Annotated in this window: 68 protein-coding genes and 1 pseudogene (2 of these 69 cut by a window edge); 63 read left to right on the top strand and 6 right to left on the bottom strand. The window is 29.1% G+C overall.

Going from position 1 to position 57,671, the window contains the following annotated elements; translation table 11 throughout:
• From T514_RS0110725 to T514_RS0110695, 6 genes are all read left to right on the top strand, one after another.
• A protein-coding gene (locus tag T514_RS0110725) for a hypothetical protein (protein WP_027624776.1) crosses the window boundary here: on the top strand, positions 1-382 show its 3' portion. 377 nt of this gene lie to the left of the window's left edge; only the last 382 of its 759 coding nucleotides appear in the window; the start codon falls outside the window, past its left edge; it ends in the stop codon at positions 380-382.
• A gap of 18 nt (positions 383-400) precedes the next feature.
• Positions 401-853 carry a hypothetical protein gene (locus tag T514_RS0110720; protein WP_027624775.1) on the top strand — a complete coding sequence of 151 codons (453 nt, stop codon included), beginning with the start codon at positions 401-403 and terminating at the stop codon, positions 851-853.
• Between the two features lie 1,183 nt (positions 854-2,036).
• Positions 2,037-2,423: a hypothetical protein gene (locus T514_RS25725; RefSeq protein ID WP_051542001.1), complete on the top strand. Its 387-nt coding sequence runs from the start codon at positions 2,037-2,039 to the stop codon at positions 2,421-2,423.
• A gap of 769 nt (positions 2,424-3,192) precedes the next feature.
• Positions 3,193-3,564, top strand: a complete 372-nt coding sequence (locus T514_RS0110705) for a hypothetical protein (RefSeq protein ID WP_027624774.1) — start codon at positions 3,193-3,195, stop codon at positions 3,562-3,564.
• A 14-nt stretch (positions 3,565-3,578) separates the two neighbouring features.
• Positions 3,579-3,908: a hypothetical protein gene (locus tag T514_RS0110700; protein ID WP_027624773.1), complete on the top strand. Its 330-nt coding sequence runs from the start codon at positions 3,579-3,581 to the stop codon at positions 3,906-3,908.
• Between the two features lie 293 nt (positions 3,909-4,201).
• Positions 4,202-4,456, top strand: coding sequence for a hypothetical protein (locus T514_RS0110695; protein ID WP_027624772.1), 255 nt, complete (start codon positions 4,202-4,204; stop codon positions 4,454-4,456).
• Between the two features lie 79 nt (positions 4,457-4,535).
• Here the strand turns inward: T514_RS0110695 and T514_RS26615 are convergent, their stop codons facing one another.
• Positions 4,536-4,676, bottom strand: a complete 141-nt coding sequence (locus T514_RS26615; RefSeq protein ID WP_156939879.1) for a hypothetical protein — start codon at positions 4,674-4,676, stop codon at positions 4,536-4,538.
• Positions 4,677-4,704: 28 nt separating this feature from the next.
• On the opposite strand from T514_RS26615, the gene T514_RS27170 reads away from it, so the two are divergent.
• From T514_RS27170 to T514_RS0110600, 17 genes and pseudogenes are all read left to right on the top strand, one after another.
• On the top strand, positions 4,705-5,265 hold the full coding sequence (locus T514_RS27170; protein WP_051542000.1) for a hypothetical protein: 561 nt from the start codon (positions 4,705-4,707) through the stop codon (positions 5,263-5,265).
• Between the two features lie 3 nt (positions 5,266-5,268).
• A complete protein-coding gene (locus T514_RS0110680) occupies positions 5,269-5,805 on the top strand; it encodes a hypothetical protein (protein WP_027624770.1) in 537 nt (178 codons plus the stop codon).
• A gap of 578 nt (positions 5,806-6,383) precedes the next feature.
• Entirely contained in the window at positions 6,384-6,938 is a 555-nt protein-coding gene (locus T514_RS27165; protein ID WP_051541999.1) for a hypothetical protein, read from the top strand.
• Between the two features lie 12 nt (positions 6,939-6,950).
• Positions 6,951-7,565 (top strand): hypothetical protein, encoded by a 615-nt coding sequence (locus T514_RS0110670; protein ID WP_027624769.1) that lies wholly within the window; start codon positions 6,951-6,953, stop codon positions 7,563-7,565.
• Positions 7,566-7,720: 155 nt separating this feature from the next.
• Positions 7,721-8,311, top strand: a complete 591-nt coding sequence (locus T514_RS0110665; RefSeq protein ID WP_027624768.1) for a hypothetical protein — start codon at positions 7,721-7,723, stop codon at positions 8,309-8,311.
• A pseudogene (locus T514_RS27160) lies at positions 8,292-8,557 on the top strand (hypothetical protein). The gene T514_RS0110665 and the pseudogene T514_RS27160 overlap by 20 nt, the downstream one beginning before the upstream one ends.
• Positions 8,554-9,207, top strand: coding sequence for an SMI1/KNR4 family protein (locus tag T514_RS0110650; RefSeq protein ID WP_027624766.1), 654 nt, complete (start codon positions 8,554-8,556; stop codon positions 9,205-9,207). The pseudogene T514_RS27160 and the gene T514_RS0110650 overlap by 4 nt, the downstream one beginning before the upstream one ends.
• A 369-nt stretch (positions 9,208-9,576) precedes the next feature.
• The gene (locus T514_RS0110645) at positions 9,577-9,999 is read left to right on the top strand and encodes a hypothetical protein (protein WP_027624765.1); all 423 of its coding nucleotides are present in this window, start codon (positions 9,577-9,579) and stop codon (positions 9,997-9,999) included.
• Between the two features lie 174 nt (positions 10,000-10,173).
• Entirely contained in the window at positions 10,174-10,395 is a 222-nt protein-coding gene (locus tag T514_RS24395; RefSeq protein WP_051541998.1) for a hypothetical protein, read from the top strand.
• Positions 10,396-10,397: 2 nt separating this feature from the next.
• Positions 10,398-10,709, top strand: coding sequence for a hypothetical protein (locus T514_RS26605; protein WP_051541997.1), 312 nt, complete (start codon positions 10,398-10,400; stop codon positions 10,707-10,709).
• Between the two features lie 37 nt (positions 10,710-10,746).
• The gene (locus T514_RS24390; RefSeq protein WP_034868831.1) at positions 10,747-10,971 is read left to right on the top strand and encodes a hypothetical protein; all 225 of its coding nucleotides are present in this window, start codon (positions 10,747-10,749) and stop codon (positions 10,969-10,971) included.
• A gap of 317 nt (positions 10,972-11,288) precedes the next feature.
• Positions 11,289-11,474 (top strand): hypothetical protein, encoded by a 186-nt coding sequence (locus T514_RS27320; protein WP_027624764.1) that lies wholly within the window; start codon positions 11,289-11,291, stop codon positions 11,472-11,474.
• Complete coding sequence (locus T514_RS0110625; protein ID WP_027624763.1) at positions 11,453-11,704, top strand: hypothetical protein; 252 nt, start codon at positions 11,453-11,455, stop codon at positions 11,702-11,704. Before T514_RS27320 ends, T514_RS0110625 begins: the two co-directional genes overlap by 22 nt.
• Positions 11,705-12,206: 502 nt before the next feature.
• Positions 12,207-12,779, top strand: a complete 573-nt coding sequence (locus tag T514_RS0110615) for an SMI1/KNR4 family protein (RefSeq protein WP_027624762.1) — start codon at positions 12,207-12,209, stop codon at positions 12,777-12,779.
• A 129-nt stretch (positions 12,780-12,908) separates the two neighbouring features.
• A complete protein-coding gene (locus T514_RS0110610; RefSeq protein ID WP_027624761.1) occupies positions 12,909-13,352 on the top strand; it encodes an SMI1/KNR4 family protein in 444 nt (147 codons plus the stop codon).
• Between the two features lie 159 nt (positions 13,353-13,511).
• Complete coding sequence (locus T514_RS0110605; protein ID WP_027624760.1) at positions 13,512-14,024, top strand: hypothetical protein; 513 nt, start codon at positions 13,512-13,514, stop codon at positions 14,022-14,024.
• Positions 14,025-14,204: 180 nt separating this feature from the next.
• On the top strand, positions 14,205-14,924 hold the full coding sequence (locus T514_RS0110600; protein ID WP_027624759.1) for a DUF434 domain-containing protein: 720 nt from the start codon (positions 14,205-14,207) through the stop codon (positions 14,922-14,924).
• Positions 14,925-14,984: 60 nt separating this feature from the next.
• Here T514_RS0110600 and T514_RS0110595 read toward each other — a convergent pair whose 3' ends face one another.
• A complete protein-coding gene (locus tag T514_RS0110595) occupies positions 14,985-16,628 on the bottom strand; it encodes a putative manganese-dependent inorganic diphosphatase (protein ID WP_027624758.1) in 1,644 nt (547 codons plus the stop codon).
• 205 nt (positions 16,629-16,833) lie between these two features.
• Between T514_RS0110595 and T514_RS0110590 the strand changes: the two genes are divergently transcribed.
• On the top strand, positions 16,834-19,383 hold the full coding sequence (locus T514_RS0110590; protein WP_027624757.1) for a calcium-translocating P-type ATPase, PMCA-type: 2,550 nt from the start codon (positions 16,834-16,836) through the stop codon (positions 19,381-19,383).
• A 233-nt stretch (positions 19,384-19,616) separates the two neighbouring features.
• On the opposite strand, the gene T514_RS0110585 is transcribed toward T514_RS0110590, so the two are convergent.
• Entirely contained in the window at positions 19,617-20,024 is a 408-nt protein-coding gene (locus T514_RS0110585) for a hypothetical protein (protein ID WP_027624756.1), read from the bottom strand.
• A gap of 262 nt (positions 20,025-20,286) precedes the next feature.
• On the opposite strand from T514_RS0110585, the gene T514_RS0110580 reads away from it, so the two are divergent.
• The 22 genes from T514_RS0110580 (at position 20,287) to T514_RS0110475 (ending at position 37,250) form a co-directional block, all read left to right on the top strand.
• On the top strand, positions 20,287-20,505 hold the full coding sequence (locus T514_RS0110580) for a HypC/HybG/HupF family hydrogenase formation chaperone (RefSeq protein WP_027624755.1): 219 nt from the start codon (positions 20,287-20,289) through the stop codon (positions 20,503-20,505).
• 17 nt (positions 20,506-20,522) lie between these two features.
• The gene (gene hypD / locus T514_RS0110575) at positions 20,523-21,593 is read left to right on the top strand and encodes a hydrogenase formation protein HypD (protein ID WP_027624754.1); all 1,071 of its coding nucleotides are present in this window, start codon (positions 20,523-20,525) and stop codon (positions 21,591-21,593) included.
• Positions 21,594-21,607: 14 nt separating this feature from the next.
• On the top strand, positions 21,608-22,606 hold the full coding sequence (gene hypE, locus T514_RS0110570) for a hydrogenase expression/formation protein HypE (RefSeq protein WP_027624753.1): 999 nt from the start codon (positions 21,608-21,610) through the stop codon (positions 22,604-22,606).
• A gap of 13 nt (positions 22,607-22,619) precedes the next feature.
• Positions 22,620-23,021, top strand: coding sequence for an NADH-quinone oxidoreductase subunit C (locus T514_RS0110565; protein ID WP_169735818.1), 402 nt, complete (start codon positions 22,620-22,622; stop codon positions 23,019-23,021).
• 19 nt (positions 23,022-23,040) lie between these two features.
• Positions 23,041-24,123, top strand: a complete 1,083-nt coding sequence (locus tag T514_RS0110560) for a hydrogenase large subunit (protein ID WP_027624751.1) — start codon at positions 23,041-23,043, stop codon at positions 24,121-24,123.
• A gap of 1 nt (position 24,124) precedes the next feature.
• Entirely contained in the window at positions 24,125-24,466 is a 342-nt protein-coding gene (gene hypA, locus T514_RS0110555) for a hydrogenase maturation nickel metallochaperone HypA (RefSeq protein ID WP_027624750.1), read from the top strand.
• A gap of 3 nt (positions 24,467-24,469) precedes the next feature.
• Complete coding sequence (gene hypB, locus T514_RS0110550) at positions 24,470-25,141, top strand: hydrogenase nickel incorporation protein HypB (RefSeq protein WP_027624749.1); 672 nt, start codon at positions 24,470-24,472, stop codon at positions 25,139-25,141.
• A 1-nt stretch (position 25,142) separates the two neighbouring features.
• Complete coding sequence (locus tag T514_RS0110545; protein ID WP_027624748.1) at positions 25,143-25,664, top strand: Na+/H+ antiporter subunit E; 522 nt, start codon at positions 25,143-25,145, stop codon at positions 25,662-25,664.
• Positions 25,661-25,927: an MrpF/PhaF family protein gene (locus T514_RS0110540; RefSeq protein ID WP_242850590.1), complete on the top strand. Its 267-nt coding sequence runs from the start codon at positions 25,661-25,663 to the stop codon at positions 25,925-25,927. The genes T514_RS0110545 and T514_RS0110540 overlap by 4 nt, the downstream gene beginning before the upstream one ends.
• Positions 25,924-26,253, top strand: coding sequence for a monovalent cation/H(+) antiporter subunit G (gene mnhG / locus T514_RS0110535; RefSeq protein ID WP_034868822.1), 330 nt, complete (start codon positions 25,924-25,926; stop codon positions 26,251-26,253). Before T514_RS0110540 ends, mnhG begins: the two co-directional genes overlap by 4 nt.
• A gap of 5 nt (positions 26,254-26,258) precedes the next feature.
• On the top strand, positions 26,259-26,525 hold the full coding sequence (locus T514_RS0110530) for a Na(+)/H(+) antiporter subunit B (protein ID WP_027624745.1): 267 nt from the start codon (positions 26,259-26,261) through the stop codon (positions 26,523-26,525).
• On the top strand, positions 26,522-27,319 hold the full coding sequence (gene mbhE, locus T514_RS25700; protein WP_051541996.1) for a hydrogen gas-evolving membrane-bound hydrogenase subunit E: 798 nt from the start codon (positions 26,522-26,524) through the stop codon (positions 27,317-27,319). Before T514_RS0110530 ends, mbhE begins: the two co-directional genes overlap by 4 nt.
• A gap of 10 nt (positions 27,320-27,329) precedes the next feature.
• Positions 27,330-27,674 (top strand): sodium:proton antiporter, encoded by a 345-nt coding sequence (locus T514_RS0110520; protein WP_027624744.1) that lies wholly within the window; start codon positions 27,330-27,332, stop codon positions 27,672-27,674.
• Positions 27,671-29,602, top strand: a complete 1,932-nt coding sequence (locus tag T514_RS24375) for a complex I subunit 5 family protein (protein WP_051541995.1) — start codon at positions 27,671-27,673, stop codon at positions 29,600-29,602. Before T514_RS0110520 ends, T514_RS24375 begins: the two co-directional genes overlap by 4 nt.
• Positions 29,603-29,619: 17 nt before the next feature.
• Positions 29,620-30,576 (top strand): respiratory chain complex I subunit 1 family protein, encoded by a 957-nt coding sequence (locus T514_RS0110510; RefSeq protein ID WP_027624743.1) that lies wholly within the window; start codon positions 29,620-29,622, stop codon positions 30,574-30,576.
• 41 nt (positions 30,577-30,617) lie between these two features.
• Positions 30,618-31,064, top strand: a complete 447-nt coding sequence (locus T514_RS0110505; RefSeq protein WP_027624742.1) for an NADH-quinone oxidoreductase subunit B family protein — start codon at positions 30,618-30,620, stop codon at positions 31,062-31,064.
• Positions 31,057-31,479 carry a 4Fe-4S binding protein gene (locus T514_RS25695; protein WP_051541994.1) on the top strand — a complete coding sequence of 141 codons (423 nt, stop codon included), beginning with the start codon at positions 31,057-31,059 and terminating at the stop codon, positions 31,477-31,479. Before T514_RS0110505 ends, T514_RS25695 begins: the two co-directional genes overlap by 8 nt.
• Positions 31,480-31,594: 115 nt before the next feature.
• The gene (gene deoC, locus T514_RS0110495) at positions 31,595-32,275 is read left to right on the top strand and encodes a deoxyribose-phosphate aldolase (protein WP_027624741.1); all 681 of its coding nucleotides are present in this window, start codon (positions 31,595-31,597) and stop codon (positions 32,273-32,275) included.
• Between the two features lie 172 nt (positions 32,276-32,447).
• Positions 32,448-34,748 carry an AAA family ATPase gene (locus tag T514_RS0110490; RefSeq protein ID WP_027624740.1) on the top strand — a complete coding sequence of 767 codons (2,301 nt, stop codon included), beginning with the start codon at positions 32,448-32,450 and terminating at the stop codon, positions 34,746-34,748.
• 224 nt (positions 34,749-34,972) lie between these two features.
• A complete protein-coding gene (locus T514_RS0110485) occupies positions 34,973-35,314 on the top strand; it encodes a PadR family transcriptional regulator (protein WP_027624739.1) in 342 nt (113 codons plus the stop codon).
• Positions 35,305-36,600 (top strand): FtsW/RodA/SpoVE family cell cycle protein, encoded by a 1,296-nt coding sequence (locus T514_RS0110480; protein ID WP_027624738.1) that lies wholly within the window; start codon positions 35,305-35,307, stop codon positions 36,598-36,600. The genes T514_RS0110485 and T514_RS0110480 overlap by 10 nt, the downstream gene beginning before the upstream one ends.
• A 74-nt stretch (positions 36,601-36,674) precedes the next feature.
• Positions 36,675-37,250 (top strand): AAA family ATPase, encoded by a 576-nt coding sequence (locus T514_RS0110475; RefSeq protein WP_027624737.1) that lies wholly within the window; start codon positions 36,675-36,677, stop codon positions 37,248-37,250.
• Between the two features lie 24 nt (positions 37,251-37,274).
• Here T514_RS0110475 and T514_RS0110470 read toward each other — a convergent pair whose 3' ends face one another.
• Together T514_RS0110470 and T514_RS0110465 are read right to left on the bottom strand one after the other, a co-directional pair.
• Positions 37,275-37,541: a hypothetical protein gene (locus T514_RS0110470; protein WP_027624736.1), complete on the bottom strand. Its 267-nt coding sequence runs from the start codon at positions 37,539-37,541 to the stop codon at positions 37,275-37,277.
• Positions 37,542-37,558: 17 nt separating this feature from the next.
• A complete protein-coding gene (locus T514_RS0110465) occupies positions 37,559-39,046 on the bottom strand; it encodes an LTA synthase family protein (protein ID WP_242850589.1) in 1,488 nt (495 codons plus the stop codon).
• Positions 39,047-39,903: 857 nt separating this feature from the next.
• On the opposite strand from T514_RS0110465, the gene ychF reads away from it, so the two are divergent.
• The 9 genes from ychF to T514_RS26970 all read left to right on the top strand — a co-directional run bounded on the left by ychF (position 39,904) and on the right by T514_RS26970 (position 48,438).
• Positions 39,904-41,001: a redox-regulated ATPase YchF gene (gene ychF / locus T514_RS0110460; protein WP_027624734.1), complete on the top strand. Its 1,098-nt coding sequence runs from the start codon at positions 39,904-39,906 to the stop codon at positions 40,999-41,001.
• Between the two features lie 105 nt (positions 41,002-41,106).
• Complete coding sequence (locus T514_RS27540) at positions 41,107-41,241, top strand: hypothetical protein (protein WP_278246522.1); 135 nt, start codon at positions 41,107-41,109, stop codon at positions 41,239-41,241.
• 109 nt (positions 41,242-41,350) lie between these two features.
• A complete protein-coding gene (locus T514_RS0110450; RefSeq protein ID WP_027624733.1) occupies positions 41,351-42,559 on the top strand; it encodes a MerR family transcriptional regulator in 1,209 nt (402 codons plus the stop codon).
• 85 nt (positions 42,560-42,644) lie between these two features.
• Positions 42,645-43,820: a DegT/DnrJ/EryC1/StrS family aminotransferase gene (locus T514_RS0110445; protein WP_027624732.1), complete on the top strand. Its 1,176-nt coding sequence runs from the start codon at positions 42,645-42,647 to the stop codon at positions 43,818-43,820.
• Positions 43,821-43,836: 16 nt separating this feature from the next.
• Positions 43,837-44,958 (top strand): DegT/DnrJ/EryC1/StrS family aminotransferase, encoded by a 1,122-nt coding sequence (locus T514_RS0110440; RefSeq protein ID WP_027624731.1) that lies wholly within the window; start codon positions 43,837-43,839, stop codon positions 44,956-44,958.
• Between the two features lie 133 nt (positions 44,959-45,091).
• Complete coding sequence (locus tag T514_RS24365; RefSeq protein WP_027624730.1) at positions 45,092-45,970, top strand: hypothetical protein; 879 nt, start codon at positions 45,092-45,094, stop codon at positions 45,968-45,970.
• An 84-nt stretch (positions 45,971-46,054) separates the two neighbouring features.
• The gene (locus T514_RS0110430) at positions 46,055-46,762 is read left to right on the top strand and encodes a response regulator transcription factor (protein WP_027624729.1); all 708 of its coding nucleotides are present in this window, start codon (positions 46,055-46,057) and stop codon (positions 46,760-46,762) included.
• A complete protein-coding gene (locus T514_RS0110425) occupies positions 46,763-48,145 on the top strand; it encodes a sensor histidine kinase (protein WP_027624728.1) in 1,383 nt (460 codons plus the stop codon).
• 134 nt (positions 48,146-48,279) lie between these two features.
• The gene (locus T514_RS26970) at positions 48,280-48,438 is read left to right on the top strand and encodes a hypothetical protein (RefSeq protein ID WP_169735817.1); all 159 of its coding nucleotides are present in this window, start codon (positions 48,280-48,282) and stop codon (positions 48,436-48,438) included.
• Between the two features lie 78 nt (positions 48,439-48,516).
• On the opposite strand, the gene T514_RS26590 is transcribed toward T514_RS26970, so the two are convergent.
• Positions 48,517-48,672: a hypothetical protein gene (locus T514_RS26590; RefSeq protein ID WP_156939874.1), complete on the bottom strand. Its 156-nt coding sequence runs from the start codon at positions 48,670-48,672 to the stop codon at positions 48,517-48,519.
• Between the two features lie 289 nt (positions 48,673-48,961).
• On the opposite strand from T514_RS26590, the gene mraZ reads away from it, so the two are divergent.
• The 8 genes from mraZ to spoVE all read left to right on the top strand — a co-directional run.
• Positions 48,962-49,390 (top strand): division/cell wall cluster transcriptional repressor MraZ, encoded by a 429-nt coding sequence (gene mraZ, locus T514_RS0110410; protein WP_027624727.1) that lies wholly within the window; start codon positions 48,962-48,964, stop codon positions 49,388-49,390.
• A 48-nt stretch (positions 49,391-49,438) separates the two neighbouring features.
• Positions 49,439-50,371, top strand: a complete 933-nt coding sequence (rsmH, locus tag T514_RS0110405) for a 16S rRNA (cytosine(1402)-N(4))-methyltransferase RsmH (RefSeq protein WP_027624726.1) — start codon at positions 49,439-49,441, stop codon at positions 50,369-50,371.
• A 34-nt stretch (positions 50,372-50,405) separates the two neighbouring features.
• Complete coding sequence (locus T514_RS0110400; protein WP_027624725.1) at positions 50,406-50,894, top strand: septum formation initiator family protein; 489 nt, start codon at positions 50,406-50,408, stop codon at positions 50,892-50,894.
• A 14-nt stretch (positions 50,895-50,908) separates the two neighbouring features.
• Complete coding sequence (locus T514_RS0110395; protein WP_027624724.1) at positions 50,909-53,095, top strand: stage V sporulation protein D; 2,187 nt, start codon at positions 50,909-50,911, stop codon at positions 53,093-53,095.
• 96 nt (positions 53,096-53,191) lie between these two features.
• Entirely contained in the window at positions 53,192-54,640 is a 1,449-nt protein-coding gene (locus T514_RS0110390; protein WP_027624723.1) for a UDP-N-acetylmuramoyl-L-alanyl-D-glutamate--2,6-diaminopimelate ligase, read from the top strand.
• A 15-nt stretch (positions 54,641-54,655) separates the two neighbouring features.
• Complete coding sequence (locus tag T514_RS0110385; RefSeq protein ID WP_027624722.1) at positions 54,656-56,059, top strand: UDP-N-acetylmuramoyl-tripeptide--D-alanyl-D-alanine ligase; 1,404 nt, start codon at positions 54,656-54,658, stop codon at positions 56,057-56,059.
• 36 nt (positions 56,060-56,095) lie between these two features.
• A complete protein-coding gene (mraY, locus tag T514_RS0110380) occupies positions 56,096-57,055 on the top strand; it encodes a phospho-N-acetylmuramoyl-pentapeptide-transferase (RefSeq protein ID WP_027624721.1) in 960 nt (319 codons plus the stop codon).
• 18 nt (positions 57,056-57,073) lie between these two features.
• Positions 57,074-57,671: the 5' portion of a stage V sporulation protein E gene (gene spoVE / locus T514_RS0110375; RefSeq protein ID WP_027624720.1), read on the top strand. Its footprint extends 509 nt past the window's final position; 598 of the gene's 1,107 nt are visible here — the first part of the coding sequence; its start codon is at positions 57,074-57,076; its stop codon lies beyond the right edge, outside the window.

Raw genomic sequence — 57,671 nt, 5'->3', positions numbered from 1 at the left:
TAAAATTAAGAAACCAGAAAATTATTCTGAATTAAAAGATAGAATTGAAGAATTAACAAAGTTAAAAGATACAAGACCATCAGAATTTACAAAAGAAATGAAGAATGAATTAAAAGATATCAATAAGAAAGTTCATAATTATGAACGTTCTAAAGGAATGGGCGATTTATTAAATAAGGCAGGAATAGCAGATACAGTTGAAAATAATGAAATGATAGCAAATACTGTGTTAGATGCAGCTAAAGAAGTTAAAGCTGGAAATACTAAAATTGTTCGTTACATTAAGGGTACTAATAAAGATGTAATTGTAGAAAGTTGGTGGATAATAGATAGTGATGGCACACCGTACTGTAGTACAATTATATTAAAAGAAGTAAAATAGCATAGGAGAAATTAGTAAATGGAAGAAAAGTATAAATATTTAGAATCAAAAAATTTGTCTGAGTTAATAAAAATTATAGATAATTTTAATGATATAGATGAAACTGTTGAAGCACTTGATATACTATCAGATTTAGATAGTGAAAAAGCATTAGAAAAAGGAATAAATTTTTTATGGAACAATGATGGTGACGAATATTTTCAAGCTATGATAATTGATATAATAGATGATATTGATTTCAATAGAGTAGTAGATTGTTTGAAGAATAGAAAAGATGATATTCAAGCATATTTATTAGGCGAACTTATGCAAGAAATGAGAAGACATAGTGCAGATAAAAATATTGTTGAGTATGTAAAGATGATTAATAAAAAATATATTTTACTTGAAAAAGATGAAAAGAAAAGAATTACTGAACAATATAATAGATTTATCGATAGATTTGAAACTTGCATAAATGACTTATCATAATTATATAGATTAAGAAAATAATATGATTCTTATAAATATATTTGTTGTTAAGTGAATTTAATAAAGATACAGTGTATGTTATTTAATGATAAAGAAAAAATGAAAAGGAGATATTACTTGCCAGTGAAGTTTTTGAGGAAGTAACATATAATCTTCAAAGTAATAAATATATAGAATGCTTAAAAAGTATTTCTCATAAGTATCCTAATTTAAATTTAGAGGATAATATTGAAGTTGTAGAAGAATATATGGATTAATATTAGCTGCATAATAAAGAGTTAAGTAGCTGGATAAAAAATGTAAATATTAAAATACAGTCAAATCAATCAAGACGAGAAAAATAAATACTGCATAATATTAATAAAGTAGTGAGTAAAGGGGCAGAGGGTGAAGAGCGGTAAATAAAATTAAAAAGTAAATTCTAGTTGATAAAACTAAAAATACTTTATAAAATCTTTACCACCTTACCCCCTTTCAACCTAAAGTAAAAGAAAATATCGTTGTAACTGAAATGTTGATACTTCAATTACAACGGTATTTTTTGCTTATGTGTAGTAAATAATGTAAAAATAAAAACAAGTTGCATGATAAAATAAGGTTAATAGAATTAAGGAAATTAATGTAAAAACATTAACTACATAACACTAAAAGTCATAAGTGATAAGAAGTAGTTAAAAAATAGTGGTAAAGGCTCTAAAATACTCAACTCTACCACTAAAAGATAATAAGACAGACTCTGCCCCAAGGGGGCAAGTAACCCTAGCTATGAAAATGTAAGTTCATATAGTACTTCTAAATGTACTGAATATTTTAATAGTAAATATGGGGCAGAAAATGTTAGTTTAAAAGGAACTGACCCAGCAGATTTTCTAAATTCTGCATTAAGCAGGCAGGGACTTAATACAGCGCCTGCAAAATTAAAAGAAACATGGATTCAAGGTGGATATAAATATGAGGTTAGAATTCACCCAGCAGAAGCCAATTATGGAAAGACAGGTAGTATATATAGAGTTAGTAGGCAAAATGTAGAGATTCCTACTGGAGTAGAGTATATGGGAACAGATAGAAATTGGTATCATACAAGTGTATTAAAGCTTGGTGAGAATGGTAATATTAACGCTAATTTTAATAATGAGGCAGCAGAGATAACACATATTCAGCTACCTTAAGAATGGAGGATATTATGAATCGAAATGAAGTTGAAAGTATAGTTGAAAAGATTAATAGTTATTTAAATAGTGAGCTATGGATGGACTTTGAGGTTACTCAATATACTAATTATAAATTACTTCTTACTGGGAGTATTGACCCATCTTCTAGCAATTCGGATATTGAAATTGAATTTCAAGAGGTTTACTATGCGTCAATGTTGTTCAATTGGAAAACAGATATATCTATACAAGCCATTGAATTAGTTTCTGATTATGAAGCTGAAGAAATGTACTCTAAGTATAAAATTGAAAGTGGAACGTATATATTTAAGTTTTATCCAGAAGATTATTCAAGTGATGTTGAATGTTATGTATGTGCAAAGAATATTTCATACATTATTAATGAAAAAGATTTTTAAATAAAAAAGTCAAAAATTATTTTTACACTGCAAAACTATTTAAAGACTAACTACAAAAAAGTTAGAGTAGTAATGTTTATTGTAAACTAAGTCAATTATAAATGTTGGAAAAATGCATAACTTAAATAATGCAGTGAAGGAAGTTAAAAGGTTAATGTTTCAGTAAATGGAACATTAATCTTTTTTTCTTGTACTGAGATATTTTAAAAGTCAAGATAACTAGGGTTAAAGAATGATGTAAGCTGATAAGCTAAGAAATCCTAGTCTCAATAATTCCACTTGAAATCGAGGGGAATTAATAACCTATAATATATAGGGTAAAAATCAATTACACTCAAAAATAAAAAGAATTGAAAATATGAAACATATAAATAATGGAACTTGGGAATAGGAACTCGGGACTTGGAAAGAGCAACGAGGGGATAGGGGGGAACAAGAACCTAAAGAAAAAAATAATTGAAATAGATAAAAAATCTATTTCAATTAAAAATAATAGTAAATGCACATAAAAAATTATCCAATATTGGTATTCCGTCAATGTTAGAAACGAATTTGTATTTAGATTATTCAAAGATAAATATAAAGATGTAGCAACACTAGCAAGTGGCGTGAAGTCAATTAGCAATATAGGCAAAAATTTACCAGGGAAAATTTCAATAGGCTGATTATCCCTTAGTGGAACTGGCATTAACTTAACTGTATTCTGCATAGATGAAGCAACTTCTATAGCCAGTGCAGCGAAATATCTTCTATAGCAGCATCTGGTCTTGTGCTTTATAAGACGGCTTCTAATAGTGGAAGTGGTGGAGATAGTAATAGTTCTTCTGATAAAAATATTGATGCTAGTGGGGCGACTGATGCTGGATTATTCAGTAATAGAAGTATAGATAGTAAAGTTCTTAAAGAATTAAAGAAAATGGGACTTGATAAAAAGTTTAAAAATGCTATGGATAAAGGCTTAGCTCCTAGAAGAGAGGGCACTTCTGGTATAATAAAGTTAACAGAAAATGAAATTGAGTATAAAGGAGGATATGAATATATCTATAAGATTAAAGTACCAAAAGCTGGTGGTCATACAAGAGTATATGGACGTATTAATGAAAGTGGTGAACTAATATTTGATTTGATACTAAAAAAGTGAGGTGAAGGATACAAATGAACTTAAAAAAAGTTGAGGCATTGTTTAATGAACTTTTTGATTTTAATAATTTGATAAAAGATGCAACACAATATATTGAAAAAATATTATTAGAAAGTGATACTAATTTTTTGTCTGAAGATGTTACAGATGAAACTTGTTCATTTAAAGAATTAAAAGTAGAATATAATAGGACACATTTATTGATAAATAATTTAGGAGGTATGCCTTCTTTTAGGCTAGAATTTTATTTATATGAATATGATGGTGAACTCCCAAAGTATACCTATGAGATAGAGTATAATTCTTCAGGAGAGTTTTTAGATGAATATTTTTTGGAATATTAATCAATGTAACGTTATATAAGAGATAAGTTAAATAAAATGTAAAAAAATAAATATACTTCTACAGGATTAATTAAGAGAACTATCTTTTATACTTACTACAAAATTATATCAAATCTGTCTGCATTATTATAAAAGCATAAATATAAAAGATTTAGTACTTAATGAGCAAGAAGTTAGTAAAATTTGATACACATAGTGCATAATGCATAATATTAATAATGAAGTAAGAGAAGCACTAAATGGACTAGCTGAAAAATAAGTAGGCTGGTTCATTATTTTTTAGTAGTTAACATATGCAGGCAATATCAGATAAAATGAGTGAAGAAGTTAGTGATGCGTCTGCCTATATGTGGGCTGGAGGCAGAGAATCATTTATAGGAGCTGTCTCAGGAGCAATATTTGGGCCTTTTGGTACAGGGAAAATCTTAGGTGGAAAGATGCTGCTTGGTGGAGTAACCAATGGATTTGAAAGTATAGTAAGGCAAACACTAGATGGCAAAGGAATAAACAGAGTTCTTGGCTTCAGAAGGAGTTTTTACTCCCACTGAAGCTTTAGAAATCGTTATCCAGGGACGTAGCCGCTCTTTACCCCCACTTTAAAGAAGATGGAAGTATTAGAGCGGGTAGTCATCGGATAAACTTTACAACCACATTATTTGATGTTGGAATTGGAGCAGCAACAGCAGGAGTTTTCCATAAGGTAGAGAAAGTATTTAAGAAAGCAAGTCCTTGGGTAAAAAAAGGAGCATCAAAAGTTAACGATGCCATAGAAAATGCAGTTAATAAATTTAAAAACATGTCTGATAATTTTAGTAGTAGATTTGGAAATAAACTTGCTTTTGAAGGTATAGGAGGTCTTAATGGAAATTCTCCAATTAATAATGTTAAACTTAAGCCTACAAAGACACAGATAGCTTATAATGAAGCTATAAAAGAAACAAAAGAGGCAGCAGAGAAGCAGATGAAGAAAGCTACAGGGGCGTATAATTCAGAATTTTCTAGTGCCGTTAATGGATTAGGAAAGTTAGAAGGCAAATCAATAAATGTATCAGAAAAAGGATTAAATATTGTAAAAAAACATATAGGAACATTTGAGGAATATGCTCCTAATCAAGCAATGATTTCAAGAGTTGAGGAAGCATTAGCTAAGGGGAAACCTATAACTGGAGCTGACGCAAGTTTTTACATGCACGAACTTTCAGAATCAACTATGATGTCAAAAGGGATGGGATATAATGAAGCTCATGCTGTAGCAATGCAGAAATATAATGTATCTCCTTTTAGTGTATATCATCCTAATGTTATGGACATGTATCCAGAAGAGTTTAATTCAACATGGAGAAATTTTTGGAGGTAGAGTATGATAGAATTAGATAATTTAACAGGATATAAAAAAGGAAGACTATGGATAAATGACTTACCAGTAATTAATTATAATGTAGTTGAACTAATAGAAGAAAAATTTAAGGCTAATACATTTGAATGTCAAGGAAAAAGTATTGCATTAGAAATAGCATTGCCTAGAAATAGCAGTAATTATGCATTGTTAGGAGCTACATATATTCCTGACGAAAGTGGATTTTTAAATGTCGAAGTTAAAATTAGTAGTTTAGAAGATGACGAATTTAAAGGAAATATAGCTTCAACTGTAGATAAGGTGATTTGTGGGATACCAAAGGAATATGGTGAAGCTATATTAGAGTATATACGTAATAATATTAATGATTTTAAAGTTCCATCAGGTAAATTAGTATTTGAAATTGGTGCACATGGATTAGTTGGTTCGAGCAAAGCTATATTTTCATTGCTTGCAAAAGTTATAATAGAATTAGTTGTTTATAATCTTAAAGATAATGAAATAGCTAGTATTAAAGATATTGTCTTAAAAAGTATATAAAGGAAGTAATGAAGTAATAATCTAATTACAATTTAATGTATATATATTGATTTTATTCAAGTAATTCAATGCATAATATGTCTAATGATTAATGAATAATTAAGTAAAATAAAAAGTTATAATAAGTAGTCAATAAATATACCAATTAGCATGAATTAAAGCAGTGTATTTATGCTACATAATTGTAATAATGCAGTGAAAAAAATGAATCAGCTGAAATTTAAGTAGGCTGGTTCATTATTTTTTAGCAGTTCAACAGATATAAATGACTGATAAAGGATGTCCTTCCTAATCAATATCATTATCTTTAGGAGTAAATAAAACAATGATAGCATAGATATGTAAGCTGATAAGCTATGAAATCTTAGGTTCATTAATATCACTTAAAAGTTAATGGAATTAAGAACATATAATATGTAATAGATAATCAATTGAACTCAAAAATAAAAAGAATTAAAAACAATAGTAAATACAGATAAAGAATTATCCAATATCGGTATTCCGTCAATGTCAGAACCGAATTTGTATTTAGATTATTTAAGGATAAATATAAAGACGTAGCAACACTAGCAAGTGGCGTGAAGTCAATTAGCAATATAGGCAAAAATTTACCAGGTAAAATTTCAATAGGCCAATTATCTCTTAGTGGAACTGGTATTAACTTACATGTATTCTGTCTAGATGGAGTAACTTCTATAGCCAGTGCAGGTGAAATGTCCTCTATAGCAGCATCTGGTCTTGTGCTTTATAAGACGGCTTCTAATAGTGGAAGTGGTGGAGAGAGTAATAGTTCTTCTGATAAAAATATTGATGCTAAGGGAGCGGGTGATCGTGTTTATAAACCAAGTCCTAAACATGATCCAACATCAGGATGGGGAAGTCCAGATCCAATTCCAGATATAAAGACAGGACAAGAATTATTAGATACAGCATATTCATCATCTAAAACTAAGCAGTTATACAACTATTATGATGGTAAGTTAGTGAAATTTCAGCCAGATACAGTAAATGGTTGGCATTCCTATGAAGTTGTAAATCCTGCTAAGGAAGTTCCAGCCGATGTGTTAAGGCAAATGCTTAATGATGGAAAGATTACAAAGGCTCAATATAAAAACTTTATTAAAAATAAATAAGGGTGATTAAATATGAAATATTTTGGTAATAAAGAAATTTTTGCAGTTGCATATGAATTGAAAGAAAGCCCATTTAGTGAATGTGGAAGAAATGAGCCTACATGGGGAGTTTTCAAGATGTGGGTTGACAACAAATCAGTTTGCACTTTTTTAATGGAGGGCAAAATACGTGAATATGAATGGGACTTAATTTTTATTGTTGAGTGGTTTTGCAAGAACAAAAACAATATTTTTAATGAAACGCAATTTCCATTACCTATTGAAGGAAATAATTCAATAGAGTTTTACAAGAGCAGTGGAGATTTTGACTCAGATGACGATGATGAATTTGATTTATGGTTTGAAAAAAGACAAGATTGGTACTTTAGACACTCATGGTATTCAGATAATGGAGGTTCATTTCTAGCAGATGTAATTTTTAGAAGAGTTAAAAATACAATAGAAATAGCATGGGATAATTCAGATTTATATAGTGAAATAAACTTTATTAATCCTAAAGGAATATGCTATGTGCCATTTGAGTTATTTCAAGAAGTAATTAATAATTTTATAGAAGATTTTATGTTAAAAGTGTCTGAAAATATAGAAGGGAGAAAATTGATAGAAAGATTGAAGGAAACATACTAAAAAGTACATGATGATAATCATCATATATTTTTAGAGTATTAAACATAGCGTATAAAAAATACTCCTGTTTTTTAACAGGAGTATTTTTTAATAAACTAATAAAAGAAGAAATACGTAAACGTAAAAAAGTAGCAAGTCAGGCAGTATCAGATAAAATGAATGAAGAAGTTAGTGATGCATCTGCTTATATGTGGGCTGGAGGCAGGGAATCATTTATAGGAGCAGTTTCAGGAGCAATATTTGGACCTTTTGGTACATTAAAAACCTTAGGTGGAAAGATGCTGTTTGGTGGGGTAACCAATGGATTTGAAAGCATGGTAAGGCAAACACTAGATGGTCAAGGAATAAACTTTACAACCACATTATTTGATGTTGGAATTGGAGCAGCAACAGCAGGAATGTTCCATAAGGTAGAGAAAGTATTTAAGAAAGCAAGTCCTTGGGTAAAAAAAGGAGCATCAAAAGTTAACGATGCCATAGAAAATGCAGTTAATAAATTTAAAAACATGTCTGATAACTTTAGTAGTAGGTTTGGAAACAAACTTGCTTTTGAAGGTATAGGAGGTTTTAATGGAAACTCTCCAATTAATAATGTTAAACTTAAGCCTACAAGGACACAGATAGCTTATAATGAAGCTATAAAAGAAACAAAAGAGGCAGCAGAGAATCAGATGAAGAAAGCTACTTCTAAGGGGGTAGGAGAAGCTACTGTACCTAAAAGACCAGGTGGATATAGATATATATGAAAACCTGAGTCCTCAAGTAAATAGAGCACTAGGAAACAAGAATATTGCTGCTGATAATAGAGTACAGACTCATCATCCAATACAAAATGAATGGGTTGAACAAAATATACCTGGATACGATAAAGATGAAGCACCATCAATATTTCATATAGAGAGATGATTGATGCTGGAGTAGATGTGAAAAGTGCTAGAAAAGCAATTCGAAATTGCTATAAATATTTTGATAAATTAGGAGGTTTCAAATGATAAATCTAGAAAATGTAGATGGTTTAGTAAAAACAATGCCAGCTAGTAATGATGAAATTAGAATTGTTGAAAATGAAATGAATATCCTATTACCTGAAACTTACAAAGAATTATTAAAGTATACAAATGGATTTTCAACTGATAGTGGATTGGTGATTTATGGAACAGATGATATTGTTGAAAGAAATTTAACCCTTGAGGTAGATGAATATGCAAAAGGTTATATAGCTATAGGTGATGACAGTGGAGATATTGTATTTTTAGTATCTAAAGATAATACTAAAAAAGAAGTATTATCAGTAGGGTGCGGAGATATGAATCCATCAAATGCAAAGGTTGTTGCTTATAACTTATCAAAGTGGTTGGATGACGGCTGCAATTTAAGTGGCATGAATGGAGAAAACGCAGCTCAAACTTATAATAAATATTGTAATATCTTATTGGTAGATAATCCTAAGGGTGGATTAAAAGATTTAGTAAAAATAAAAAATGTGTTAAATGTTGAAATGTCTTCAGCGGAAATACTAAAAGCTTCTAAGAATCTACCATTCCCTATAATCAGTAATATATCCTACGGAAAAGCGTTAAATTATTTAGAGAAGTTGAATGAATTTAGTCAAATATTACAACTGGAAGGTTTAAGCAAGTAATAGTTACTACAAAACTAAATTATAATTAACTGCATTTAAAGGAATATTAAAAAGTTATGATAAAATAAACAAAAAGTATAAATTAAGTTGCTGCATAATATTAATAATGCAGTGAAAAAATTAAATGAATCAGCCCAATCTAAGTAGGCTGATTCATTACTTTTTTAGCAGTTCCTCAAATATAAACATCTGATAAAGGATTTCCTAGAGGCATCTTTAGGAGCCAGTAAGACGAGCATAGAAGATATGTGTAACTTAATAAGCAAGGAAAACCTAGGCTCAATAATTCCACTTAAAAGCTAATGGAATTAAGAACATATAATATGTAATAGATAATCAATTATACTCAAAAATAATAGATGGAAAGAGATGAGAGTTTTGAAAATTACATTTGGACAAAACGCTATTTCATTGCAAAAGTTTGAAAATGAATATGAATTTTATGAGTATTTAGAAGCTTGTGATTCAAGTTTATTATTAAGTTATAATGAGGATTATGCGGATACGTACGATGCAATAACACTGCATTCAGAAGAAAAGTTCTCTATTGGAATGAAGTATGATTGGCATGGGTTACAATCTAATATTTTAATGCTTCCTAAAAATCAAAAGATAGTTTGCTCATTTGAGAACGAAATAGTGTGTGTTGATTGTGCAGCAAAAGTTGTAGATTTCAGGCATTCACTGAATTCACTTATATTTTCAATTATTCATGTAGAGCAATGGAGCTTGATTATTATAATATATGAACTCGGAGTATTTGTGATTGATGAAAAAGGACAGAAAATATGAGCTTGTGGAGGCACTGATATTATACAGGATTATAAATTAGTTGATAAATGTATTTATATAAGATGTGCAGATGGATATGAAATTACTTACTCTATATTAGACGGAAACGCTATATCAAAAAGAAATTATTGATATAGCGGTAAGGTATTACCCTGAGTAGAGGAGGAGAACAAGGTGGAAATAATTAATGAACTTGAATTAAAAAAAATGATTGCATTAACAAAAGATTATACTGTTAAGACAATTGACGTTACTGATGAAATACTTAAGAAAGCTTTAGTTTATTATGACTTTTTAAGTAATAATATTAAAAATTTAGAGTTGAAAGAAGATAAAGGTAAGATAATGTATAGCAAATATTATTGGTATACGAAATATAAACAAAGGAGGAAATAGCGTTGAGAAATATTTTAATTGAAGCAAATTGTATTTATAATATTGATAAAAAAGATGATGATTTAGTGCCTAACTGTTGTATGTTAGGTCCCAATAATGTTAGTATAAATTGTTTTAAATATAATGAAGATAAGAATAAGTATTGCCCATTCTTAGTTTTTGGTACAGCCAAAACTACTATAGTATTAACTGATGAGTATGGTAATGTAATAAATTCGAATGGATTTTGGGGGGATTTAAAATTATCTGAAGAAGAGTGGAGACGAAAAGAGAAAGAATGGCTAGATAAACAAAATGCATATTTATCTAAATAATAGAAAATTAACTACATAAAATTGATGAAGGCAAATGATGATAATAACTAATAAAGAAGATATAAATAAGTATATTAAATATTATTATGAACATATTGGTGAGAAAAATTTATTAAAGGCATTAACTAATTATTTTGATTCAAGAGGATTTGGAATAGAAGATATATGGTGCTGTTTTGCAAATGAATACGAAGAATGGGAAGAAGAAAGAGCAGCTATATATGAATACTTAGATAAAATAAAAATGAATATAGGTTTATAAATTATTGAGCATGGGATTATAGTTGAGCTTAAGCCATAAACGCTTGAGGAATTATAGGAGGATGATTAAACAAAAGATTGCTATAATTACATAAACATATGAAAGATTTTTATTTGGGCTTGTTCAGGTGACTAGTAATTGATATTTTGAGCAAGTTTTTTTATTTGCTAAAATATTGCAAATGGTAAAGAGGTATTATTTCTAAAGAGTTTAAGAAGCATCCAGTAATAAAGAAAATGAAAGAATTTGCATATGATTATGAAGAATATTTGATGTATGATAAATATCATACTTAGCAAGGTATAAAAGATTTACAAATGATTAGTGTTAAGGAAGAAGTATATAAATACGAAAATTATAAGGGCATAAATGAAGAATTAAGAAAAATAGGAATAAAAAATATAAGTAAAATAGCATTAAACAATAATGTAAATAAATATGGGATACTGATAAATAATAATTATACTAAGGAGATAGTAAAATGGCATCATTTGTATTACTAATCAAAGAATTTGAAGATGATGATAGGGTAGTATATAAATTTGGACCTAATGAGAAAATGATGGGAAAGATAGAACTAAATAAAAAGACAAGGATGTTTAATGAGCTGGAATCTGTTCAAAATTCAGTACAATCACCACAATTTTATTTTGACAGGGCAGCTCAACGATTGGCTAGGTGTTTCATTAAAGAAGGAGGAAAATTTCCTGATAAAACAACATTTGAATCTTAGTAAATAAATTAATTTCAATAATGCAGTCAGATGTAACAAAAGTAAAAATCAAATATATAGTATAGAAATAATGAAGGCTAACGCTGAAGAAAAAGATGTTAGCCTCTTTCTATGATTAAAGCATTGAAAGGAGTAAGGTACACATATATTTTCCTATAAATTACGAGCAAGAACAAATTAAGAAGAACTAACAACAAAAGTTATTTATAAAAAGGAATTGGTGATGATGAATAAAGAAGAGGTATTAGTACTTTTAAGTTTTCATTCAGGAAGAAATAGTGACATTGATAATCCAAATTGGAAAAATGGATGGATATCTATTCTTATGCAGTAGCATTACTACTGGATTATAGTGATGAGTCTTTTAAAGAAACATTTGTTGAATATGATGATTATTTGCAAGGTTATACAAATTATGATTGATTATAGTAGGAAATATATGTAGTAATCAAAATAAGAATTATTAATATACATCATTTTATATATAGAGAGGAAAAAAGTAATGTTAACTAATTTATTTAAAGAGTTTCTTCATTTATCAGCTCAATTAAGAGGCAATTACCCTGCAAGTTTAGGGAATAAGAAAGAGAATTGGCAATATATAGTTTCCCTATTAGATTTGAATATTCCCAAGTTATATCAAGTAATATATGGTAATGTTTCAGGCACTAAAAGGGATATTAGAGAACAAGAGATGATGGACTTTATTCCAGGATATAGACTAATTCATATTGATGAATTATTAGATGAAAAGAAAAATTTAGATAGCATCATGGTTAATTATAAAAATAAAGGTTATGAAATAATCATTCCGTTGTTAGCAAATTACTCTAGTGATTTTATATGTTATGTAAGAACAATTAATGGCGAAGGGAAAGTTGTTAGTCTATTTCATGATAATTGTGAATTAATACTAATGCATAATTCGGTTGAAAAATTTTTAGAAACAATATGCGAATTTTATAAAGAAAATATTTATTATTTAGATGAAGATGGCTATTTAGATTATGATTTTGTAAGAGAAGGAGAGATTGGTGCTAAAATTAATGAGGACATTTCTTACTGGTTAGAATAAATTCAAAATATATTTAAATAAATATTAGATAATTACATAATTCTGCGGGATAAGTTCTTTCAAATATAGAAAATAAAATTATTGTAAAGTTTGATGAGCAGAAAAATCAATTAAGAGAGGTGTTGTAAAGTGAATAATGAGATTTTTCGTATTATTAAGGAAGAATTTGATATGGTGCCAGAGGCATTTGGAGGCGAGGTTAATCAGGAAGAAATAGATAAATGCAAAGAATTAATAGATACAGAATTGCCCGAAGATTATATGGAATTTATTTGTAGGTTTGGATGTGGGGTTGTTGGAACTACAGTTATATTAGGATTAGGAGAAGCACAGTTTGTATCTACTCCATCATTTGTTGAACAGACTATAAGATTTAGACATGAGTTACCTAGCAAATATAAAAATTTTGTAGTAGTTGGTGTAGATGGACAAGGTAGCCCAATAGGATTTAATTCACCAAGTAAAGAAATAATTTTATTTGATCATAATTCAGGTGAGGAAGTGTACTTAGCTGTTAATTTTTCAGAATACTTAAGAAAAGCTTGTTATAATGAATTAAATATTCAGTTTTAGAAGATACATTGATAAAAAAGATGTTAGTCTTTTGTTGTGTTCAAAATATTGAAATGGGTAAGGAATCATGCCAAATAAACTGATATAAAAATTCAAAGAATATCTAGCTGGGTATGGAAAGAACTTAAAATGATAGAATAGTAAAAGAATAGGAGAAAGATGATAGAGAGCTTTAAAAAATTAGCAAAAAATAATGATATCAAGGATATATATTTAACAGGGTTTGTTGATATTGAAGATGGGGTAGCACAGTTTTATCCTGATTTAAGATTCATATATTTTGAAATTAATTCTAAATTTATAGAATTTGAGTCAATTAATCAATATTCTAAGCTTAAAATTAAAATAGTAAATTTAGTGAATCATAATTTTGAAATTGATGAAGATATGATGAAAGGTAAAGCGTCCGTTAGTGAAATTATTTTAACACAAGATGGTGCAATTGGTAATTGTATAGATATGATGAAATTCTATAATTTAGAAGAAAAAGAAGAAGAGTTGATTTGCGATGCTGTTGAAATAAAGTTAAAAAATGAACAGGTTATATTTTTAGATCCATCTTTTTATTTTGGAATTAATATAGGAGGAATTGAAAAGAAGGAAGTATGGAGAGTAAATTTTAATGAAAAAACTCTAATAAAGGAGGAGTGTATAGAAATATCAGATAAATAGATAATAGCTATTAAGTAATTATGTTTGATAAATATTATAATGGATACATTTCAATAATCTGGATGTATTGGAAAACTTACTAAATATGATAGGGCAGTTAAACGAAGTATACATTAGTATGAATTTAACAGTAGTAGCTATATTTTCTGCATAATTATTGGAAGTGAGGGATGGCAAGTTATGAGTAAAGTTGTTAAAAGAGGATATTCAATTAATGATGAGCGAGAATTTGGAGATAAATCCATTGAAAAATTATATAAAGCTGCAAATGATTTATATTACCTTTTAAATCACGAGTACAATATAAAAGGTGCATCTACATTTATTGGTAACCATTATTTATTATCTGAAAGACAGAGATTGGCTTTGGTAAGAGCTATATCTTCAAAAGAAGATATTCAAATGAGAAAGAATAAGAAAGTTACTAAGGATCTAGAAAAAAGTGTTGTAAATATTGATGGATTTAACACTATTATTACTTTGGAAGTTGCTTTATCTCATTCTATATTATTAAAATGTATGGATGGAACAATTAGAGATTTAGCGGGCTTAAGAGGAAGTTATCGTTTAATAGATAAAACCAAATTAGCAATTAAAATGATTGGTGAAATGTTAGAAGAAATTAAAGTAGCCAAAGCTATTTTTTATCTAGATGCTCCAGTATCTAATTGTGGTAGATTAAAAGAAAAAATATTAGAATTATTGAATGAGTTTAGTTTTGATGTTCAAGTTGAAAATGTTGAAAATGTTGATGGAATTTTACAAACATTAGATAATGTTATAACTAGTGATGCAATTATTCTTGATAAATGTAAAAGCTGGATTAATTTAAATAAAAAAATCTTGGAAAACAATGATTATAATTGTCCATATATTGATTTTAGTATGTTAAAGGGCTAAGAGAAAACATGAAAAAAGACTAACATTAGATTGATTTTCCTTTGTTAGTCTGTATTTTTATTATTTTGATTCATTAACAGCAGCAGTTAGTGGAGGAATAACCTGTTTCTTTCTTGACATTAATCCAGGTATATACACAGTTTTTCCATCTAATTGAACATTAAATGCTTTGCTTACAAGATATTTTTCATCTCCAGTAACCAATAACTCAGAACCGTCCTTTAATAAGTCTGTTACCATAAGCATTAATAGGTTAAAGCCTTCATCATTGGTTTTATTTTCCATGTATTTAAGCATATCTTCCTTCATAGATTGGAAGCCTTCAGTGTCCATTGTAGTTACTTGGCCTACACCTACTTTTAATGAACCTATATTAAATACTTTGAAATCCTGATTGAATATTTCATCTAAAGTTTTACCTTGTAGAGAAGTACCAGCCTTAAACATTTCTTCAGCAAATTTTTCAGGATTTATATTTGCTATTTCTGAAAGTCTCTTTAACATAAGTCTGTCTGCATTAGTGGAAGTAGGGGATTTAAATAAAAGTGTATCTGAAATTATAGCAGCACATAATAAGCCAGCCATTTTTCTACATGGTCTTATGCCATTTTCAAAGAATATAGAAGCTACTATAGTTGCAGTACAACCTACAGGTTCATTTCTAAAATAAATAGGAAGACCTGTTTGAATATCTCCAATTCTATGATGATCTATTACTTCAAGTAATTCTGCATCTTCAAGTCCAGGTATAGACTGGGTTCTTTCGTTATGATCTACTAATATAACTTTTTTCTTATTTTTTGATATTAAATGATATCTTGAGACACTTCCAAGTATTTTTCCATCGTTATCAACTACTGGATAACTTCTGAATCTTGTTTGTAACATTTTTTCTTTTGCTTCATCTACTAAATCATCATTGTTAAATACAACTAGATTATCCTTAGTCATTACATAGCTTACAGGAACACTTTGAGGAACAAGTCTTGCAGCGGTAAAAGTATCATAAGGAGTCATAATAATAGAACAGGAAATTTCTTTAGCTTTTTCTATTATTTTTTCAGTTACTTCATGTTTACCTGTTATTATCATAAGAGACGCTTTGCAGTCTAGTATTATTTCTTGAGCATCTTCTCTATCACCACAAATAACAATATCTCCTTCTTCAATAAGTTCACGAGCACTTTCAGGTTGCATAGCAGTAACTACTATTTTTCCTTTGAAATTATTTATTTTATCACTTACATATATGCATTTTGCGGAAAGAGTTTCAACTATATTTTCAAGTGTAGTACCACTTTTTGAAAGTATATTAGTATCCCAAATATCCATATAAGTTGAAGTTATATTTGCAAGTGAAGCAAGACCTACAAGTTTGTCACCTTCATCAACAACTGGTAAGTTTGGAACATTATTTTTTTTCATTATGGACCAAGCCATTTTTAAAGATATATCAGGACATATTGGAATTACACTGTCAAATTTTAAGTCCTGTATTTGAGTTCTTACTGTATCTATTAATTCTGGTGAGTTAACCCCAAAGTAATCTAATACGAATTGAGTTTCTCTACTTAATTCTCCTAGTCTTACAGGAATAGCTGGTATATTACCAGTTTTATTTTTAAAATCTGCATAAGCTAATGCAGAACATATAGAATCTGTATCTGGATTCTTATGTCCACTTATGTATATAACATCCTTCATATAAAAACCTCCTTATTATGTATACTATTATATTAAAGTACCTATTAATAATATCAAAAAAATAGAATAATTTAAAGTAACATTTGGATTAATAGGGGAAAAAGCAAAATTAGGTCTATTTTAAAAATTTAAAATATTTTATTAAGTTGTAACATATATTTATTGTAGTTAAGAATTAATAAAATACTGGGGGGAGTTAATTGTGATTAACGAAAAGGAACTTTTCTCTGGACTAAATTCAAGTGAAGCAGAGAGAAGACTTAAAAAATATGGGCCAAACATATTAGAACAAAAAAAGAAGATATCACCAATAAAAATTTTATTGGAACAATTTAATGATTTTATAATATGGATGCTTATTGGTGCTACTCTAATTTCAGGATTTATGGGTGAAAAGGCTGATGCAATTACTATACTAGTAATTGTTATTATGAACGGAATTTTAGGTTTTATACAGGAGTTTAAAACCGAAAAATCTTTAGAAGCATTAAATAATCTGGCAGCTCCTACAGCAAAAGTAATAAGAGATGGAAATTTAAAAATAGTTAATGCAGAAAATTTAGTTATTGGAGACCTAGTAATAGTAGAAAGTGGGGATAGAGTACCGGCAGATTGTATACTTGTAGAAGACAATTCTTTGATGGTGGATGAATCTTTACTTACTGGTGAATCTGTAGGAGTAAATAAGAGCTGTAATGACAAAAATAATACCATTTACATGGGTACTGTAGCTCTTACAGGCAAAGGGAAAGCTAAAGTTATATCTACAGGTATGAAAACAGAAATGGGTAAAATTGCAGGAATGCTTCAAGATATAGAAAAGGATAAGTCACCACTGAAAGAAAAATTAAATGCTTTAGGAAAAGTATTAGTTCTAGTTTGCATTGGTATATGCATTATAGTAACTATAACGGGTATAAGTAGAGGAAACGACAAATATCAAATGTTTCTTTTAGGTGTAAGTCTTGCAGTAGCAGCAATCCCTGAAGGATTACCAGCTATAGTTACAGTGGCATTAGCATTAGGAGTATCTAGAATGTTAAAGAAGAATGCCTTGGTTAGAAGATTGCCGGCAGTGGAAACATTAGGGTGTACTTCAATTATTTGTAGTGATAAGACAGGAACTCTAACAGAGAATAAAATGACCGTTAAAGCTTTTTATTTTAACAGCTTTTTATATAATGTGGATAAAGATACTGTACCAAATAATAATACTTTTAAGAGAGCAGTTACATATTGTAGTGACTGTAATATTGATTATAGCGAAAAAAAGATAGACAAGGGTTTATTTGGAGATCCAACAGAAACAGCTTTAATAAAAGCTTTTTTTAAAGATACTAGTGAATTAAAAGACTTTTTAAGTAGGGGGAAAAGAGTACATGAAAAACCTTTTACCTCAGAAAGAAAAATGATGTCTGTAGTAGTTAGAGAAGGATTTAAAAATACTGTTTATGTAAAAGGTGCTCCAGAAAGAATAGTAGAAAGATGTAAGTATATATTAGTAGATGGAGAAGTTAAAGCTTTTACTTCTTTATATAAAAACAAAGTCTTAAAAGCTGTAGAAACAATGTCCTTTAAGGCATTAAGATGTATAGCAGCAGCTTATAAGGAATATTCTAATTATAGAGACAGTTCCATAGAGAATGACTTAATATTTATAGGAGTAGCAGGAATTATTGACCCTCCGAGAAAGGAAGTTAAAGAAGCAGTATTTAAATGTAGATTGGCAGGAATAAAACCTGTAATGATTACGGGAGATCATAAGAATACTGCCTATGCTATAGGAAAAGAATTAGATATAGTAAATGATGAAACTCAGGTAATAACAGGAGAAGAATTAGACAAATTAGATGACAAGGTTTTAGTAAAAAATATAGACAATTTAAGAATTTTTGCTAGAGTAAGTCCAAATCATAAACTTAGAATAGTCAAGGCATTTAAGAGTAAAAATAATATTGTGGCCATGACTGGAGATGGTGTTAATGATGCACCAGCGGTAAAAGAAGCTGATATAGGAATATCTATGGGAATTTCTGGAACAGATGTAACAAAAGAAGCATCTTCAATGATTCTTTTAGATGACAATTTTGCCACTATTGTATCGGCAGTAGAAGAAGGAAGAGTAATATATGATAATATAAGAAAGTTTATAAGATATCTGCTCTCATGTAACTTAGGAGAAGTTTTAACTATGTTTATAGCATCAATTATAAATTTGCCTATACCACTTTTACCAATACAAATTTTATTTGTAAATTTGGCTACAGATGGACTTCCAGCTATAGCATTAGGAGTTGATCCAGCTGATATAGATATAATGGAACAAAGACCTAGACCTAAAAATGAAAGTATATTTGCTAGAGGACTTAAAGAAAAGATAATTATAAGAGGTTCTTTGATAGGTATATGTACTATTGCAGCATTTTTAATGGGATATGTATATAAAATGGATTTAAAAACTTGTAGAACATTGGCTTTATGTACTTTAGTTATGTCTCAGCTTATACATGTTTTTGAATGTAGATCTGAAAGACATTCTATATTTGAAATAAAGTTATTTACAAATATATATCTAGTTGGAGCAGTTACGGTTTCAATACTTATGATTATGTCAATACTGTATATTCCATTTTTACAAGGCGTTTTTCATACTGTAGCGTTGAGTTTAGCTCAATGGTGTATTGTAATATTTTTCTCAGGTATAATTGCATTTATAAACAGTATGTATTTATTATTTTTCCATAGACACAGGTAATTCAGATAACGGAGTACAGAGGATAGATTACAGATAGGAATTAATAATTAATAACTTTCAAAGTGAAAAATAAATAAGATATTAATGAAAGTTTAAAATTAAAGATTTTATGTAGAGTAGCGGAAGAAAATCCTCCTTAACTGTTAACTGTACTCTGTTAACTGTACTCTGTTAACTGTACTCTAAATAAAAAAATAATCAAAGCAAATTACATTGCTTTGATTATTTTTTTATTATCTATATTTTGTTTTTACTTTCTGCACTTTAGGTTCTTTTCCTTCTAGAGGAATTAGATCTTTTCTAGTAGTCATATTTCTTATATTCATAATTTCTAATTGTTCTCTATTTTCTTTTCCTTTTTTACCTTTAAGACCTTGAACTAAAACATAGTTTCCTTGAGATACAGGAATAAAGTCAATTTTCTTAAACCATCTATGCTTTTTATAAATACATTTTACAATGTTTTTGCTTCTATCTGGTTTTACTAATAATGTAGCGGTTAATTTATGAAAAATCCATAGTATAGTTTTTTCTTCGATTTTAACAGAAATTACATTACCCTGGACCTGAGATAATCTATCTCCATATTTTTTTATATAATTTTCTGCATAATATTTATTTATTTTGTCTGTAAACCCCATATGTTTAACTCCTTTGCATTAGATTTTATTAACTTAGTAAAAATATGATTTCTAAAATATCAATTAATTTAATAATGGTAGTAATTAGCTATATTATATCATAGTATTTTAAAATTTAAAACTAAAAACTCCTTTTTATATTTATAGTTTATCCATATAAAACATATATTATTAGAAGAAAGTATGAGGATTATATAGATGGTATATAATCCTCATCTTATGGAAAAAATAATAATTATTAGAAAATTTACGGAGGAGAATTATGTGTGTTGGTATTCCGTTAAGGTTATTAAAAATCAGTGGCAAAGAAGCCATAGGGGAAATAAATGGAGTAAAAAAGAAAATAAGAATAGATTTTTTACCTTCTTCTAAAGTTGGAGATTATGTAATGACTCATGCAGGATTTGCATTGGATTTAATAAAGGAAGAAGAAGCTAAACAAATTATAGAAGCTATAAATTTGGTAAATAGCAGAAATTAAATAAAGGTGGTGATTTTATTTCTAATATAAAAAATGAATATTTAAAAACATTAATAAATGAAATTAATTCTTTTGAAGAAAGAGTTAATATTATGGAGGTGTGTGGGAGTCATACTGAAGCTATTGGTAAGTTTGGACTTAGAAGTATATTAAATCATAATTTAAATCTTATATCTGGTCCAGGTTGTCCAGTATGTGTTACTCATAGTTGTTATATTGATTATGCCTATTACTTATCACTTAATGAAAATATTATTATTGCAACATATGGAGATATGATAAGGGTTCCAGGTTCAAAACCTAGTATAACTTTAGAAAAAGCCAAGGCATTAGGAGGAGATATAAAAATTGTTTACTCTAGTATAGATGCCCTTAGTCTGGCGGTAAATAATCCTCATAGAAAAATTCTTTTTTTAGGCATAGGGTTTGAGACTACTGCACCTCATACTGCAATAGCAATAAAGGAAGCAAAAGTTAATAATATTAAAAATTTTTATGTGTTATCTTTGCATAAAAGTGTAGAACCAGTTATGAAGTGTTTGTTAAAGGATAGAAATTTAAATATACAAGGATTCTTGTGTCCAGGACATGTGGCAGCTATTACAGGAGAAAAGGGGTTTTATTTCTTAAAAGATTATAACTGTCCAGGTGTAATAACTGGATTTAAAGTTGAGAATATAATTGTTGGAATATGGACACTTTTGAATATGATTAAAGAAAAAAGCATAGGAGTAGAGAATGCCTACAAATCATTAGTAAGTAGGAATGGAAATGTTTTGGCATTGGATGCCTTAGATGAAGTTTTTTATAAGGGAAATGATTATTGGAGAGGAATTGGAGTAATAGATCATAGCGGTTTTAAAATTAAGGATGAATATGAAAAATATAATATTGAAAGTATATATCCATTAAAAATTAAAGATTTTGAAGAAAATAGTATATGTCAATGCGGTGAAGTATTAAAAGGCATAATAAAGCCTAAGGAGTGTAGATTATTTAAGAAGGTATGTACTCCTGAAAATCCAATAGGACCCTGTATGGTATCTGTAGAAGGAAGCTGCGCAGCTTATTATAAGTATTATTTATAAAGAGGGGTGAGGTTGTGGAAAATATTATATCTATGTCCTATGGTAATGGAGGAAAAAAAACTTCAATGATTATAGAGGAAATGATTATACCTGCTTTGGGAAATGATAAATTAAATGTATTAGGCGATGGTGCATTATTAAATACCTCAAAAGATATAGCATTTTCAAGTGATAGTTTTGTAATATATCCTTATTTTTTCCCTGGTGGAGATATTGGAAAATTAAGTGTGTGCGGTACAGTAAATGATTTACTTATGTGTGGAAGCATTCCTAAATATTTAAGCTTATCTTTTATATTAGAAGAAGGGTTAAATATTGAAGATTTAAAAAAGATAATACTTTCTATAAAAAACACAGCAGAAGAAGCAGAAGTACAAATAGTAACTGGAGATACTAAGGTAGTAGATAAGGGGCATGGGCATGGAATATATATAAATACATCAGGTATTGGCGAAAAAATCAAAGAATTAAACTTAGGTAAAAAAAGAATAAAAATAAAAGATAAGGTAATATTAACTGGTAGTATAGGAAATCATGGTATATCTATACTTTGTGCTAGAGAAAATTTATTAGAAAGTAAGATAAAATCTGATTGTGCTCCACTAAATAAAATAGCATACACCATTTTTAAATATGGAGAAGAAGTGAAGATTCTGAGAGATCCTACAAGAGGGGGAGTTGCTACTACATTAAAGGAATTTGTGGAAGAAGAGGATTTTTCAATAGAAATAGAAGAGAAAAAAATACCTGTGGATAGAGATGTTGCTGGAGCTTGTGAATTATTAGGATTGGATCCTTTATATATAGCTAATGAGGGAAAGATGTTAGCAATTGTATCTCCAGACGTTTGTGATTATATAATAAAAGATTTAAAAGATATAGGATGTAGTAATGCTTCAGTAATTGGAGAAGTTGTGGATTATACGCCTTCAAAAGTATTGCTAAAGACTTTATTTGGAGGTAGGAGAATTTTAGATAAAATTACCTATGATCTTTTGCCTAGAATATGTTAAAGGGGAGAATATTATGCATAAAACGGATATTACCTATATAAATAAAGATGAAATTGTTAATATGGCTGGAGAAATGATAAACCAAAAAAGAAGACTTGTAATTATGAATGGATATGTAAATAAAGAAGGGGAAAATGTTATTGCATATAACTTTGATATAGATGGAGATATAAAAACTTTTATATGTAAGGGGGAAAAGGTTTTTCCAACTATAACTCATATATACAAAGGTTCTGCACAATGGTGTGAAGAGGAAATATGTGAAGTAATGGAAGTAGATTTTGAAGGATTGGAAAAAGGAGATAGATTATTTTTGCCTGATGATTTTGATGGATCAGGTCAAATACTCGTAACTCCTATGGAAGAGCTCAGAAATAGAAATAAAAATAAAGATAATGAAGAAGAAAATAAATAGCAGAAAGAAGGGGATTTGTATGAGTTATGTAATTCCTATAGGACCATATCATCCAGCCTTGGAGGAGCCGGTTCATGTAAAATTGTATACTGATGGAGAATTTATAGAGGATGCAAAAGTCTATATTGGATATAACAATAGAGGAATAGAAAAGCTTTCTCAAGAGAAAAACTTTATACAAACAATAACTTTAGTTGAAAGGGTATGCGGTATATGTTCCCATTCTCATAGTTTGGCATACTGCTTAGCTATTGAAAATATTTCAGGGTTGGAGGTGCCAAAAAGAGGATCTTATATAAGGGTAATAATATGTGAGTTAGAAAGGCTACATTCACATTTTTTACTTCTAGGTTTAGCTGCTCATATAATAGGTTTTGACAGTGCATTTATGTATACTTTTTCCGCTAGGGAAAAGGTTATGGGTGCATTAGAAACTTTAACAGGAAATAGAGTTAACTATGCTATGAATATAATTGGAGGAGCTAGAAAGGATTTTAGCAAAGAAGAAATACATGATTTATTAATGCTTATTGAAGAAATGAAAGAACCTTATGAAAGAATATTAGATATATTCGGGAAAGATAAAACTATAGCTTTAAGAACAAAAGGAGTAGGAAAGTTAAGTTATGATGAAGCATGGATACATGGATTATCAGGTCCTCATGGAAGAGCTTCAGGATTAGAATGTGATACTAGAAAAATAGATCCTTATTGTTGTTATGATGACTTTAATTTTAATATGATTGTACAAAAAGACGGGGATGTATTTTCTAGGGTAGTAGTAAGGCTTTTAGAGATTGGCGAGAGTATAAGAATAATTACGCAAGCAGCACAAAATATGCCAGATACTCCAATAAACCTAGGATTTAAAATTCCAAGAGTTCCAGCAGGGGAGTATTGTACTAGAATCGAAGCACCAAGAGGAGAACTAACTTATTATGTAGTTACTGATGGCGGACCAGGAAACAGAAGAGTAAATATACATGTTCCTACCTTTAGAAATGCAGCTTCAGTGCCAGCTATGCTTAAAGGCAACACTATTGCAGATGCAGGTCTTATAGTTGCAAGTATAGATCCTTGTTTTTCTTGTTTGGATAGATAATATGCATGAGCTATCTCTAACGGAAAGTATAGTTAAGATTTGCAGTGAGGAAGCTTTAAAAAATAATTTAAAAAGGATAGAAGAAATAAGGCTAAAGGTGGGGGAATTGTCTGGAATAGTACCTGATTGTATCCAGTACTATTTTAATATAATAAGTAAGGATACTGTATTAAAGGGAGCAGTAATAAAGGTGGAAAAAATACCAATGGAAATACAATGTAAAGATTGTAATAATATATGTACTGTGAATAAGATAAATTTTTGCTGCCCTAATTGTGGCAGCTTTAATATTAAAATTTTAAAAGGAAATGAATTTTATATAGATTCTATAAAAGGAGAGTAGGGTATGGAAATAAAAATTGTAAGACAAATTATGGAGTGGAATGAGGATTGTCATGATGAAATACAAACACTATTAAATAAAAAGGGAATATTTATGATAAATGTTATGGGATCACCTGGTGGTGGAAAAACATCATTTATAACAAAATTAATAGAAAATCTAAGAAAAGATTATAGAATAGGTGTAATAGAGGGGGATATAGCAGGTAAGATAGATGCAGAAAAGATTGCTTTTATGGGAATACCAGTTGTTCAATTGAATACAGAAGGGGCATGTCATATAGAAGCTATGTCCATTAAAAATATATTACCAGAATTTAATTTAGAAGCATTGGATATATTAATAGTTGAAAATATAGGCAATTTAGTATGCCCTGCTGAATTTCAAATTGGAGAACATTTAAAGGTTGCACTTTTAAGTATCCCAGAGGGAGATGATAAGATAGAAAAATATCCACTTATGTTTACAAAAGCAGATGCATTGGTATTAAGTAAATATGATTTGAAAAGTTATTTCCAGTTTGATGAAAATAGAGTGGAAAGTAGAGAAAAGCAAGTGAACCCTAATACTCAAATATTTAAGGTTAATTCTATAACTGGAGAAGGTATAGATAAATTTACAATCTGGTTAAAAGAGGAGATCAAAAAGAGAATAACTAAAGCAAAGGAGGAATAAAATGAAGGCTAAATCTGTGTTTTCAACAGCGATATTATCATTCCTTTTATGGCTTATTTATATTGGAAGCTATTCAGCTCCTAATATAGGTGAAGAACTTATAGGTGGGATTATAGTATCCATTTTTGTAGGAATATTTTCTTCATCTTATTTAATTAATGAAGATCCATTTTGGATGTTCAAGAAAAGTAGAATATTATGGCTAATACTATTTATTCCATATTATACTGTAGAATTAGTAAAGGCAAACTGGGATGTAGCTAAGAGAGCTCTTTCTCCTAACTTAAATATCAATCCAGGTATTGTTAAAATAAAAACGGAATTAAAATCAAATTATGGTCTAGCGATGTTAGCCAATTGTATAACTTTAACCCCAGGGACTATTGCTATGAATATAGTAGAAGAAAAGGGAATGATATATATGTACATACATTGGATTGATGTAAAAACTGAAGAAGAAAAAGAGGCATCAAATATAATTAAAGGTGCATTTGAACCTTGGGTAAGGAGGATATTTATATGATTGATATGTCCTTTGAGTTTATGGTTACTTCTATTTTAATAGTAGTATTTAGCTCTTTACTTTTATATAGGGTATTTAAAGGACCTAATATTATTGATAGAGTAGTAGCTGCTGATTCTATAGATGTGATGATTGGACTAATAATGGTTCTGTTTGGATGTTATGAAGGAAGATCACTTTATATAGATTTAGGGCTTATAGTAACTTTACTTGGATTTATTGGTACTGTCCTCATTTCAAGGTATTTGGAGGGGAAAATATGATAGTGCGAATTATAATAGATATATTTTTAATTATAGGTTTATTCTTCATATTTGCAGGAGTAGTAGGGATGTTACGAATGCCAGATACCTATTGTAGGTTGCAATCATCAACCAATATAGTAACTATGGGAGGACTTCCCATATTAATAGCAGCAGCTATTTATGGATTTTATATAGGTAATATAACTATAGGAATAAAATCTATAATAATAGGAATATTTATAGTTTTAACTAATCCGGCAGCCTCTCATGCTATGACAAAAGCAGCTTATAAAATAGGAACTCCTATGTTGAAAAAAAGTTCTTACCCAAATGATAAGGAGTGAAATAAATGAGTGCTTTATTTAATATAAATTTTTTGAATTTTTTAATAATAATAGGAATAGTAATATCAGCTATATTTACTGTAATACTAGATGATATTTTGCCTTGCATAATTGCTTCTTCATTAGTTGGAACTTTTATAGCTTTAGAATTTTTACTTCTAAGAGCACCAGATGTAGCTATAGCCGAAGGGGCTGTAGGAGCTATTCTTACTCCTTTTATCTTTATAATAACCTTAAGAAAGGTTAATGATAAGGAGGAAAAACAAAAATGAAGAAGTTTTTTACATGGTTTTCACTAGGAATATTACTCATTTTGTCTATATATGTTAGTTTTTCTATGGCAGCATTACCATCTACTTATGGTGGAATAAGCAATATAATTGTAAAAAATACTATAGAAAAGACTAGAGCAATAAATGCAGTAACTGCAATTGTTTTTGACTTTAGGGGATATGATACTTTAGGAGAATCATTTGTACTTTTTACAGCAGTGGCAGGTTCAGCTGTAATACTAAGAAATTATAAAAAGAATTCTTTTTCTTCTAATGAAAAAAGTTTAAATAAAAGTCAAAAAGGTAAGAGTAGTTTAGAGATAATGAAAGAAATAGATAAAAAAAATTCAGGTGCCATAGAGAAGGATTCAATAATAATGTCTACAGCCAATATAGTTTTACCAACTAGTCTAAGTTTGGGAGCTTATGTTATACTTCATGGCCATTTAAGTCCTGGAGGAGGATTCCAGGGAGGAGTTTTAATAGCTGGAGCTGTAGCAATAGTATATTTAGCATATGGCATGGATAGGGTTTCAAAAGCCTTTAATGGAGAAAGAATTAAGATGTATGAAAGCATAGGAGCATTAAGTTTTCTACTATTAGGAACATTAGGAGTTGTATATGGGTATAATTTCTTTAAAAATGTAATTTATAATCAAGGTAAACCTGGAATGCTTTATAGTTCAGGAACTATATTTTGGATGAACTTTGCTGTGGGGTATAAAGTGTTAGCTGGAATTGGTTTTTTACTTATTACCATGATAGGTACATTAAGAGCAGAGGAAAAGGAATAGGGGTGAAGGTATGCTTATAAATTATATTGGGTCATTTATAGTTATGATATTAGGATTATACATTATGATGAGCAAAAAAAATTTAATAAAAATAGTTGTAGGAATGTCATTAGTAGATTCTGGACTAAATTTATTATTAATATCTATAGGCTTTAGAGCTGGTGGTACTGCACCTATATTTATTACAGATTTAAAACCAGGAGCTTTTTTTGTAGACCCTGTACCACAAGCGTTAACTCTTACATCCATTGTAATAGGAGCATGTGTATCTGCTTTAGCTTTATCCTTAATTATAAAGATAAAAGAAAACTACGGTACTATAGATGCAGATAAGGTTAGGAGGCTAAGAGGATGAATTATGTTAGTAACTTGCCTATAATTGCTATAATAACCCCTTTTATTGGAGCTTTTTTAATTGGTGCAATAAGTGGTAAAAAAAAGTTATTGCCTTGGATGAAAGGAGTAGCTGTACTTAGTTCTTTGATATCTTTAGGAAGTCTTTTATTATTAATAAAGCCTATATTATTAGAGGGTAAAGTAGCTACATATTGGCTAGGAAATTGGATGCCTCAGGAACAAATGGCCATAGGAATAGGATTAGAAGTGGATTCTTTTGGTCTTTTTACTGGCCTTATTATAACTTTTTCATCATTTCTGTCTAGTATATATTCAGTAAGCTATATGGAAGGAGATAATGCTTTAGATAAATATTATACATTATTTCTTTTATTGCTAGGAAGTATGATAGGTTTTGTCCTTACTGGTGATTTGTTTAATATGTATGTTATGTTGGAGATTATGACTTTTGCCGCTATTTCACTTACAGCCTTTAGAAATAATTTATATAAGTCACTAGAGGCAGGTTTTAAGTACATAGTAATTGGATCTTTAGGTTCAACTTTAATTTTATTAGGAACGGTGCTCATATATGCACAAACGGCTACCTTAAATATGGCTCAGATATCTGCTTTAATTCATAATAACTATACTCCCGTTACCATTTTTGCATTAGCTTTTATGATGGCTGGATATGGAGTAAAGGCATTTCTAGTACCATGCCATACTTGGCCACCAGACGCTCATATGTCTGCGCCATCTTCAATATCTATGTTGCTTTCTGGAGTTATGAGTAAAACAGGAATATATGGTTTTGTAAGATTATTATATATGATATTTTTTAGTGTGGGTGCACCTAAAATGGAATTGCTTATAATACTATGGGGTACACTAACTATGATAGTAGGGGCATCTATGGCTATAATTCAAACAGATTTTAAGAGATTATTAGCCTTTTCTTCTGTTTCACAAATAGGATACATAATAGTAGCTTTTGGAGTAGGACTTTCTTCAAAAAATGGAGTTGGAGTTATTGGAACACTAGGTGGGCTTTATCATATGGTTAATCATGCAACTTTTAAGTGTTTACTTTTTATGTGTGCAGGAGCAGTACTTTATAGAACTGGTACTACAGATATTACTAAATTGGGAGGGATATCTAAAAAGATGCCTTATACTACTATATTATTTTTAGTTGCAGCTTTTTCCATAAGCGGACTTCCACCTTTTAATGGGTTTGTATCTAAATGGATGATTTATCAAGCTACTTATGAAGCAGGCTATGCTCCTGTAACAATTATAGCTCTAATAGTATCTGTATTTACTTTAGCCTATATGATGAAAATTGCACAATCAGTTTTTTTTGGAGAAATGCCTAAGGATTTTGAAGGCATAAAGGAGATCCCATTACCTATGAGTTTATCTATGAGCTTACTTGCGTTAGCTTGTTTAGTGGAAGGATTATTTCCAAAGTTTATATCAAAATATCTTTTAGAACCAGCAGCTTATTCTATATATAATCTACAAAATTACATAGATGTTATGTTTACAAAAGGTTTTGCAGAAAAAATGTTTAAAAATAGGGTTCCAATTCCTAATATGACTTATCAAATGGCGGGATATTGGAGACCAGAAGCTTGGTTTTTATTATTTATCGTTATACTTATAGGATTTATTATAGGTACAGTTATAAGTTTGAGTTTTGTTAAAAAATGCAATATACATACAAATAATAATTTAGGGGATAAATATGGAGTATTTACTGGTGGAGAAAAAGAAGAATTTGCACCTATAGCAGGAGGAGATCTTTTTTGGGGATTGAAACATAATTTAAAAGGGTATTTTGGGCGCTTGGAAAAAGCTCATAGTGGAATAGTAAATGATTATGTAACTTGGGTTATTTGTTGTATAGTAGTATTAAGTCTATATCTTTTTGCAGCATTATAGGAGAAAGGATGATATTTATGGAAATTTTAAAGAGCTTATTTTATATATTTATTTTTCCAGGATTAATATTTAGTATATTTTTTGGATTAATCCTTTCTGGAATAGATAGAAAAATGGTGGCTAGAATGCAAAGAAGAATCGGCCCTCCTATAATGCAGCCTTTTTATGATATTTTAAAATTAGCTGGTAAGGAAAACTTAGTACCTAGAAAAGCGTCTAAAAAAACATTTATATTAGCACCAATAATAGGACTTATAAGTGTTATTACTATTTCTTTATTTATACCTTTTTATGATATGAATTTCTTCTCAGGAGAATTTGGTGACATAATTGTAATATTGTACTTATTAACTATTCCAGCAGTAGCTCTTATAATAGGTGGTGCAGCTTCAGGATCACCTTACGCTAGTATTGGAATATCTAGAGAAATGGTAACTATGTTAGCTTATGAGGTTCCGTTAGTAATTATATTATTAGCTGTAGGGGCTAAAGCTGGTTTTGAAACCTCAGGGAATGTGACATTTTCACTAAGAGTCATTGAAGATTATCAAAAGTTATATGGTATAAATTTAATGAATATTTCAACATTTCCGGCGGCCATAGCATTCTTATTTATTATTCCAGCTGAAGTAGGAACAGTTCCTTTTGATATAGCAGAAGCAGAAACAGAAATCTGTGAAGGACCTTTAGTAGAGTACAGTGGATTTTATCTTGGTATGTATAAACTAACTCAAGCAGTAAAGATGTTTATAATGGGAAATTTGTTTGTAAGTTTATTTTTAGGTGGAATAAATTTTGGAAATACAATATTAAGTGTATTATTTAATATATTACTTATAATACTAGTAATAGTGGTGTCAGTTTCCTTTGTAAGATCAGTAGTAGGAAGAATAAGAATAGAACAGACTTTAAGATTTTTCTGGACCGTACCTACTATATTGGCAGTTATAAGTCTAATTTTAGCCTATATCTAAAAATTAAGGAAGATGCATAAGGCGAAAAGAGGTTTGAATATATGGAAAAATTATTAAGATGGAGTAGATCTAAATCTCCATGGATATATCATTTAAATACTGGATCATGTAATGGATGTGATATAGAACTTATGGCATTGTTAGGTCCTAGATATGACTTGGAAAGGTTTGGAGTAAAACTTACTGGTACTCCTAAGCATGCAGATATTGTGGTAGTTACAGGGCCAGTAACTACTCAATCTAAGGACAGAATGCTTAGGATATTATCACAAATTCCTGAACCTAAGGTGGTAGTATCTTTGGGATCATGTCCTATGTCCTGTAATGTTTTTAAGGGGAGCTATTGTGTAGAGGGACCTTTAGATAAATGGACTCATGTAGATGTCTCAGTAGGTGGTTGCCCACCAAAACCAGAAGCTATTATAGAAGGAATACTTCAGGCAGTTGAATTATTGAGACAAAAGGACGGTGAGGATAAACGTGGCTAAAATACCATATATAAAACATGCTATAAAACATATATTTATGCCTGCAGAAACAGAAAGACGACATTATAAATTGGTAGATGCTCCTGAATCCTATAGAGGAAGAATAAAGTTTGATGAAAATACTTGCATTGGATGCGGTATGTGTATGAGAGTATGTGCACCAGAAGCTATAACAAAAAAGGTGGAAAAGTTAGATGGTGAAGAAAAAATAACTATGAATTTTGATTTAGGTTCTTGTACTTTTTGTAAAATGTGTGAAGATTTCTGCCCTAAAAAGAGTATAAAATTAACAAAGGATTATGCTCTTGTATCTAGCGACAAAAGTAGCTTTCATGAAAAGGGGTCATTTATTAAAAAGTTACCTGTAAAAACAGATAAAAAACCTGCGGAAAAGCCTATGGAAGATAAGGGATAGTCAGTAAGTTTTATGAAAGTTATGTATTTTAGCACAAAATAATTAGTAATGTTGTAAGTTACCTTTTTTTGTTATAGAATATATAAGGAAGCTTAAAAATGGAGGGGTATGAACAATGAATAAAAATGAATTAGCAGGTATGATAGACCATACATTATTAAAGCCTAATGCTGAAGGTAATAGTATAAAAGAATTATGCAAAGAAGCTTTAGAGTATACCTTTGCTTCAGTATGTGTGAATCCTTGCAATGTAGAATTAGCAGCAGAAATGTTAAAAGGAAGTAAAGTAAAGGTATGTACTGTTATAGGTTTCCCTTTAGGAGCTACTACTACTGCAGTTAAAGCATTTGAAACAGAAGATGCTATAAAAAATGGTGCGCAGGAAGTAGATATGGTAATTAATATAGGAAAATTAAAAGATAAGGATTATGAATATGTAAAAAATGATATAAAAGCTGTAGTTAATGCAGCGAAAGGTAAAGCTTTAACTAAGGTAATTATTGAGACTTGTCTTTTAAGCGATGAAGAAAAAGTAATGGCTTGCAAACTTTCTAAGGAAGCAGGAGCTGATTTTGTTAAGACTTCTACAGGATTTTCTACAGGTGGAGCTACAGCATCAGATATTAAAATTATGAGAGAAACTGTAGGAAAAGAAATGGGAGTAAAGGCTTCTGGTGGAGTAAGAACTTATGAGGATGCAATGGCTATGATAGAAGCTGGTGCTTCAAGAGTAGGAGCTTCTGCTTCAATAAAGATTTGTGAAAAAATTGTAGATGGAAAAGAAGGATTATATTAAGGGGTACCTAAAAAGGTACTCTTTTTTTATACCATAGAAAATTATAGGATTTTAGAAATTGGACGAGTTTTAGAAATTGGGAATGGATTTATTCAGTGTTTTTTCAAATTTTGTTCCTAAAAATATATAAGAAGAATATTAATATATTAATGGGATAAAAGGGGGGAATGAAATGAAAGAACTTAGTTTCAATGAAGTAAAATATAATATGGATTTTACCACAATGAAAGATAGAGAAGATAATAATTATATTCCAGAGTATAAACAAGTATATAGAGAGATAAAACGAGCCTTAGAAATTGATAAAGAAGGTTATAATGTTTATTTAATAGATGATTTTTCAAAGGAAAAGCTAGAAAATATAATGAAATTTATTAATGATAATATACAAAGTACTCCACCTAAAGATATATGTTATGTAGTTAATGAAGACACTAAAAGTCCTAAGGCTATATTTACATCTAATGGTAAAGGAAAAGTTTTTCATGAATATGTAGAAAGAATTCAAGGGTTGTATTTACAGAAAACGTATGATTTTTATAATAATTCAGATAACAAGGAAAAAGAAAAACTATTAGAGATAGTACAAAAAAATAGAAGTGAATTGGTAAATAAAATGGTAAAGGTAGCAGAAGATAGTGGATTTGATATAAAATTTACTCAAGCGGGATTTACCTTTATTCCAATTAAAGATGATGGAAATGCCATGAGTGAAAAAGAATATGATTCTTTAGAAAAGCAGAAAAAAGATAGCATAATTGATAAAGTAGCTACTTTAAAAGAAGAAGCCCAAGATATTTTAGATCAAATGAAAGATAAGGAAGAAGAGGGCATTACAAGTATTAAAGAATTAATGAAAATTTATTATAATGATGTGATGAAAGAAATAAAGAATACCTATAGAAAAGAGTTTTTAAAAGATGAGGTAATAGCAAATTTTTTAAATGATATGTGTGTACAAATAGAAAAAAATTTATTAGACAATTATTCTATGGATTATGAAGATGATGAAGAAATGATAAATGAAATCATATATAAATATTGTGTTAATGTAATAGTAGATAATAGTAATAATAAGAAACCAGTATGTATATATGAGGATGATCCAAGTTTAAGCAATTTATTAGGCAATATAGAATATGAAAACAAAAATGGTGTTTACACTACGGATGTAAGTCTTATAAATGCAGGTTCTATGTTAAAAGCCAATGATGGATGCATTATTATAAGAGTAAATAATTTATTATCTAATTCTTTAGCATATTATTATTTGAAGAAAACTTTAATAAATGGAAAAGTAGACATAGATTACAATAGAGGATATCTAGAATTATTATCTCTTAGTGGATTACATCCAGAACCAATAAATATTAATGAAAAAGTAATTCTTATTGGTGACTATGAAACTTACAATATTTTGTATTCCTATGATGAAGATTTTAAAAAAATATTTAAAATAAGGGCAGAAGTTAATTCTGTACTAAAAGTTAATGATGAAATAAAAGCGACTTTTGTAAAAAATATACGTAGTATATGCAAATCTAGTAATTTTAAACCTATTAAAGATGATGGAATTTTAGAAATAGCAAAGTTTATTTCAAGGAAAGCAGAAAATAGAAATAAGATGTATTTTAATTTAGATGAAGTAGATAGAATAATAACCTTAGCTAATAATAAGGTGAAAAATGAAAATAAGGAATATATTGAAGGAAAGGATATAATAGATATAGCTTATAATGAAGAAGAAATTGAAAATGAAATATTAGAAGCGTTTGAAGAAAATAAAATATTTATTAATTTAAATGGAAAATTAGTTGGAGAGATTAATGGACTTACAGTTCTAGATACAGGTTATTATAGTTTTGGAAAGCCTGTGAGAATAACATGTAATTGTTATAAGGGAGAAGGAAATATAATAGATGTGCAAAAAGATAGCGAATTAAGTGGTAAGATACACAGTAAAGCAATAAATATTTTAAAAGGATATATAAATACACTTATTGGAGGATATAATAAGCTTCCAGTAGATTTTCATGTTAGTTTTGAACAAGTATATGGGAAAATAGATGGAGATAGTGCTTCAGTAGCAGAAATAATAGTTATGATTTCTGCATTAAGTAAAATTGGAATAAATAGTAGTATTGCTGTAACGGGTTCTATAAATCAGCTAGGTGAAGTACAGCCCATAGGTGGTGTAAATGAAAAAATAGAAGGATTTTTCAAAGTGTGTAAAAAATTAGATACTGTTAGTGGTAAGGGAGTGTTAATTCCAGATTCAAACAAGGATAATTTAGTTTTAAGTAAAGAGGTAGAAGAGGAAATAGGAAAGGGAAATTTTCATATATATACTATGGAAACTATAGAAGATGCAGTTAATATTTTGATGGGCGATGGTAGAGATATTTATAATGAAGTTTTGGAGACTATGGAAAAGGAGCTTAAAAAATATAATAATAAAAAAGATTTAAAGTAAGTAATAAAACCAGGTTAGTATCAATATAGCCTGGTTTTTCTCTTTATGTATTATTTAAGCTTTTCTGTAGTGTTAACAAAATAAAAGTCTCTATAGTCGTTAATTATTCTCTTTAATAAAAAAATATGACAAGGTATTGACATTGTGGGTAATATTTACTATTCTATATACATAGGATTACTATGCATAGCAATCCTATGTATATCACTTAAGGAGGAGAAGATATGAAAATTGATAAGGAACTGCTGAAGGGTAGTACGGAAATACTTATACTAACTTTGTTAAAAGATCAGCCTATGTATGGATATCAAATTATTAAGGAATTAGAAAAAAAATCTTCAGGAGTATTTAGCTTTAAGGAAGGCACACTTTATCCAATTTTGCATTCTTTGGAAGACAAAGAAGTAATAGAATCGTTTTGGAGTGAAGGAGAGAATAACAGAAAGAGAAAATACTATCGTCTAACAGAAAAAGGAAAAGGATACTTTAAGGAAAAAGAGGAGCAATGGCAAACTTTTCGATCCGCTGTAGATAAAATATTATGGGAGGGGATAGTATGGGGATAAAAGAAAATAGAATAGTTGAAGAATATATAGATAATGTATTATCAGAGATCAAAAATAAAGAAGTGCATGAAGAAATAAGGATGGAAATTACAGGACATATAGAAGATTTATATGAAACATATTTAGAGGAAGGATTAACTAGTGAAGAAGCTATAAAAAAAGCAATTTTAGAAATGGGAGAGGCTAAGTTAATAGGAGAAAAACTAAATAAGATTCATAAAGGTAAAATAGAATGGGGAATAGTAATTCCTTCTATTATAATGTGTTGTTTTGGTATCTTTTTAATGTTCTTTATGATGGATTATAATAGATATTTTAATAAGACTATGGGAATAAAGACTGTGGTATGGTGGATAATAGGATTAACATTTGCTGTGATTTTATATAAGTTTGATTATAGAAGGATAAAGAAGCATTGTACAAAAATATTTGTTGGAGCTAATTTAATAGTATTTTTTCAATTGTTTTTTGGAAGTACTATAAATGGTGTAAGAATATTTATTAAAATAGGAAGTTTTAGTATGAATATTACATCACTATATTTATTTTTAATGTGTATAGCCCTTCCAGGAGTTTTAGAAAAAATTAAGCTTAAAAAAAACAAACAAATATTTTATTTAATAGCTGTATATGCTATTCCATCATTTTTAATAATGCTAATGCCTTCTATGGCAGATCTTATTATATATAATGCGATATTCATAGCAGTTGCTATAAATAGTGGATTTTCATGGAGATATGTTATTCCAATGCCCATGGTAGTTATTAGTGCTATAATTATTAAAATTATAAACTTTAGTTATGCAAGAAAAAGATTTATGTGCTTTTTAAATTTTAACAGCGATCCTAATGGAATGGGGTATATAAATAAACATATAGACAACTTAATAAAATTATCAGGCTTATTTGGAAATGGAATAGACAATAATATACAAATATTACCAGAAGCACATACAGATTTTATATTTATGTGTATTGTATATGGCTGTGGATGGATAGTGGCTATTACTCTTATAGCTTTAGTAGTATTTTTCTTAGTTCGTTTAATTAAATCTTCTAAATTAATAAAGGATAGCTATGGTAAATTAATAGTTATAGCTTTTACAACTTTATTTATTATAGAATTTAGCTGGAATATACTTATGAATTTAAATTTGATGCCAATAATGGGAGTGGGTTGTCCTTTTATAAGTTATGGAGGAACTACTATGGTAATAAATACAGCATCTATAGGACTTATTATGAGTATATATAGAAGAAAAAGCTATTCAGTCATAAATGCTTAAAAGTCATTGAACTCTCAAGTTTAAATTGATATAATAACTTTGGTTTAAGGAAGTATCGAGAGGAGAGTTCTATTATGACTACAAGAATAGCTATATTAGGAGGACCAAGGTGTGGCAAGACTACCCTTATTCAGCAGTTATATGTGGACATGAAGATAATGAGTTTAAATGTTGGTTGTGCCACTGAATATAGTACGGAGTATCTAAGAGATAAGGGAATGATAGAATCCATATCAGAACAATATGGAATATATTTAGGACAAGCATTGAGGGAAGAGCAACTAAATTGTTATGATTATGCTATAACTGACTATGCAACTTTTGTTCCATACATATATGGTAGGTTTATGCTAGGTTCAAAAAAACGATCAGAAAAAGAAATCGAGATTCTTAAAGATTTATATTGCTTAGCTCTCAAGGATTTACCAAAGTATGATTTTATATTTTTTGTTCCAAGAGAATTTGGATATGAAAAAGATGAAGTAAGATGGCAAGATGAAGAAACGGCTAGTAAGGTTGATGAAGCTATATTGTCATTTTTAAAGGCTGAAAATGTGAGCTATAAAGTAATAAATGGCAACACTAAAGAAAGGGCAAAAAAAATATTAAAAGAAATAGGACTTTATAAAGAGTTGAGTAAAGAAGCATAATAAAAAAAGTGCTATGCACTTTTTTTATAGTATGTTATTCATAAAGTAAGTAGTACCTTTTAAAACTAAGAAATTGAAGAATATTCCTAAAGCTATAGCTAAGGTGCAGTAACCACTGCACTTAGCTATTTTTAATTTTGTTGATAAATAAGTATTTTTAGATATTTTAATGAACTTAGAAGAGAAGAATATAAATATAGTCCATGGAACGATACTTTCTATAGAAAGTATGGGAATTAGTAAAGCTATTACTATAAAAATAAAACACCATTTAGGAATTGAAAAACTCATAGTATATCCTCCTCTTATTATTTTTGGAAATAGTTTGATCGTATTATTTTGTCACTTAGATCTATACCTTTAAGGAAAAAGTCTTTGTCTGTAGAATCATTACCTATATATTCCCTTGTAGAAGTTACTGCATAGTCTTTCTTGGTATTTAGAAGATTTCTTCCTATGGAGCTTAAGTTGTATTGAGAGGGATCTGCACCCATTAAATAGCTGATAGTAGGAAGAAAATCAACTTGTCCACCAATTGTAGAAATAGTTTCTCCGTTTAATCCTTTAGAATATACTATTAAAGGAACTCTTAAGTTATTGTCTGTCCACCAAGATTCTTTATTTTTCATTGAATCTACTTCATCCTTAAAAAATTTATGAACACCTTCATGGTCACCATAAATCACTACTACAGAATTATTTAGTATTCCACTTTTATCTAGGTTATCTAAAAATATTCCTATTTGCTTATCTGTATATTTTACACATTGAAAATATCCTCCTAGTCTACTTCCATTTAAAGAGTTATCTAATTTTAACTCCTCATATTCTTTAGGAAGATTAAAAGGGGAATGACTAGTTAAAGTTATAGAAAAACTATAAAAAGGTTTCTTCTGTTTTTCTATAAGTGAGGATAATTGTTTTAAAAAGCTACTATCACTTAAACCTAATCCTATTACTTCATCTATATTAAAGCAACTAGAATCATAGCAGTTATCAAATCCAATAGATTTTAAAGAAGGAAGCCAATTCCAATATGAGCCTTTATCTGGATGAACCGCTAAGGTATTGTATCCTAAAGATTTCATTATATTTGGTAGAGAACTTTTATAAGTATTGTCTGGATATCTAAAAAAAGTACTACCACTCCTTACAGGATAAAGTGATGTATTAGATATAAATTCTGCATCAGAGGTTGTACCATTATAAGTTTGTTCTATATAGTTATTAAAATACAAGCTGCTTTTAAGCAATCTATTTAATGTAGGAGTAATTTCTTGTCCATTAACTTTTTTATCTATAACAAAGTTTTCCAAGGATTCTACCTGTAGCACTATTAAGTTCTTTCCTTTAAATAAAGCTTTATATTTATTATCTGGCAAAACCTCCTCTTTTTTCTCAAACCAATTGTTGATTTCTTTTTTTTCAGAGTTGTTTAATTTATATGGTTGACATTCATCATAATATCTATATAAATCAAATATATGATAGCCAATTGGTGTTAAAGAAGCCATAGTTTGATTTTGAGACCAACTAGACTTAAAAAGTATCACATTTTCATACCCTTTTTTAAGTATATCTACTTTATAATGAACATAAGAAAGATATAAAATAGGCAATATAAAAAGAATTAAAAAAGATGTAATATTTACTTTTGTATTTTCATAAATCTTTTTATGTTTAATAATAAGGATTATCAATACTATAATATCAATAAAAAACAGTATATCAATTGCCCTACCCATAGCTAGTACACTATCACCTAAATTATTTAAATTAGATGTAGCTTTTAACATATGATAACTTAAAAAAGAATGGTTGCTCCTGTAATACCATATATCAGCTAAATATATAGCAGATATAAATGTATTGAGTATTAAAAAAGAGCATAAATGATATATGCCTTTAAATAAAAAGGCAAAAGATAAAATTAAAGAAATAAAGCTAATGTAAACTAATATAGGAGGAACACTATGAAAAACCATATTAGTTCCAATACTTACAGCTTTATCACTAGATATTAGTAAGATAAACAATACAGTTTTAATGAATATAGATATAAAATTGTATATAAATATTTTATTTTGCTTAATATTTATATAAGATAAATATAATCTGTTTATAAAGTTATCATATAAACTATTTTTTGTGTTTACCTGAATATTCTTCTTAATTTCCATATTGTTTACTATTCAAAATATGTTTTAAAGCATACATATTAAGATCTCCTTTCCTAAAATATTACTTATTTTTATTATTTATCCCATGACTACCCGTTCTAATACTCCCATCGCACTCTGTGAAAGCGATTCACACCAAATCAAAGATTTGAGTTCTCTGCTTTTCTTTAAAGTGGGAGTAAAGAGCGGCTACGTCCCTGGATAACGATTTCTAAAGCTTCAGTGGGAGTAAAAACTCCTTCTGAAGCTAAGAACTCTGTTTATAATTTAAGTTTTTTAATAGTAGTAACAGGGAAAAATTAACCAAGAGCCCCAGTTATGCTCTGTTATCTGTACTTTGAGAAAGTGGTTACAATTTTTTATTACATTATACTATAAAATACAAAATATAAATAGTTATGTTGAAATAAATATTGGAGTAGAGTATAATTTAGAAAGAATTAACTAACGAGATGAAAGGAATGTGTACATATATGAAGTTGGGAATTGTTGGTTTACCAAATGTAGGTAAAAGTACTTTATTTAATGCTATAACTAATGCAGGGGCAGAAGCGGCTAATTATCCGTTTTGTACTATAGAGCCTAATGTGGGAGTAGTTACTGTTCCGGATAAAAGATTAGATGTATTAGAAAAAATGTATAATCCTAAAAAGAAGATATATGCAACTATAGAGTTTTATGATATAGCAGGACTTGTAAAAGGAGCTAGTAAAGGGGAAGGACTAGGAAATAAATTCCTTTCACATATAAGAGAAGTTGAATCTATAGTACATGTAGTAAGATGTTTTGAAGATGAAAATGTTGTACATGTAGAGGGTTCTGTAGATCCAATAAGAGATATAGAAACTATTAATCTTGAACTTATATTATCAGATGTAGAAGTTTTAGAAAGAAGAATAGAAAGAACTAATAAGGCAGCAAAAGGCGGAGACAAAAAAGCAAAAGAAGAAGTTTCAATTATGGAGAAAGTAAAGGTTCATTTGGAAGCTGGAAAGCCTGTTAGAACTTTAGAAGTAACTGATGAAGAAAAAGAAATAATAAAAGGTTTATTCTTAATTACTTCAAAACCAGTACTTTATGTAGCAAATGTATCTGAAGATGATTTGATTTCAGGGAATATGGAAAATGAATATGTAAAGAGAGTACAGGAATATGCAAAGGAAGAAAATTCAGAGGTAATAGTGGTAAGTGCTAAAATAGAAGAAGAATTATCATCATTAGAAGAAGAAGAAAAAGCAGAAATGTTAAATGAATATGGTATTGCAGAACCAGGATTACATAAGTTAATCCATGCTAGTTATAAACTATTAGGATTACTTAGTTTCCTAACAGCAGGTTCAGACGAAGTTAGAGCATGGACTATAAAACAGGGAACAAAAGCTCCTCAAGCAGCAGGAAAAATTCATACCGATATAGAAAGAGGATTTATCAGAGCGGAAGTAATATCCTATGATAAACTAATAGAATGTGGTTCTGAAGTAGCTGCAAAGGAAAAAGGATACTATAGATTAGAAGGAAAAGAATATGTAATGCAAGATGGAGATATAGTATTATTTAGATTTAATGTTTAATCATAAAAAGTAAAATCACTAAAATATATTACTGAATTAACTGATACTTAAATAGGCATAATATGAATAAATACTTTTTTATATTTGAAGAAGGGATGATATATTATGCCAAAAGATAGCCAACCAGATAATAAAAGAGCTAGAATGGAAAAATGTAATTGGGATACACCTATAACAAGAGAATCTGCTAAAAATAGTAATAGAACTGCTAAAAAGCAATCTATTAAGAGGGAACAGTAAAAAATATGCATTGTAGATAAAAAAATATCTACAATGCATATTTTTTTTATAAAGCTATTGACCATTACCTAAGGTCATGGGTTACAATAAGAGGGTAGAGGTGATAATGTTGGAAGATACACTAAAAGAATTTTATAGTGTAGGACAGTTTGCTAAAAGGGCAGGGGTGACAATTAGAACTTTAAGATATTACGATAAAATAGGTCTATTAAAACCCTGCGGATATAATAATTTAGGATATAGGCTGTATAGCAAAGAAGACTTTGGAAGACTTCAAAAAATATTAACATTAAAATTTATTGGTTTATCCCTTGAAGAAATAGGGGATATTATGAAATATGACATAAATGATAAAGATTTTAAAAAATCCTTGGTAATACAAAAGGAAATAATGGGAGAAAAGGTACAGCATATGCTTACCGTAATAAAAGCTATTGATGAAACTCTACAAATGGTAGAGAAAGAAGATACACTTAATTGGGATAAGTTTGTAAATGTAATTAAGTTAATTAACTTAGACAAAAAGTGGATAGAGCAATATAAGAATTCTTCCAATTTAAGAGCTAGAATAAATTTACATGAAAGTTTTAGTATAAATAAAGAAGGATGGATGCCTTGGTTTTTTAAACAGCTAAGTTTACCCAATAATATTAATATATTGGAATTAGGTTGTGGAGATGGCAGTTTATGGGCAAAGAACTTGGATAAAATACCTAATGGATGGAATATAACTCTTACAGATTTTTCTGAAGGTATGTTGGAAGATGCTAAGAGGAATTTAGGTAAATGTTCTAATAGATTTCACTTTAGTGTTGTTGATGCAGAAAACATAACTTATGAAAATGAAAGCTTTGATGTAGTAATTGCCAATCATATGCTATATCACTTAAATGACATAGATAAAGCACTACATGAAATAAATAGGGTATTAAAGAAGGATGGATATTTTTTTGCATCCACTGTTGGGAAAAATCACATGAAAGAAATGAGAGATATAATTGGATTAGTGGATGAAAGTATATTAGAATTAGAGGGTTTTAATTTAACAAAAAAATTTCAACTTAATAATGGTATAAAAATATTAACACCTTATTTTAATGAGATATATATGAAAAGATATGAAGATAGCTTAAAGGTAAAAAGAATAACTCCTCTAATAGATTATATATTTTCTATGCCAGGAAATGTTCAAGAAAGATTTAATGAATATAAATTTAAGAAGTTAGAGAAAACTTTAGAAGAAATCATCCAAAAAAAAGGATATATTTATATAACAAAAGATACAGGATTTTTTACAGGAAGAAAAAATAATTACTAAAAGTATTTTAATTAAAATTCAGGTGAGTAAAAATTTTACCTGAAAATAAGTTTATTATATAAAAATTAAAAAGGAGTGTATTTAAATGGGAAAGAAGATAACTTTTTCACCACCAGATATAACTAAGGAAGAAATTAATGAAGTAGTAAAAGTTTTAGAATCCGGTTGGATTACTTCAGGACCTAAAGTAGCACAATTTGAAGAAGAAATGAAAAAATATTGTAATGCAAATTATGCAGTAGCTTTAGGTAGTGCAACTGCAGGAATGGAACTTATATTAAAGGTTTTTGATATAAAAGAAGGAGATGAAGTAATAACTACTCCTTATACTTATACAGCTACAGCAAATATAATTGTACACAGAGGAATAAAACCAACATTTGTTGATGTAGAAAAGGATAGCTTCATAATTGATATAGAAAAAATAGAAAAAGCTATAACTCCTAAAACAAAGGCTATAATAACAGTAGATATTGCAGGAGTACCAGTAGATTATGACAAAGTTAAAGCTATACTTAAAAAATTAGGAAGAGAAGATATAATACTTATAGCAGATTCAGCTCATTCCTATGGTGCTTCATACAAAGGACAAAAAGTAGGAGCTCAATATGACTTTCATGTATTCTCATTCCATGCAGTGAAAAATTTAACTACTGCAGAAGGTGGAGGAATTACTTATAATGATAATAACTTCCATGGCAAGGAAGATTTATTGCGTGAACTTAAGATAACTTCACTACAAGGCCAATCTAAAGATGCTTTTAGCAAAATGAAGGCAGGAGCTTGGCAATATGATATTTTAACTGATGGATTTAAATGTAATATGACAGATTTACAGGCAGCCATCGGAGTAGTACAAATGAAACGTTATGAAGGTATGTTAGAGCATAGAAGAAAAATATTTGAAGTTTACACTAATGCATTAAAAGAAAAAGAATGGGCTATAGTTCCTGTAGCCAAAAATGAGATGATGGAGACTTCATACCATCTTTATACATTAAGAATAAAAGGTTTTGAAGAAGAAAATAGAAATGCGGTTATACAGACCTTAGCTGAGAAAGACATAGCTACAAATGTACATTTTATTCCATTACCAATGTTTACACTATATAAAAATTTAGGATATAAAATAGAAGATTATCCAAATGCTTATAATCAATATAAAAATGAAATAACTCTTCCAGTTTACTCAACACTTTCATTAGAAGATGCTGATTATTTAGTAAAAGAACTTATTAAAGCAGTAGAAAGCAATATGTAGTTAAGGAGGGATATTCATGGAAGTAGGTTTTTATACTTCAAAAAGGGAATACTTGGAAAAGAAAAATGAATTCCAAAGGGCTATAGAGAATGTTTTAGAAAATGGTATACAAACTTTAGGAAAAGAAGTAAAAGAATTAGAAAAGGCTGTAGAAGAATTTAGTGGAGCAAAGCACGCTATAGGTGTTGCGTCTGGTACAGATGCTTTGGTTATAGCCTCAGATATTATGGGATTTAAAGATGGAAAGGAAGTAATAACTTCACCATTTACTTTTCTTGCGTCTACTTCATGTATTGCTAAACATGGTGGTAAACCTGTTTTTGTTGATATTGATGAAGAAACCTTTAACATAGATACAACAAAGATTGAAGAAAGAGTAACTAAAAATACAGTAGGAATTCTCCCTATTCATTTATTTTGCCAAATGGCTAACATGGATCACATAATGGAATATGCAAAAAAATATAATTTATATGTGCTTGAAGATGCAGCTGAAGCTTTTGGAATGAAGTGGAAAGGAAATGGAGAAAGCTATAGAACTGCTGGTACCATAGGAGATATGGGAATATATTCATTTTTCCCAACTAAAACTTTAGGTGGTTATGGTGACGGTGGTATGATTACAACTAATAATGATGAATTAGCTGAACTTACTAAGATATATAGAGTACATGGAGCTAAACAAAAATATCATTATGATTATATAGGATATAATTCAAGATTAGATACAATGCAAGCTTCAATACTTCTTGTTAAAATGAAATATATAAGTGAAGCTATAGAAAAAAGAGAAGTAATTAATAATTGGTATAGAGATAGATTAAAAGATATTGAATATATTAAATTACCAAAAATAAAAGGGGATCAAAAACCTGTTTATTATGTATTTAATATTCTTTGCGAAAAAAGGGATGAATTAAACAAATACTTAAAAGAAAATGGAATTGGAACAAGTATTTATTATCCAATACCTCTTCATCTTCAAAAATGCTTTAGTTATTTAGGATATAAGGAAGGTGATTTCCCAGTAGCGGAAAAAGCTTGCAAGGAAGTTTTAGCATTACCAATATATCCAGAAATAACTGAAGATGAAGTAGAATATGTATGCAAAAAAATTAGAGAATTTTATCAGAAATAATTAGCTAAATAAAAAACATAGTATAGTGAAAATTAATTCACCTATGCTATGTTTTTTTACTGATTTTTAACTACTTTAATAATATGTGGAGATATAATTAAATCATCAAAGAAAAGAAAAGGAGATTGATCGTATGAATATAAAGGCTTTGGCACTTGGAATAATTATTACTGTATGTTCTGGTTGTAGTACTACCCAAGCGATAACACCTACAAGTGTTATATCTCCACCTAAAGGTAACATTATAAAAAGTGAAGGAATGGAAAATTTAAAGTCTATGGTAAATATATCACTGCCAAAGGGGGCTAAGATGTTAGAACCTATTACTCCACAAGGTACCCCTGCAATTCAAGTTAAAGACTTGCAAGGTGATGGAATAGATGAGATAGTAGCAGTTTCTTATAGAGTTGGGGACAGTGAAAATGAAGTCCGTATAGCTATATTTAGAAAAGAAGAGAATAAATTAATTCAAATTGCCGATGTAAAAGGTGAAGGATATACTATTGATAGACTAAGTTTTGAAGATATAGATGGAGATGGACAAAAGGAAATATTATTTGGATGGAAAGTAGGAAGTATGTATAATGTATTAGATGTTTATAAACTTCAAAATAAAGAATTAAAAAAGTTAGTAAGTACTGAGTATTCAAAATTGGAAGTTGGAAATTTTAAGAGTAACACTAGTGAAAATAAAAAAGTAGAATTTGCTATATGGATGAAAGATACAGGAGATTCCTATAAAATAGATATATTCAGATGGAATGGTAAAAATTTAATTAAGGCAGAAGATGTATACTCTGATTATTTTAATAAAGTAGTAATACCGTATTATACAGAAAAAGTTAAGGAAATGCCAAAAGCTGCATTTTATTGGTATTATCTTGGGGATGCTCAAATTAAAGCTGGACAAAAAAAGGAAGCATTAAAGTCTATAGAAAAAGGTATGAGTCTTAATTTGGAATATCCGTCCAAAGAAGAGTTTTTAAAGCTAAAAAAATTAGCGGAAAATTAATAAGAAATTTAGTGCAAACTACCAAGGTTTGCACTTTTTAAGTGATAAAATATAATATAATGTGGTTGAAAGGGGGCGTAATAAGTGGAGCAATTTTCTAAAAGAAAGATATTAGTTGTGGAAGATGAAATGCCTATTAGAAAATTTATATGTAAGAATTTGATAATGAATGATTTTAAGGTATACGAGTGTTCTTCAGGAGAAGAGGCATTAAAGACTATAAAGTTGGAATCACCTGAACTAATAGTACTAGATATTCTTCTTCCAGGTATAGATGGATTTGAAGTATGTGAAAAGGTAAGAGAGGGGTTTCCTTATATACCTATAATAATGTTAACTGCTAGGGCTCAGGATAATGACAAGCTTGCAGGACTTAAATTAGGGGCAGATGACTATATAGTAAAACCTTTTAATCCACTGGAATTAATAGCAAGAATAGAAGCTATTTTTAGAAGAATGGAACTATGTAGAAAAATAGAAAGTAATACTATTATTTCACAGAATTTTAAATTAGATAAAAATGCTCGGAAATTTTATAAAAATAATAAGCAAATAGATTTAACTCCAAAGGAGTTTACATTAATAAAAGTGTTGATGGAAAATTATAACAAAGCAATCAGCAGAGATGATTTGTTGAACAAAGCTTGGGGAAAAGATTTTTTTGGAGATTTTAAAAATGTAGATGTAACCATAAGAAGAATAAGGGAAAAAATAGAGGAAGATCCATCAAAGCCTAAGTATATTGAAACAGTGTGGGGATGCGGTTATATGTGGATAGAAGAGGTGAATTAGTTGCATGGAATAGGGAAAAGAATACTAAAAAGTTATATATTTATTATATTTTTAACTCTTTTTATAATTGAAAGTATTCTTCTTATAGGGATAAAACGCTACTATATTGTTAGTGTTGAGGAGATATTAAGCAAACAATTAGAAGTATCAAGTAATTTTTATAATAAATATTTATCTGATTCTAACCTTAATAAGGTAGCGGCAAATTTTATTGATAATATACAATCTAATACTACAGGTGAAATACAATTAATAGATAAGAACAAAAGAGTTATTATAGATTCTTTGCACTTATATAATGGAGAGATAATAAATTCCAAGGATATAGATGCAGCGTTAGAAGGTAAAAAAGGTAGAGTCATAGGAAAATTAGAAGGAACTAATGAGAACATAATGTCAGTTACTATGCCTCTATTATCTAAAAATAATGTAGTTGGAGTTCTTAGATATGTTACTTCTTTAGAAAAAATAAATGAAATTACTTTTAAGGCATTTATTTTTTTATCAGGTATATTTATAGTAGTTTTATTAATTTTAGCACTTATATGCATTAAAATATCTAAAACAATTACAGAACCAATAAATAACATTACATTAGCAGCTGGAGAAATGGCTAAAGGTAATTATAGCGCTAGAATAAATAAGACTTATAATGATGAAATTGGAAAGCTTGCTGATACTTTAAATAATATGGCAGAAGAAATTTTAAAAAGTGAAAAATTAAAAAATGAATTTATAGCTTCTATTTCACATGAAATAAGAACTCCTCTTACTTCACTGAAAGGGTGGATAATAACTATTAAAAGAGAAAAAGGAATAGATAAAGAAGAACTAATGGAAGAGTTAGATATAATGGATAAAGAAAGTGATAGGTTAAATGATCTAATAGAAGAACTGCTAGATTTCTCAAGATTAAATTCAGGGAAAATAACTTTAAATATTGATAATATAAATTTACACCAGATAATTAGAGAAACTATAAAAGAGTTAATACCTAGGGCAAATTGGATGAAGGTAGATTTAATTTTTCAAGAAAATAAAAATATAAATACTATAAAAGGAGATAAAAATAGAATAAAGCAGATTATGATTAATCTTATTGATAATTCTATTAAATTTACTGAACCACAAGGGAAAATATATATAAGATTAGAAGAAGCTATAAAAGGTGTAAATATAATTGTGGAGGATAGTGGTTGCGGAATAGATCCAAAGGATATTAGTAAAATAAGAGAAAAATTTTATAAAGGAAATAATAAAAAAAATGGAGCAGGATTAGGACTTGCTATTTGTGATGAAATAGTAAAGTTACATGAAGGGCATATGGAAATAGAGAGTGATTTAGGAAAAGGTACAAAAATTACTGTATTTTTGCCTTGTTGAAAAAATAAAAGCATTTCTAGAGTTAAGAATTAGATTCTAGAAGTGCTTTTTATATATCTAAAAAAACGGGAAAAGTATAAAAAGGATTTCAAGGGTAAGAATAATTATATACTTGATGAAAGGGTGGGATTAATGTGGCAAGAAGAAAAGGACAACATGAAGAAACAGTTGAATTTGCAAAAGATTTATTAGAGAAGGGAGTGGGTATGGGAGAAATTACAAAAAAAACAGGGCTTAGAGAAGAACAGGTAAAAAAGGTTATGAATAAGATGGAAAAAAAGTTAAATGACTAAAATAAGTATGGCACTTCTAGAAGTTTTTTTATAAGAGTTCTAGAAGTGCTATTTTAGTACAGATGGCATGGAATAGTTCTATTTTTCATTTAAATACATACCAAGCAATATGCCCTTCGCATAGCTCATTACTATCATTCCTGCTATACACATTTTTTCACTATTGCTTAAACAGCTAAATCTATGACGTCTAATTATTCTGTTGGTTTTAAACATTTTATTATTTGTAAACATAAAAGAACCTCCTAATTAAAAATATATTTTTAATAATATGTTTAGCATTTTAATATTTTATTATCAAATTTTTTTTAGGAAAGGGATGAATATATTGTATATAGACCTTGGGGATTATTAATTCCTTTAAGTGGAAAAAGAATAAGAATACAATAATAAAGTTTAATGCGTTTAAATTTTTTATTAAAAAGTACTTTTAAAGAAGGAATTTTTAGGTTATTATAGAATAGTAAAGATAGTGGTTCAAAGTGGTTTAAAGTGGAGTAAAATAGAAATTAGGGGTGCCAAAATGTTTATAGGAGAGTACGCCCACGGATTAGATGCAAAAAATAGAATTATAATACCATCTAAAATTAGAGAAGAATTAGGAGAACAATTTATTTTGACTAAAGGTTTAGATGGATGTTTATATATTTATCCTTTAAATGAATGGACTATTTTAGAGGAAAAATTAAAAAAACTTCCCTTAACAAGTAAGGATGCAAGAGCATTTGTAAGATTCTTTTTTTCTGGCGCTAATGAAATTACTGTTGATAAGCAGGGAAGAGCTTTAATACCACAAAATCTTTTAGAGTATGCAAATATAAAAAAGGAAATAGTAAGTATAGGAGTATCTAATAGAATAGAAATTTGGAGTAAAGAAAAGTGGGAAGAATATAACGAGTCTAATATAGATTTTGAACAAATTGCAGAAAAAATGAGTGAGTTAGGAATTTAAATCACACATATATAAAGAAAAGAAATAATAAAGAATGGAGAAATAATTATGGAATTTAAACATGTATCGGTTTTGCTAAATGAAGTTATAGAAGGATTAAATATTAAAGAAGATGGAATATATGTGGATTGTACTTTAGGTGGGGCAGGACATTCTTCAGAGATTTTAAAATTATTATCACCAAAAGGAAGACTTATAGGAATTGACCAAGATGAGGATGCTTTAAGAGCTGCTAAGGAAAGGTTAAAGGATTACAATAATGTAACATATGTACATAATAATTTTTATAATATTGAAGAAATATTACAAAGTTTAAATATAGAAAAAGTTGATGGAATATTAGCGGATTTAGGAGTATCTTCTTATCAATTAGATGAGGGTGAAAGAGGATTTAGTTATATGCAAGATGCACCTCTAGATATGAGAATGGATAGAAGAAATAGTTTATCTGCATATGAGGTAGTAAATGAATATAGCGAGGAAGATTTAGCAAGGATTATAAGAAATTATGGAGAAGATAATTTTGCTAAAAGAATTGCTAAATTTATAGTAGAAAACAGAAGTAAAAAAGAAATAAAAACTACAGGAGAATTATCAGAGATAATTAAATCTGCTATTCCAGCAAAATTTAGAAGAGAAGGACCTCATCCAGCTAAAAGAACTTTTCAAGCTATAAGAATTGAGGTAAATAAAGAATTAGAAATATTAGAGAAAACTGTGGAAGATGGAGTTAAGTATTTAAATAGTGGAGGAAGAATGGCTATAATAACTTTTCACTCCCTAGAGGATAGGATTATAAAAAATAAGTATAAAGAATTACAAAATCCATGTACATGTCCAAAAGATTTTCCTATATGTGTATGTGGAAAAAAATCACAAATAAAATTAGTTTCAAGAAAGCCTATAGAACCTACGAAAGAAGAGGTAGAGGTTAATCCTAGAAGTAGAAGTGCAAAACTTAGGGTTGCAGAAAAGCTTTAATTTACTGTTCTAATTATGAAAAGGAGTGAATAAAGTGATAATAACAGAGAAGGAAAACTATATCAATGGAAGTACTGTTCTTGCTCCACAATTTGAACCTAAGAGAGAAAAAAAGAAAGATGATAAATTAGAAAAACAAACAGAAATAAAAAATAGAAATAAGAGAGTTAAAAATAAATTCAAAATATTAAGAAACATAGCTCTTACTTTTTTGGTTGGTGTTATTTTAATAGGTAGGTATAGCAAAATATATAATTTACAAAAGCAACTAAATACAACAGGCCAAAATATAAATACGTTAAATAAGGAAAATGAAAACCTGAAGGTAGAATTGGTAAAATTTAGTAATGTACAATATATTGAAGAAATTGCTACTAAAAAATTACAAATGGTTAAACCTACTAAGGAAAGTATAATTTATTGTGATATGAAAAAAGAGATATTTAAATATGAAAATAATGCAAAAACGGAAAACAAATCAAAGGAAAATACTCTTAAAAATTTATTAAAGGATTTATTTTAACGGGGGTATAAAGTTTGGATAAGAAAATATATAGAGATAAAGTTCTAATTAAGAAAAGAATGTTTATAATTCTTATAGGACTGATAGTTGTGTTTACTTATCTTGTTAGCAGACTTGCTTATTTAATGGTTAGTAAAGGTCCAAATTATGAAAAAGTAGCGGTGGACCAATGGACAAGTGAGGTTAAAATATCAGCAAAAAGAGGAAGAATACTAGATAGAAATGGAAATGAACTGGCTATAAGTGCTAACGTATATAGAGTAGATTTAGATTTAAATACTTTAAGACATACTATGGAAGATAAGAAACTACCCGTTGAAACTGTGGCTTCAAAATTAGGAGAAGCATTAGAAATGGATGCAGTTGAGGTTGCTAAAATCATAAATAAAAAATTCCCTAATGGATTGCCATATGGTTCAGCTACACTAAAAAGAAGAATAGAAAAGCCTATGGCTGATAAGGTTAGAGATTTGAAAATAAGTGGAGTAATAGTTTCCGCTGATACAAAGAGATATTATCCTAATAATAATTTTTTAGCACACGTTTTAGGACATACTAATTCAGATGGAAAAGGTCTTACTGGAGTAGAAATGCAATATGATAAAATATTATCAGGAAAGCCTGGTAAGAGAATAGCGGAAATGGACAACACTAGATCTAGAGAACTTCCTTATGTGATTTCGGAATTTACTAAGCCTGAGGATGGAAAAGATGTAATACTTACTATAGATGAAATGATACAGCATTTTTGTGAAAAAGCAGCAGATCAAGCTTTAAGTGATAATAAGGCAAAAGCTGTTTCAATAATAGCTATGGATCCTAATAGTGGAGAAATCTTAGCTATGGTAAACAAACCAGATTATAATCCTAATGATCCATGGGTAAAGGGTAAGACTAGTGATGAGCTTCAAGCTATGTGGAGAAATAGAGCAGTAAATGACACTTTTGAACCTGGATCTATATTTAAAGTTATAACAGCAGCTTCTGCTATGGAAGAAAATGTGGTTTCTGAAAGTGATAAATATAATTGTACTGGTGCTGTAGTAGTAGGGAAGAGAACCATACATTGTGCAAAAAGATCAGGGCATGGTGTGCAAAGTTTTCCTGATATAATAAAGAATTCCTGTAACGTAGGCTTTGCAGAAGTAGGAAAAAAATTAGGAAAAGAAAAACTTTATTCATATATACAAAAATTTGGATTTGGGCAAAAAACGGGAGTAGATCTGCCAGGAGAAGCAAAAGGTATAGTAAAGAAAGCTGAAAATATGTCAGATGTGGATCTTGCTACTATTTCTTTTGGTCAAGCTAATACAGTATCCACTATGCAATATTTAGCAGCATTTAATGCAGTAGCTAATGGTGGCAAATGGATCAGACCTCATGTTTTAAAGGAAGTAGCCCATTATGATGAGGGAAATAATAAAGAAGTAACAGATAGCAAGTTTGATAATTATGGAGAAAAAACAGTACTTGATGGAAAAACTGCAGCTACATTGAGAACTTATCTTGAAAGAGTTGTATCTGAAGGAGGAGGACAAAGAGCTTTTATAGAGGGGTATCATATAGGTGGAAAAACTGGTACTGCTCAGAAGGTTATAAATGGAAGATATGGTGAAGGGAAATATATATCTTCTTTTGCAGCTATGGCTCCAATAGATAAACCAAAGATAACTTTACTTGTATCAATAGATGAACCAGATCCTACTAATTATTATGCTGGACAAATATCAGCTCCAGTAGCACAACAGGTTTTAAATGATATTTTTAATTATTTAGCTTTTAAAGCAGATGCTTCCTCGGAAAAAATAGCTGAGAGTCTAAAAAAAGACATTATGATACCTGAGATAAGAGGAATGAAGAAAGGTGAAGCATTAAAGTTATTAAAAGAAAAAGGGTTGGATTATAAAATTGATGCTAGTGGTGACTATATAGTAGATATAAGCCCAAAACCGGGTTATACTGTGAAAGAAGGTAGTAAAATAGTACTTTACACAGGAAGTACATCAAATTATAATAAAGTAGTGGTAGTTCCTAGTGTTAAAGGATATAGTATAGAAAGAGCTTCACAACTTTTAAATAGCATTGGTTTAAAGATTGAATATAGTGGTAATGGATTAATATTCGAACAGAGCAGAAAAGAAGGAGAAGAAGTTCAAAAAGGAACTACTGTATATGTAAAACTAGACGAAGTAGGAGATTAATATTACAGTGAACGGATTATCCGTTCACTGTTGTATTGTTAAAGTAATAATTAATAAAATTTAATTATTAACCAATATAATTAAAGAGGTGTAATTATGAAGCTAAAGGAAATGTTAAAAGGTTTAAATTATGAAATTACAAAAGGATCAGATGAAATAGAGGTAAATAATATTCAGTATGATTCTAGAAATATAAATAAAGGTGATTTATTTTTTGCAATACAGGGATATAGTACTGACGGACACAAGTATATACCAACTGCTGCTGAAAAAGGAGCTGTCGTTGTAATCTATGATGAGGACGTAGAAAATTTACCAGAATGTACTATGATAAAAGTAGAGGATAGCAGAAAGGCAATGGCATTAATTTCCTCAAACTTTTATGGAAATCCTAAAAATAAATTAAAAATCATTGGTATTACAGGCACAAATGGTAAAACTACTTCTACTTTCATGATTAAATCTATATTAGAAGAAGCTGGTTTTAAAGTTGGACTTTTAGGAACTATTGCTAATTACATTGGAGATAAAAAACTTCATTCAGATAGAACAACTCCAGAATCTTTAGAGATTCATAAGTTATTTAAGGAAATGGTCCAGCAAGGTGTAGATTATTGTGTTATGGAAGTTTCTTCTCACTCGCTTTATTTAGATAGAGTATATGGAATAAAGTTTTCTCAGGCAATATTTACCAATCTAACACAAGACCATCTTGATTTCCATAAAACTTTTGAAAACTATTATGAAGCAAAGCTATTACTTTTTAAGAACAGTGAAAATTCCATAATAAATTGGGATGATGAATATGGGAAAAGAATATACAATGATATAAATGAAAATAAATTAACATATTCTATAGAAAAGGACTCAGATCTTAAGGCTGAAAAAATAAAAATGCATTCTAGGGGTGTGCAATTTACAGTAAACTATGATGGAAAAGAAAAAGAAATCAATATACACATACCAGGAAGATATAATATTTTAAACTCATTAGGCAGTGCTCTTGCTTGTTTAAATGAAGGTATAGATTTAGAAGTTATTAAAAATGGATTAGAAAATATGAATGGGGTTCCAGGAAGATGTGAAATAGTAACTAAGAATTATAATTTAGGTTATGAAGTTATAGTTGACTATGCTCATACCCCTGATGGATTAGAAAATATACTTAAAACCGCTAGGGAATTTACTGAAGGCAGATTAATTAGTGTATTTGGATGTGGAGGCGATAGAGATAAAACTAAAAGACCTATTATGGGTAAAATAGGAACAGAATTAAGTGATATAGCTATTGTAACTTCAGATAATCCAAGAAGTGAAGAGCCTTTATCAATAATAGAAGATATAAAAAACGGTATAGAAAAGGATAATTATATAGTAGTAGAAAATAGAAGACAGGCAATTAAAAAGGCAATGGAAATAGCTAAAAAATGTGATGTAATAGTGGTAGCTGGAAAAGGCCATGAGGATTATCAGATATTAAAGGATAGAACTATACACTTTGATGAGAGAGAAATAATTAAAGAAATAATTGAAGAATTATATTAGGAAGGGGTTTTCTGATTGGAATATTTAAGTTTTGAAGAAGTAGTTAAAGCTGTAGATGGAGAAGTGTTAGTAAAAGGAAATAGATTTGATTACAATGATATCTCCACAGATACACGTAAAATTCATGATAAAAGTATTTTTATTGCTTTAAAGGGCGAAAATTTCAATGGAAATAGTTATGTAAAACAAGCTAGTGAAAAAGGAGCCTACATTTGTGTAGTAGATGAAGTGTTTTTTAAGAATGAGGATATTAAAGAGTATACTTCAATAATTAAGGTTAAGAATACAAGAAAAGCTCTTTTAGATTTAGCCAAGTATTATAGAAGTAAGCTTAATATAAAGGTAGTAGCTATTACTGGTTCTACAGGAAAGACTTCTACTAAAGATTTAACAGCAGCAGTTTTAAGTGCAAAATATAAGGTGTTCAAAACAGAGGGCAATTTTAATAATGAAATAGGACTTCCTCTTATGATATTTAAATTAGACAATAGTTTTGAAGTGGCAGTTTTAGAAATGGGTATGAGTAATTTAGGTGAAATACATAGGATGGTAGAGGCGGCTAGACCAGATATAGCATTAATAACAAATGTAGGAATATCTCATATAGAAAATTTGAAAACTAGAGAAAATATTTTAAGGGCAAAACTTGAGGTTACAGATTATTTCAATGAAGAAAATGTACTAATAGTTAATGGAGATAACGATTTACTAGGGGCTATAGATAATAAAAACTATACATTAATAAAAACAGGTTTTGAAAATGAGTGGGATTTTTATGCACATGATATAGTGTTGAATGAAAAAAGTATAGATTTTAAAGTTAAACAGGCACAAGAAGAAGAATCAATACATATTGATTTACCAGGTAAGCATAATGTTTGGAATGCTCTTTTGGCCATAGCTTGTGGAAAAGTTTTAAAAATGAGCCTTGAAGAAATAAAAGAAGGATTGAAGAATCTTCAAACTACTGCTATGAGATTAGATATAATTAGAGGAAACAAATTCACTATAGTAAATGATTGCTATAATGCTAGCCCTGATTCGATGAAGGCAGCTATTGATGTATTAACTAATATTAAGGGCAAGAGAAAAATAGCAGTTTTAGGAACCATGAGAGAATTAGGAGAAGAATCTTTTAGAGCTCACATGGAAGTTGGAGAATATGCAAAGGAAAAAGGCATAGATTTACTTATAGCTTTAGGGGAGTTTGATAAGGCCTATGGGGAAGGTTTCCAAGATGGAAAAAATGGGAACATAATTGAAGAAGATAAAGAAAGTTTTTTGAAATTAGAAGATTATGATGAGGTAGTAGAATTTTTAATATCTTATTTGGGAAAAGAAGATGTTGTATTATTTAAAGCATCAAGAGCTATGAAATTTGAAAGAATGATTGAAAAACTAAAGACTAAAAATGATTAAGGAGGTGAATTTGCTCTAGTTTTATGAGCATAATATATGGACAGTAAAATAATATACTCAGTACTTGTAGCGTTTTTTCTATCAATAATTGGAGGGCCAATATTAATTCCAATACTTCATAAGTTAAAATTTGGTCAAAATATAAGGGAAGAAGGACCTAAAAGTCATCAAAAAAAAGCAGGAACTCCAACTATGGGAGGAATAATATTTATATTAGCTTCACTAATAGCTATGTTGATTTTAGTAAAAAAACCTAGTGATGAAGCCATGTTTGCTCTTTATGCATTTATTGCATTTGGTTTCATAGGTTTTATTGATGATTTCCTAAAGATAGTACATAAGAAGAATTTGGGATTAAGAGCATATCAAAAAATGATTTTATTAATTGTTGTATCCTTTGCTTTTGCTTATTATGCAGCAAATAATCCAGATATAGGAACAACAATTATAATACCTTTTAGTGGTAAATCTGTTAATTTTGGAATGCTATATATACCTTTTATAATAGTATACTTTGCAGCTACTACTAATGCAGTAAATTTAACTGATGGATTAGATGGGCTTGCAACTTCAATTACAATATTGGTTATGGTTTTCTTTGTAATAGTAAGTTTTAATATGGGACATTATACTTTATCAATATTTTGTGCAGTATTAGCAGGGGCTCTTTTAGGATTTTTAAGATATAATGCGTTCCCAGCTCAAGTGTTTATGGGGGATACAGGTTCATTAGCATTAGGGGGAGCTGTAGCTGCTGTAGCTATGATATTAAAATTACCACTTTTGGTTATAATTGTAGGCGGGATATATGTAATGGAAACACTTTCAGTAATATTGCAGGTAGCATCCTTTAAATTAACTGGGAAAAGAATTTTTAAGATGAGTCCACTACATCATCATTTTGAATTATGTGGATGGCATGAGACTAAAGTTGTATCTATATTCTCAATAGTAACAGTAATATTGTGTATGATTGCGTTCTTATCTTTTAAATAATTGTTTTAGGAGGTAATTATGAGAAAACTCCAAAATAAAATGGGAAGTATAGACTTTTTGCTATTTTGTGTAATAATGCTTTTAGTAGCTATAGGAGTAGTTATGGTTTATAGTGCCAGTTCCTATTTTGCTTTTTATAAGTATAAAGGGGATAGTATGTACTTTTTGAAGAGACAAGGATTATGGGCTATACTAGGCATGTCTGCTATGTTTGTTACCATAAATATGGATTATCATATTTATAAAAGATATACTAGATTAATTATGATAATTACAACAATATTATTGTTTGTTGTATTACTATGTCCCGAAATAAATGGAGCTAGAAGATGGATACCCTTGGGACCAGCTTCACTTCAGCCTTCAGAAATTGCAAAATATTTTGTAGTACTATATTTGGCTAAAAGTATTGATGCAAAAGGAGAAAAAATAAAGACCTTTTCTTATGGCGTAATCCCATATCTTTTAGTAGCTGTTTTTTATGCAGGACTGGTTTATGCCGAGAAAAATTTAAGTATAGCTACAGTTATTATGACGGTAACCTTTTTTATACTCTTTGTGGCTGGAGCTAAGTTTAGTCATCTTGTGGCAGTAGTGCTTCCGGTAATATTAGCAG

Source organism: Clostridium lundense DSM 17049 (assembly GCF_000619945.1).
In the GTDB taxonomy this organism is placed as follows: Bacteria; Bacillota; Clostridia; order Clostridiales; family Clostridiaceae; genus Clostridium_AO; species Clostridium_AO lundense.
The sequence above is the reverse complement of the archived record's forward strand: the minus strand, read 5'-3'. Positions and strand labels throughout refer to the sequence as shown.

Excerpts from the sequence above, each read along its gene's own strand:
- T514_RS0110720 (WP_027624775.1), top strand. The coding sequence starts at position 401 with ATGGAAGAAAAGTATAAATATTTAGAATCAAAAAATTTGTCTGAGTTA.
- T514_RS25725 (WP_051542001.1), top strand. The coding sequence starts at position 2,037 with ATGAATCGAAATGAAGTTGAAAGTATAGTTGAAAAGATTAATAGTTAT.
- T514_RS0110700 (WP_027624773.1), top strand. The coding sequence starts at position 3,579 with ATGAACTTAAAAAAAGTTGAGGCATTGTTTAATGAACTTTTTGATTTT.
- T514_RS0110695 (WP_027624772.1), top strand. The coding sequence starts at position 4,202 with ATGCAGGCAATATCAGATAAAATGAGTGAAGAAGTTAGTGATGCGTCT.
- T514_RS26615 (WP_156939879.1), bottom strand. The coding sequence starts at position 4,676 with ATGGCATCGTTAACTTTTGATGCTCCTTTTTTTACCCAAGGACTTGCT.
- T514_RS27170 (WP_051542000.1), top strand. The coding sequence starts at position 4,705 with ATGTCTGATAATTTTAGTAGTAGATTTGGAAATAAACTTGCTTTTGAA.
- T514_RS0110680 (WP_027624770.1), top strand. The coding sequence starts at position 5,269 with ATGATAGAATTAGATAATTTAACAGGATATAAAAAAGGAAGACTATGG.
- T514_RS0110670 (WP_027624769.1), top strand. The coding sequence starts at position 6,951 with ATGAAATATTTTGGTAATAAAGAAATTTTTGCAGTTGCATATGAATTG.
- T514_RS0110665 (WP_027624768.1), top strand. The coding sequence starts at position 7,721 with ATGAATGAAGAAGTTAGTGATGCATCTGCTTATATGTGGGCTGGAGGC.
- T514_RS0110650 (WP_027624766.1), top strand. The coding sequence starts at position 8,554 with ATGATAAATCTAGAAAATGTAGATGGTTTAGTAAAAACAATGCCAGCT.
- T514_RS0110645 (WP_027624765.1), top strand. The coding sequence starts at position 9,577 with ATGAGAGTTTTGAAAATTACATTTGGACAAAACGCTATTTCATTGCAA.
- T514_RS24390 (WP_034868831.1), top strand. The coding sequence starts at position 10,747 with ATGATAATAACTAATAAAGAAGATATAAATAAGTATATTAAATATTAT.
- T514_RS27320 (WP_027624764.1), top strand. The coding sequence starts at position 11,289 with ATGATTAGTGTTAAGGAAGAAGTATATAAATACGAAAATTATAAGGGC.
- T514_RS0110625 (WP_027624763.1), top strand. The coding sequence starts at position 11,453 with ATGGCATCATTTGTATTACTAATCAAAGAATTTGAAGATGATGATAGG.
- T514_RS0110615 (WP_027624762.1), top strand. The coding sequence starts at position 12,207 with ATGTTAACTAATTTATTTAAAGAGTTTCTTCATTTATCAGCTCAATTA.
- T514_RS0110605 (WP_027624760.1), top strand. The coding sequence starts at position 13,512 with ATGATAGAGAGCTTTAAAAAATTAGCAAAAAATAATGATATCAAGGAT.
- T514_RS0110600 (WP_027624759.1), top strand. The coding sequence starts at position 14,205 with ATGAGTAAAGTTGTTAAAAGAGGATATTCAATTAATGATGAGCGAGAA.
- T514_RS0110595 (WP_027624758.1), bottom strand. The coding sequence starts at position 16,628 with ATGAAGGATGTTATATACATAAGTGGACATAAGAATCCAGATACAGAT.
- T514_RS0110585 (WP_027624756.1), bottom strand. The coding sequence starts at position 20,024 with ATGGGGTTTACAGACAAAATAAATAAATATTATGCAGAAAATTATATA.
- T514_RS0110580 (WP_027624755.1), top strand. The coding sequence starts at position 20,287 with ATGTGTGTTGGTATTCCGTTAAGGTTATTAAAAATCAGTGGCAAAGAA.
- T514_RS0110565 (WP_169735818.1), top strand. The coding sequence starts at position 22,620 with ATGCATAAAACGGATATTACCTATATAAATAAAGATGAAATTGTTAAT.
- T514_RS0110560 (WP_027624751.1), top strand. The coding sequence starts at position 23,041 with ATGAGTTATGTAATTCCTATAGGACCATATCATCCAGCCTTGGAGGAG.
- hypA (WP_027624750.1), top strand. The coding sequence starts at position 24,125 with ATGCATGAGCTATCTCTAACGGAAAGTATAGTTAAGATTTGCAGTGAG.
- hypB (WP_027624749.1), top strand. The coding sequence starts at position 24,470 with ATGGAAATAAAAATTGTAAGACAAATTATGGAGTGGAATGAGGATTGT.
- T514_RS0110545 (WP_027624748.1), top strand. The coding sequence starts at position 25,143 with ATGAAGGCTAAATCTGTGTTTTCAACAGCGATATTATCATTCCTTTTA.
- T514_RS0110540 (WP_242850590.1), top strand. The coding sequence starts at position 25,661 with ATGATTGATATGTCCTTTGAGTTTATGGTTACTTCTATTTTAATAGTA.
- mnhG (WP_034868822.1), top strand. The coding sequence starts at position 25,924 with ATGATAGTGCGAATTATAATAGATATATTTTTAATTATAGGTTTATTC.
- T514_RS0110530 (WP_027624745.1), top strand. The coding sequence starts at position 26,259 with ATGAGTGCTTTATTTAATATAAATTTTTTGAATTTTTTAATAATAATA.
- mbhE (WP_051541996.1), top strand. The coding sequence starts at position 26,522 with ATGAAGAAGTTTTTTACATGGTTTTCACTAGGAATATTACTCATTTTG.
- T514_RS0110520 (WP_027624744.1), top strand. The coding sequence starts at position 27,330 with ATGCTTATAAATTATATTGGGTCATTTATAGTTATGATATTAGGATTA.
- T514_RS24375 (WP_051541995.1), top strand. The coding sequence starts at position 27,671 with ATGAATTATGTTAGTAACTTGCCTATAATTGCTATAATAACCCCTTTT.
- T514_RS0110510 (WP_027624743.1), top strand. The coding sequence starts at position 29,620 with ATGGAAATTTTAAAGAGCTTATTTTATATATTTATTTTTCCAGGATTA.
- T514_RS0110505 (WP_027624742.1), top strand. The coding sequence starts at position 30,618 with ATGGAAAAATTATTAAGATGGAGTAGATCTAAATCTCCATGGATATAT.
- deoC (WP_027624741.1), top strand. The coding sequence starts at position 31,595 with ATGAATAAAAATGAATTAGCAGGTATGATAGACCATACATTATTAAAG.
- T514_RS0110490 (WP_027624740.1), top strand. The coding sequence starts at position 32,448 with ATGAAAGAACTTAGTTTCAATGAAGTAAAATATAATATGGATTTTACC.
- T514_RS0110485 (WP_027624739.1), top strand. The coding sequence starts at position 34,973 with ATGAAAATTGATAAGGAACTGCTGAAGGGTAGTACGGAAATACTTATA.
- T514_RS0110480 (WP_027624738.1), top strand. The coding sequence starts at position 35,305 with ATGGGGATAAAAGAAAATAGAATAGTTGAAGAATATATAGATAATGTA.
- T514_RS0110475 (WP_027624737.1), top strand. The coding sequence starts at position 36,675 with ATGACTACAAGAATAGCTATATTAGGAGGACCAAGGTGTGGCAAGACT.
- T514_RS0110470 (WP_027624736.1), bottom strand. The coding sequence starts at position 37,541 with ATGAGTTTTTCAATTCCTAAATGGTGTTTTATTTTTATAGTAATAGCT.
- T514_RS0110465 (WP_242850589.1), bottom strand. The coding sequence starts at position 39,046 with ATGTTAAAAGCTACATCTAATTTAAATAATTTAGGTGATAGTGTACTA.
- ychF (WP_027624734.1), top strand. The coding sequence starts at position 39,904 with ATGAAGTTGGGAATTGTTGGTTTACCAAATGTAGGTAAAAGTACTTTA.
- T514_RS27540 (WP_278246522.1), top strand. The coding sequence starts at position 41,107 with ATGCCAAAAGATAGCCAACCAGATAATAAAAGAGCTAGAATGGAAAAA.
- T514_RS0110445 (WP_027624732.1), top strand. The coding sequence starts at position 42,645 with ATGGGAAAGAAGATAACTTTTTCACCACCAGATATAACTAAGGAAGAA.
- T514_RS0110440 (WP_027624731.1), top strand. The coding sequence starts at position 43,837 with ATGGAAGTAGGTTTTTATACTTCAAAAAGGGAATACTTGGAAAAGAAA.
- T514_RS24365 (WP_027624730.1), top strand. The coding sequence starts at position 45,092 with ATGAATATAAAGGCTTTGGCACTTGGAATAATTATTACTGTATGTTCT.
- T514_RS26590 (WP_156939874.1), bottom strand. The coding sequence starts at position 48,672 with ATGTTTACAAATAATAAAATGTTTAAAACCAACAGAATAATTAGACGT.
- mraZ (WP_027624727.1), top strand. The coding sequence starts at position 48,962 with ATGTTTATAGGAGAGTACGCCCACGGATTAGATGCAAAAAATAGAATT.
- rsmH (WP_027624726.1), top strand. The coding sequence starts at position 49,439 with ATGGAATTTAAACATGTATCGGTTTTGCTAAATGAAGTTATAGAAGGA.
- T514_RS0110390 (WP_027624723.1), top strand. The coding sequence starts at position 53,192 with ATGAAGCTAAAGGAAATGTTAAAAGGTTTAAATTATGAAATTACAAAA.
- mraY (WP_027624721.1), top strand. The coding sequence starts at position 56,096 with ATGGACAGTAAAATAATATACTCAGTACTTGTAGCGTTTTTTCTATCA.